Genomic DNA, 54,079 nt, shown 5'->3' on the forward strand with positions numbered 1-54,079 from the left:
CGGCGGGTCGCGGCGTTCACCAGCGTGAAGATCACCAGCCCGGGGTTCTGCGCAATCTCTTGCAGAATCCGCTCCAGATGCGCCTCGGTCCGGACCATCGGCCAGAAATGCCGCACCGTCTCGACGTCATCATATTGCGCGAGGGCGGCCTTCGCGATGTTCTCCAGCGTCTCACCAGTCGAGTCCGATAGGAGGTGGAGGTGGAGGCGCATCATCGCGACCTCCGGGGCAGACCTGTGGACAACATGGGGATGATCGATAGGACAAGTCGGCAGGTCCGCCAAGCGACCCCGACGGCGTGGACAACCGTCATTTCATCCACATGTTCGCCAACATGGCACGTTTTTATCCACAGATCGTGGAAAACGGGGACACCGCGAACCGAATCGACACGATTCCGCGCGTCCTTGCCCGTCAACCTGTGGGTGATTAGGGCATGAAACCGCTTATCCCGTATTCCACGTGCCAATCACTTCATCATCCTTTCTAAGAATCTTTATATAGGAAGAAGGACGCTGACCGATCCTGTGAACAAGCCGCTGCTCGCCACGCTGAAGGGCGCGAAACCGGCTGTGCCGCCGATGTGGCTCATGCGACAGGCGGGGCGCTACCTGCCCGAGTATCGCGCGCTGCGGGCGGAGAAGGGCGGCTTCCTCGCGCTGGCCACCGATCCGGTCGCCGCAGCGGAGGTGACGCTGCAACCGATCCGTCGCTTCGGTTTCGACGGCGCGATCCTGTTCTCGGACATTCTGATGGTGCCCTGGGCTCTGGGCCAGGACCTGACCTTCGGGCCGGGCGAGGGACCGCGGCTGACCCCGCCGTTGGTCGATCACGCGCTCGGCGCGCTGGAACGGGTGCCTCAGCGCCTCGAGCCGGTCTACGCAACATGTGCGCGGGTGGCGGCCGCCTTGCCGCCAGAGACCACCTTTCTGGGCTTTGCCGGCAGTCCCTGGACGGTGGCGACCTATATGGTGGCGGGGCAGGGGTCGAAGGATCAGGGCGAGACGCGCGGTTTCGCCTATGCTGACCGGGCTGCGTTCGGTGCGATCATCGACGCGATCGTCGGCATGACCATCGACTATCTCGCGCGCCAGATCGAAAGCGGGGTCGAGGCGGTGCAGCTGTTCGACAGCTGGGCGGGGTCGTTATCGCCCGATCAATTCGAACGCTGGGTGATCGCCCCCAATGCGGCGATCGTCGCCGGGCTGCGCGCGCGGTGCCCGAACGCGGTCATCATCGGCTTCCCGAAGGGGGCAGGGGGCAAGCTGCCCGCTTATGCCCGCGAAACCGGCGTCGATGCGATCGGACTGGACGAGACGGTCGATCCGGCCTGGGCGGACGCGGTGCTGCCGCAGGGGCTGCCGGTGCAGGGCAATCTCGATCCGCTGGCACTGCTCGCCGGCGGTGCGGCCCTCGATGCGGGCATCGACCGGGTGCTCGCGGCGTTCCGCGATCGGCCGCACGTCTTCAACCTCGGCCATGGCATCGGCCAGTTCACCCCGATCGCGCATGTCGAACATCTGATCCAACGGGTAAGGAACGCGTGATGGAAGCCCTGGCAGCTGCCTATCTGTGGATCGTCGCAGCGCATGTGATCTTCGTCATCTTCTGGATGGCGGGCCTGTTCATGCTGCCCCGCTATCTGGTCTATCATCAGGAAGCGCTGGCGGCGGGGCGTAGCGACGAGGCGGCGCTGTGGGTGGAGCGCGAGGGCAAGATCCGCTCGATCATCCTCACCCCGGCGATGATCGCGGTGTGGGTGCTCGGCCTGACGCTCGCCACCGTGGGCCAGCATTGGGGCGAAGGGTGGCTGCACGCCAAATTCGCCCTCGTGCTGCTGCTATCGGGCTATCACGGCTGGGCGGTCGGCTATGCCAAAAGGCTGGCGCGCGGCGAGATGCGGCTCGATGGCCGTAAGTTGCGCATGATCAACGAGGTGCCGGCGCTGCTGGCGACGGTGATCGTCGTGCTGGTGTTCGTGAAGCCGTTCTGAGCGGCGCAACGCTGTTCTGCGCTTGACGGGGGCCTTGCCCCCTCTTACCTCCTGCCGACGCGTAGAGCCGCCGCCCGGTGGCTCCGCGTTCCTCCTCCGGCTGTTCGTCGCTGCGGTTCCTTCGCCGATCTGAAGCCTCTCCCCACTGCCTACGCATTCGGATTATTCCATGCATCTTAAAGACTTGAAGAAAAAGACCCCCGCCGACCTGGTCAGCATGGCCGAGGAATTGGGGGTCGAGGGTGCCTCGACGCTGCGCAAGCAGGATCTGCTGTTCGCTATCCTGAAGGTGCAGGCGGAGAATGGCGACCAGATCATGGGCCTCGGCACGATCGAGGTGCTGCAGGACGGCTTCGGCTTCCTGCGTTCGCCGGAAGCGAATTATCTCGCCGGCCCGGACGATATTTATGTGTCGCCCAATCAGGTGCGCAAGCACGGCCTGCGCACGGGCGATACCGTCGAAGGCGAGATCCGCGCGCCCAAGGATGGCGAACGCTATTTCGCGCTGACCAAGCTCACCTCGGTGAACTTCGACGATCCCGAGGCGGTGCGCCACCGCGTCAACTTCGACAATTTGACGCCGCTGTATCCGGAATCGAAGCTGACGCTCGATCCCGCCGATCCGACGCAGAAGGACAAGTCGGCGCGCGTGATCGACATCGTCTCGCCGCAGGGCAAGGGTCAGCGCACGCTGATCGTCGCCCCCCCGCGCGTCGGCAAGACGGTGATGCTCCAGAACATCGCCAAGGCGATCACCGACAACCATCCCGAGGTGTTCCTGCTCGTCCTGCTGATCGACGAGCGGCCTGAGGAAGTCACCGACATGCAGCGCAGCGTGAAGGGCGAGGTGGTGTCCTCGACCTTCGACGAACCCGCGCAGCGCCACGTGCAGGTTGCCGAAATGGTGATCGAAAAGGCCAAGCGCCTGGTTGAGCACAAGAAGGAAGTCGTGATCCTGCTCGACAGCATCACGCGCCTCGGCCGCGCCTACAACACCGTCGTGCCGTCGTCGGGCAAGGTACTGACCGGCGGTGTCGACGCCAACGCACTCCAGCGGCCGAAGCGCTTCTTCGGTGCGGCGCGCAACATCGAAGAGGGCGGCTCGCTCTCGATCATCGCCACCGCGCTGATCGACACGGGCAGCCGCATGGACGAGGTGATCTTCGAAGAGTTCAAGGGCACGGGTAACTCCGAAATCGTCCTCGACCGCAAGGTCGCCGACAAGCGCGTCTTCCCGGCGCTCGACGTCGGCAAGTCGGGCACGCGTAAGGAAGAGCTGCTGGTCGACAAGGACAAGCTCAGCAAGCAGTGGGTGCTCCGTCGCATCCTGATGCAGATGGGCACGATCGACGCAATGGAATTCTTGCTCGACAAGATGAAGAATTCGAAGACCAACGAAGACTTCTTCGACAGCATGAATCAATAGCCGAGCATGGCCGGTCGCGTACTGCGGCCGGACTCATGCCGGCTCGGCTGGCGGGCGCCGCGATGCAACCCGTCCGGCGCGGGTTTGGCCCGCATCCGCCGAATTCCATTCGTCACCCCGGCCGCAGAGCCGGGGTCCCGCTCGTTGTTCTACCGTCCCGAGCACAAATAGCGGGACCCCGGGTCAAGCCCGGGGTGACGGGATGGTGCCGGCGCTTCGTCACCAGCAATACAACGTCACAATCCTCACCGACGCGTCACCGATGGCTTTCGCGCGTTGCTGCGGTATGCACCACAGCATCAACGGGGAGTAATGACGTGTCCATCATCGCCATGCTGAGCGCGGCCGCCGCCAGCGGGCCGGGATCTCCGGCCGAGATCTGGCAGCATATCATCAACGATTTTTCGAACATCACGACCCCTGCGGCGCTGTCGGCGTTCGTGCAGGTGCTGATGATCGACGTCGTGCTGGCGGGCGACAATGCGATCGTCGTCGGCGCGCTGGCCGCGGGCCTGCCGGTCGATCAGCGCAAGAAGGTCATCCTGATCGGCATCCTCGCCGCGCTCGTCCTGCGGATCATCTTCGCGCTGGCGGTCAGCTGGTTGCTCGGCGTGATCGGGCTGATCTTCGCCGGCGGCATCCTGCTGCTGTGGGTTGCATGGAAGATGTGGCGTGAATTGCGCGGCGAGCACAACGCCGGCTCACCCGAGGTCGAGGGCGACGAGACCGCCGGCCTGAAGCCCGCCAAGAGCTTTGCGGCCGCCGCCTGGGCCGTTGCGGTCGCCGATGTGTCGATGAGCCTCGACAACGTGCTCGCCGTTGCCGGCGCGGCGCGCGATCATCCCGGCATCCTGATCATCGGGCTGCTGCTGTCGGTCGCGCTGATGGGCATCGCGGCGAACCTGATCGCCAAATATATCGAGCGCTATCGCTGGATCGCGTACGTCGGTCTTGCCGTCATCGTCTATGTCGCAGGCAAGATGATCTACGAAGGGATCGTGGATCCCAACGTGGGGCTCCAGGCCTTGTTCTGAAGGGAAGGGGGGCCGCGAAGCCCCCCTTTTTGTATCAGCCGAGGTGCGCTGCGAAGAAGGACGCGGTGCGCTGATCGGCAAGCTGCGCCGACTCGTCCGAGCGGCGCTGGCCGAACTCGGTGGCGAAGCCGTGATCCTCGCCCGGATAGTCGAACAGCGTGACCTTGGCGTGATCGTCTAGCCCGGCGTGCATGCGGGCCTGCGCATCCTTGTCGACGAAATGATCCTCCTGCGGAATGTGCAGCAGCACCGGATGGGCGATCGCATGCGCTTCGCCCAACAGGCCGTCGATGCCGACGCCATAATAGCCGACGCTGGCGTCCACGTCGGTACGCGCCGCGGTCATGAAGGCCAGGCGACCGCCGAGGCAGTAGCCGACGACGCCGACCTTGCTGGTCAGGCCATCACCCTGGTGCACGTCATTGAGCATCGAGCGCGCCGTGCGGATGGTCGCTTCGATATCGCGAATGCCGGCGTCCTGGTCGAACTCACCCATCAACGACAATGCGCGCTGCATCTGATCGGGCACGTCCGGATCGAGCTCGACACCCGGCGCGATCTGCCAAAACAGGTCGGGGGCGAGCGCCAGATAGCCATCGGCGGCCAGCCGATCGCATTTGTTACGGATGCCGGCGTTCACGCCGAAGATTTCCTGGATGACGACGATGGCCGCGCGCGGGGTGCCTGCGGGCTGGGCGACATAGGTATCGAAACGGCCTGTGCCGTTCAGCGTTTCAATGGTGATCGTCCGGGACGTGGCAGTCATGGGTGCTCCTCTCGCGCAGCCGATCCGGCTGGGCTATGGCAAACGCCAACAGGCCGCAACGGGATGCATGCGATGAAGGTAACGGTGGACGTGGATCTGACCCCGGAAGAGGCACGCCGCGCGATGGGCCTGCCCGACCTGACGCCGCTGCACGAACGCTATGTCGCCGCGATGCTGGAAACGATGAACGGGCAGGTTCGTCCCGAATTGCTCGAAAACATGATGAAGAGCTGGGCGCCGATGGGCGAGGCCGGCTTTGCGATGTGGCGCCAGCTGTTCGAGACGGCGACCAAGACGGGCAGCGGCTCGGGCAGCTGATGACGACGATCTTCGCGCTGTCGAGCGGCGCGGCACCGGCCGGGATCGGCGTCATCCGGGTGAGCGGTCCGGACGCGATGGCCGCGGTGGCGATGTTGGCGGGGACCTTGCCGCCACCCCGCGAGGCGCGGGTGCGCGCGTTACGCGATGCCAGGGGGGCGCTGCTCGATCGCGCCCTCGTGTTGGTGTTTCCGGGACCCGCGACAGCGACAGGCGAAGATCTGGTCGAACTGCACTGCCATGGCGGCCGTGCGGTCATTGCGGCGGTACTCCGGGTGCTGGGTGAGCAACCCGGTCTGCGCCCGGCGATCGGGGGTGAATTCACGCGCCGTGCGCTGGCCCATGGGCGCATCGATCTGGCCGAGGCGTCGGGTCTCGCCGATCTGCTGTCCGCCGATACCGAGCGGCAGCGCGTTGCGGCGCTCGCAGCGGCGGAAGGCGCGGTGAGCCAGCGTGTGCGCGGCTGGCTTGATCGGCTAGCGATGCTGTCGGCGATGGTCGAGGCGCAACTCGACTTTGCGGATGAGGACGATGTCGACGACGACGCGGCGGCGATGGCTGCGGTGGCCGACGGCCAGCGCGCCCTGGCCTCAGAACTGGCGGCGGTACTCGCCAACCCACCAGTCGAACGGCTGCGTGACGGGATCAGCGTCGTCCTTGCCGGCCCACCCAATGCGGGCAAGTCGACGCTCATCAATCTGCTCAGCCAGCGCGAGCTTGCCATCGTCTCCCCGATTGCCGGTACGACTCGGGATCGGATCGAGGCGACGGTGGTGCGTAACGGTCTGGTCTATGTGCTGACGGATACGGCGGGCCTGACCGAGAGCGATGACCCCGTGGAACAGATCGGTGTCACGCGGGCGGAGAGGGCGGTCATCGCGGCGGACGTGCTGCTGTGGCTCGGCGATACCCCGCCACCGCGCGACGATGCGATATGGCTGCATGCGCGGGCTGACGTGCCTGGGCGGGTTGCAGCGGAGGGCACGCAAGCCGCGGTGTCGCAGGATGACGACGCCAGTGTCGAGACGGTATGGCGTCTGATCGCGTCTCGGGGGGAGGCGATGGTGCCCCGGGGCGACGCGCTGGCGTTTCGCGAAAGCGAACGGGCGGCCTGCCGGGATGCTCTGGATGCGATACGCCAGCCGGAGGGTGACCCGCTCGTCATCGCCGAACAACTGCGGTTGGCACGACGGGCACTGGCCACGATCCTCGGTATCGATGCGACGGAGACGATGCTCGACGCATTGTTCGGACGGTTCTGCATCGGCAAGTGATGTTCCACGTGGAACAGTTTTGACGTCCGCAACGCGCTAGCATAGGCGCATCGTATGTATGACGTGATCGTCGTCGGTGGTGGCCACGCCGGCACCGAAGCCGCCGCTGCCGCCGCGCGCCGCGGCGCAAACACCCTATTGCTCAGTCACGACCGACGCTTGATCGGGGCGATGTCGTGCAACCCGGCGATCGGCGGCCTGGGCAAGGGGCATATCGTCCGTGAGGTCGATGCGTTCGATGGTCTGATCGGCCGTGCCGCAGACGCAGCGGCGATCCACTACCGGATGCTCAACCGCAGCAAGGGCGCGGCGGTACAGGGGCCGCGCATCCAGGCGGACCGGCGACGCTATGCCGCGGCGATCCAGACCATGCTCGCCGCCCTCCCGACGCTGACGATCGGCGAAGGCGATGTCGACGCACTGGTCATCGACGGGGGACGCACGACCGGTGTCGTATTGAGCGATGGCTCGCGGATAGCAGGGCGGACCGTGGTGCTGGCGACCGGCACCTTCCTTGGTGGCCGGATGTTCAGGGGTGACGAACGCCATGAGGGTGGCCGCATCGGCGAGCGCGCAGCGCGTAAGCTGGCAGAACAATTGCGGGCGCTGGCCCTGCCGCTGTCGCGTCTGAAGACCGGTACACCGCCACGGATCGACGGCCGCACGATCGACTGGGCGCGGCTCGACGAGCAGCCGTCCGATATCGATCCGTGGACCATGTCGCCCATGATCGGGGCGCGTCTGCTGCCGCAGGTTGCCTGTGCGATCACCCGCACCAACGGCGCCACGCATGATGCGATCCGCAGCGGGCTCGACCGCTCGCCGCTGTTCGGGGGGGCGATCGCCGGGCAGGGCCCACGCTATTGCCCGTCGATTGAAGACAAGGTGCATCGCTTCGGCGACCGGGACGGGCATCAGGTCTTCCTCGAACCCGAGGGACTGGACGATGCCACCGTCTATCCGAACGGCCTGTCGACATCCTTGCCCGTCGATGTGCAGACGGCAATGATCCGCAGCATCGCCGGACTCGAGCGCGCGACGATCACGCTGCCCGGCTATGCCGTGGAATATGACTATCTCGACCCGCGCAGTCTGGACGCGACCCTCGCGCTGGCGGCGATCCCCGGCGTCTATTGCGCGGGGCAGATCAACGGCACGACCGGCTATGAGGAAGCGGCGGGGCAGGGCCTTGTCGCGGGGCTCAACGCGGCGGCGACCGCATGCGATCTGGAACCCTGCGTCCTTGATCGCGCATCGAGCTACACGGGTGTGATGATCGACGACCTCGTATTGCAGGGCGTCACCGAACCCTATCGCATGCTGACCGCGCGCGCCGAATATCGGTTGTCGCTCCGCGCCGACAATGCGGAGACGCGGCTGGGTCCGATTGCCGAGCGGCTCGGATGTCTGGGCGACTCCCGGCGGGCGCACCAGCGCGATCTGCGCGAGCAGCGGGCGACGATCCGCGCAGGATTGTCGGGCATGGTCACCGCATCACAGCTTGCGCAACGTGGCGCGAAGGTCGCCCAGGACGGCAGTCGACGGAGTGCCTATGAGTGGCTGCGCATGGCGGGCGTCACGCTCGACATGGTCGCGCCCGACGTGATCGGCATCGCCCCTTCCGAGGTCTTGGACGAAGTCATCGAGGATGCGCGCTACGCCCCCTATCTCGACCGTCAGGCCGAAGAGGTCGAGCGGATGCGGCGTGACGAGCATGCAGTGCTGCCGGCCGATCTCGATTATGGGGCGGTGCCGGGGCTATCGAACGAGATGATCGACCGCCTCTGCAAAGCGCGCCCAGGCTCGCTGGGGGCGGCCTCGCGGGTGCAGGGGGTGACCCCGGCGGCGCTCTCCGCCATCTATCTTTACGCACAAAGGCGGGCAGCATGACCGAAGACGACGCTCGCGAGTTGATGACGGAGCGGTTTGGATCGGAGCGCATCGAGCGGGTCGCCACGTTCCTCGACATGGTGATCGCCGAGAATGACCAGCAAAACCTGATCGCGCCATCGACGATCGAAACGATCTGGGTGCGCCACGGGCTGGATTCGGCACAACTGATGTTTCACGTGGAACAATCTGCAGGATCGTGGCTAGATATCGGCACCGGTGGCGGATTCCCAGGCATGGTCATCGCGCTCCTCTTCGACGGCAAGGTAACGATGGTGGAACCGCGAAAGAAGCGCGCTGCCTTCCTACAGACATGCGTCGACCGACTTGGCATCGCCAACGCCGATGTGGCGGCAAGCAAGGTTGAGGCTGTCTCGGGACGATACGACATTATCTCCGCCCGCGCGGTGGCGTCCGTCGAAAAGCTTTTGCAAGCGGCCGCGCCATGCGCCAAACCGGAGACGCGCTGGATCCTGCCTCGCGGTCGGATGGAGCCGGAGCAGCTTACCGCGCTCCGCCGCCAGCGCGATCGAGTGTTTCACGTGGAACATAGTCTTACCGATCCGGACTCGGCGATCCTCATCGTCGATCGTCACAAGGGGCGCGCTTCATGACCTGTATCGCCGTCGCCAATCAAAAGGGTGGGGTGGGCAAGACCACCAGCGCGATCAACCTTGCCACGGCGCTGTCGGCGACGGGCAAGAGCGTCCTGCTGATCGATCTCGACCCACAGGGCAACGCGTCGACCGGTCTCGGCATCGGTCAGGCCAAGCGGGGGCGGTCGAGCTACCACGTCCTCGTCGGTGAGGCGGAGATTGCCGATGCCGTCATCAGCACGCCTGTTCCGCGCCTCGATCTGGTGCCGGCGACGCAGGATCTGTCGGGCGCCGAGATCGAGCTGGTTGAGTTCGATCATCGCACGCATCGCCTCGACCGCGCGCTGGCGCAGGTAAAGGGGCGCTGGGACATCGTGCTGATCGATTGCCCGCCGTCGCTCGGTCTGCTGACCATCAATGCCATGGTGGCCGCAGACAAATTGCTGGTGCCGCTGCAATGCGAATTCTTCGCGCTCGAAGGCCTGTCGCAGCTCCTCACGACGGTCGAACGCATCCGCGAACGGTTCAATCCCGGCCTCGCCATCCTCGGCGTCGCGCTCACCATGTATGACCGTCGCAACCGCCTGACCGATCAGGTCGCGGCCGACGTCCGCGCGGTATTGGGGCAGGTGGTGTTCGACACGGTGATCCCGCGCAACGTCCGTCTGTCGGAAGCGCCGAGCCATGGTCTGCCCGCGCTGATCTACGATCATCGGTGTTCGGGATCGCAGGCCTATATCGATCTCGCGCGCGAGCTCATCGCACGCCTGCCGCAAACGGCCGCGGTGGCGGCATGAGCGATGGTGGCAAGCGCAGCCGCCCGGCTGGGCTGGGGCGGGGCCTCAGCGCGTTGCTGGGCGAGATGGCGACCGAGGCTCCGGTCACGCCCGGTGCCAAAAGCAATACGCCGAGCGGCGTACGCATGCTGCCGGTCAGCGCATTGGCGCCGCACCCCGATCAGCCGCGCCGCCATTTCGACGATGCGTTGCTCGACGAACTGGCCGCCTCGATCGCCGCGCGCGGGCTGATCCAGCCGATCGTCGTCCGCCCACACGGCCACGATTACCAGATCGTCGCGGGTGAACGCCGCTGGCGTGCGGCGCAGCGGGCGCGGCTGCACGAGGTGCCCGTCGTCGTCCGTGACTTCGACGATGCGCAAACGCTCGAGATCGCGCTGATCGAGAATATTCAGCGCCAGGATCTCAACGCGATCGAAGAGGCGCAGGCGTATCAACGGCTTGCCGGCGAATATGGCCACACGCAGGAAGCGCTGGCCAAGATCGTCCACAAATCGCGCAGTCACGTCGCCAACCTATTGCGATTGCTGGAACTTCCTGCGGATGTGCAGGCGCGTGTCACCGATGGATCGCTGTCGATGGGCCACGCCCGCGCGCTGCTCGGTGCCCGCGATGTCGAGATACTGGCGGAGCAGGTCGTCGCCCGCGGCCTGTCGGTGCGCGAGACCGAAAAGCTCGCCCGCGGCGCCAAGCCGGAGCGGGCAGGGGGCAGCCGGGGCGGTAATGCCGCGCCGCAGGCACCCGACGCCGATATCGCGGCGCTGGAGCGTCAGCTGTCCGACCTGCTCGGTCTCAACGTCCGCATCGCGCATAGCGAGAAGGGCGGTACGTTGACGCTGACCTATGGCACGCTCGACCAGCTCGACATGGTGTGCCAGCGCCTGACCGGCGACACGATATGATCCTCCGCTCGGACGAGCACGACGATCTGCCGACGCCGGACGGCGGGGTGATGCGGACGCACTGGTTCCGCCCGGTGGCGGAGGGGCGTTATCCGGGGCTGTTGCTGTTTTCGGAAATCTATCAGGTCACCGACCCGATTCGCCGTCTCGCGGCGTTCTTTGCGGGGCACGGCTATGTCGTGGCGGTGCCGGAGGTCTATCACGAATATGAGGCGCCGGGCACGGTGCTCCGCTACGATCCGCCGGGCACGGATCGCGGCAATGCGCTGAAGATTGCCAAGCCCGTCGCGGCCTATGACAGCGACGCCCGGATCGAGCTCGATGCGCTCGTTACGCATCCGGCCTGCACCGGCGCGCTGGGGACGATCGGCGTATGCCTCGGCGGCCATCTTGCCTATCGCGCGGCGCTTGATCCACGGGTCCGCGCCGCGGCATGCTTTTATCCCACTGATATCCACAGCGGCACGCTGGGCGAAGGACGCAGCGACGACAGCCTGGCGCGCATGGCCGATCTCAAGGCGGAAACGCTCTTCGTCTGGGGCCGGCAGGACCCGCATGTCCCCTATACGGGGCGTGAGGCGATCCGGACCCGCCTCGAAGAGGTCGGCGCGACCTACGAATGGCACGAGGTGAACGCGCAGCACGCGTTTCTGCGCGACGAGGGGCCGCGCTATGATCCGGCGCTGTTCGTCGCGGCAACGGGCTGGGCGCTGGCACTGTTCGGGCGAGCGTTGCGATAGGGCGACCTGATCGTCATCCCAGCGCAGGCTGGGATATCCCGGTTGGATCGCGTCCGAAGAGCCCCGAAAGACCCCAGCCTACGCTGGGGTGACGGTATGAGCGAAGGTCGCCTACCCCCGCCGCTCGACCCCACGCGTCAACTCGGTCAGCGCATGATCCGCAAGAACGCCGCCGGCATTGCCGCTAGCCATCACCGCCCGCTCGGCATGCCGCACCCGGTCGAGCGCCGCCGCCAGCATCGCGGCATTCCAGCGCCGCAGCGCCTGCGCGGTCGCGGCTTCTTCCCTAAAGAAGACGCGGTGGCGTTTGAAAACGCTGTCCTGCCCCGCGCCGGCGTCGATCTCCGCCTTCATCTCGGCCAGCGTCATCAGCTTGCGCGCGAGTTGGCGCAGCCAGGGAATGGGCGAGGTGCCGGCTTCGCTCAGCCGGGCCAGTTCCGCACCCAGCACCGCGGTCTGCCCGCCGACGACGGCGTCCACCACCCGGCTCGTCTCCGCTTCACCCAGATCCGCGCCGATCTCGTCGAGTGCGGCATCGTCCAGGTCGTGCGGACGGTCGGGGGCGGCGTCGAGGAACAGCGCCAGTTTCTCGATCTCGCGCGCCAGCACCGCACGATCGCCACCGCACGCCGCCGCCAGCCGTGCCGGCACGTTGCCGCCGGGGCGCAGGCCCGCATCGCGCGCCATGCCCGCCGCCAGGCGCTCCAGATCGGCCGCGCTGGGCTCGTAGGCGCCGAACGCCATCGCCCGGCGTGAGTCGATCGCCAGCTTGACGATCTTGGCGGTCGATTTGACCGTCGGAGCCAGCGCCACCACCGGGTTGCCGGCATGATCCGCCTCCAGCAGCGCGGTGAACGCCTCCAGGCATTCCTCGCCCGCTGGAGACACGCGGATATGCCGCGCGCCGCCGAACAGGGACATAGAGGCGGCCTCGTCAGACAAACGCGCCGGATCGGAGCGTAGCGTCGACCCATCCAGATCGACGCGCTCGGCGTCCGGCCCCATCGCCTTGGCGAGCAATCCGGCAAGCTCCGCCGCCGCCGAGGCGTCGGGGCCGTGAAGCAGGTACAGGCGGATATCCGGCGACGGGCGTTCCAACGCCGATCGGATATCGCGCGCGTTAGCCTTCATCGCCCCGCGGGACGGCCGTTGGCGTACACGGCAAGGCGCGAGACGATCTGGTCCGCGACGATTCCCGACAGGCGCTCCAGCGCCGTATTTTCCGCCGCGATCGTCGCATATTCGGATTGGACGACGTCGATGCCTGCGTCCGATCCTGCCGTGGCGTCGACCAGCACGCTGCCGTCGCTGAGGTCGACCAGCTGATAGCGCGCGCGCAGCGTCCGCCGCTCGCGCGTCACGCTGTCGTCGCGCCGCACGCCGAAACCGGCGATCTTGTCGTCGAGCTTCACGTCGAGGCGATAGCGCGGCGCATTGCTGCCATCCGCCGCCAGTCGGTCGCGCAGCGCATTGCTCATCAGCCAGCCGGCCTTGCCTTCGATGGGCGCGACCTCGACATGCGACAGCGTGCCCGCGACCGCGCCGCCCGCACCCCCGCCATACAGCGGCTTGAGGCCGCACGCGCTCGCCATCAGCGCGAGCGGCAGGAGAAGCGTCAGGCGAAGCGCGGGAAAACGGATCATGCGACGATATTCACCAATCGGCCGGGAACGACGATCACTTTTTTGGGTGCCTTGCCGTCGAGGCTGCGGACGATCTTGTCGCTGGCCAGCGCTACAGCCTGCAGCGCGTCGCGATCCATATCCTTGGGCACGGTCAGCGTATCGCGCAGTTTGCCGTTGACCTGCACCGCAATCGTCACCTCGTCCTCGACCAGCAGGCGCGCATCGACCTCGGGCCAGGGTGCATCGGCGATCAAGCCATCCATGCCCTTCGCCGCCCAGGCTTCCTCGGCGATATGCGGTACCATCGGGGCGACGAGCAGCATTAGCGTATAGACCGCGTTGCGACGCGATGCGCCCGGCGCGGCGCGTTCGATCGCGGTGACGAGTTCGTACAGTCGCGCGACCGCCTTGTTGAACGCGAGCGCCTCGATATCCTGTTCGATGCCCAGGATCGTCTGGTGCAGCTTGCGATCGAGCGCGGCATCGTCGCCGTCACCGGGTTCGGGCGTCTCGCCATCGAACAGGCGCCACAGCCGCTGGACGAAGCGCCACGCGCCCTCGATCCCCGATTCGCTCCACGGCAGGTCTCGCTCGGGCGGCGAGTCGGACAGCATGAACCAGCGCGTCGCGTCGGCGCCGTAGCGGTCGACGATCGGCTCGGGATCGACCGTGTTCTTCTTCGATTTCGACATCTTCTCGACGCGGCCGACCGTGATCGGATCACCGGTCGCGGTCTCGATCCCGTCGCGAATGTCGTTGGGCGACAGCCAGCGGCCATCCGCGGACTTGTACGTCTCGTGCGTCACCATGCCCTGCGTGAACAGGCCGGTGAATGGCTCGGCGATGTCGAGCAGCCCCATGTGCTTGAGCGCCCGCGTCCAGAAGCGCGCGTAGAGCAGGTGAAGGATCGCATGCTCTACCCCGCCGATATATTGCCCGACCGGCAGCCAGCTCTCTGCGACGGCGCGGTCGAACGGCTTGTCCTTCGGCTGGCTGGCGAAGCGGATGAAATACCAGGACGAATCGGCGAACGTATCGAGCGTGTCGGTCTCGCGCAGTGCGGGCTTTCCGCACGACGGGCAATCGACATGCTTCCACGTCGGATGGCGATCGAGCGGATTGCCCGGCACGTCGAACGACACGTCGTCGGGCAGTACGACCGGCAGCTGGTCCTTCGGCACCGGCACCACGCCGCAGCTTTCGCAATGGATCACCGGGATCGGCGTGCCCCAATAGCGCTGGCGGCTGACGCCCCAGTCGCGCAGGCGATAGACGGTCGAACCCTTGCCCCAACCGCCGTCTTCGGCCTTCGCGATGACCGCGCGCTTGGCGGCCTCCACGTCCATCCCGTCGAGAAACGACGAATTCACCAGCGCGCCGGGGCCGGTATAGGCCTCGTCACCCGCGAACACCGGATCGGTCGTGTCGCCATCGGCGACGACGCGCTGCACCGGCAGGTCGTACTTGCGCGCGAAATCGAGGTCGCGCTGGTCGTGGGCCGGCACGCCCATCACTGCGCCGGTGCCATAATCCATCAGCACGAAGTTCGCGATATAGACGGGCAGCTGGCGCGCCGCATCGAACGGATGCGCGGCGGTGAGGCCGGTGTCGTAACCCAACTTTTCCTGCGTCTCTAGCTCGGCCGCAGTGGTGCCGCCCTGCTTGCAGCGCGCGATGAAAGCGGCAACTTCTGGGTTGCCGGCCAAGCCTTGCGCGATCGGATGATCCGCCGCCACCGCGACGAAGCTCGCACCGAAGATCGTGTCGGGCCGCGTCGAGAAGACCTCGATCGTCTCGCCATTCGATACGTGGAACCCGAAGGTCAGGCCCTGGCTCTTGCCGATCCAGTTCTCCTGCATCAGCTTGACCTTGTCGGGCCAGTGCTCCAGCTCGCCCAGCCCCTCGATCAGCTCGTCGGCGAATTGCGTGATCTTCAGGAACCACTGGTTCAGCTTGCGCTTCTCGACCAACGCACCCGAACGCCAGCCGCGCCCGTCGATCACCTGCTCGTTGGCGAGCACGGTCATGTCGACCGGGTCCCAGTTGACCGCCGATTCCTTGCGATAGACTAGGCCATTCTCGAGCATGTCGAGGAACAGCGCCTGTTCGTGGCCGTAATAATCGGGCTTGCAGGTCGCGAGCTCGCGGCTCCAGTCGAGCGCGAAGCCCAGGCGTTTCAGCTGCGCCTTCATCGTCTCAATATTGGCGAGCGTCCACGTGCCCGGATGCACGCCCTTTTCCATGGCGGCATTCTCGGCCGGCATGCCGAACGCGTCCCAGCCCATCGGGTGGAGCACTTCGTAGCCACGCATGCGGCGGAACCGCGCCAGCACGTCGCCCATCGTATAGTTGCGGACGTGGCCCATGTGGATGCGCCCCGACGGATAGGGGAACATCTCGAGCACGTAGCTCTGCGGCTTGCCGCTGTTATCCTTGGCGGCAAATGTCTGGCGATCGTCCCAGACCTTCTGCCAGGCCGAGTCCGCGGTTAGCGCGTTGAAACGCGTGGTCATTCAGCAATTTCCGTTATCAGCGCGGTGCCGGCCGCTCGGGGCTCGGCACCGCAGGCAGGCATCAGCCCGCGATAGACGCCCGGCGCAGGTCGCGGGCGCGGGTGAGGATGATGTCTTCCAGCTTCTGCGTCGTCGCGGCCTGCACCGGCGCCGACACCCACTGGCCGCCGCGGTTCACTTCGCGCAGCGCCGCGACGCGGAGCGCATCGGCACGCAGATCCTGGTCCAGGATCGACACGGTCACCTTCATCCGCTCGGTCGGCACCTGCGGGTTGACGTACCAGTCGGTGACGATGACGCCGCCGTTGGAATCGGTCTGGAGCAGCGGCATGAACGACAGCGTGTCGAGGCTTGCCCGCCACAGATAGGAGTTGACGCCGATCGTCGTGATCTTCGACGCGGCGAGATCGGCGCTCGCGACGGTCTTGTTGCCGCGGCCGCCACAAGCGGCGAGCGGCAGGGCGATGGCGGCGACCATGAGGGCGGTGCGCAACGAGCGGATCATGGGCGTGACTGTCCTGCAGAAAAAGAAGCGCTCTCGCTCTATAGATGCGCACGATCACCCGCAAGCGAGCCGTGATTCGACCGGATTGGGACGATCGGTCGCCAAAACCTGTGTGCCGATTGCAACAGTCGGACAAAATGATGCCTGAGCCAGCAATACTTCCATATTGGCGCGCGCCGGAATCGTGTTAGGCGCGTTGCAGCGGGAGTCGAGGGGACTGCTTGTGTTTGCGAAGCGTGCCGGTGGGCGTGCGATGACTGTGTTGATGGCGGGAGCGCTGGTCGCTGCCGGCGTCGCCGTCGCGCCCGCATTCGGCGCCGCCGAACGCGCCCAGCCCGCCCGTCGCATCACCTCTGCCACGCCGCGTTTCACCGGGTCCTTCACCCCGGCCGCGGCCGACCCGCGACTCGCCGCAGCGATCGCGCGCGGCGGCCTCGACGGCATGGACTTCCGCTTCACCCCGGCAGAGGCCCGGCAGGACAAGCGCGCCGTGACCGTCGCGGTCCGCGTCCGCTCGAACCGCGTCGCACTCGCCGATGCCGCCCGCACCACCGCCCCGGCACCGACCGTCGGCATTCAGCCGATCGCCTACAACCTCGGCGCATCGGTGGGCTGGAAGCGCTTCGCGGTCTCGGGTGGCATCAACCACATCGATCTCGGCCCCGTGCCGGGCAGCCGCGAATCGACCGATGTCGCGCTCACCTATCGCGCCGGCCGCGCCAGCAGCCGCGTGATGGCGGTCTCGGATCGTCCGCTCGACACCACGCCGAAGCTGACGCAGGAACCGTCGAGCTATTCGGTCGACGTCAGCAGCTCCTATTCGCTGACCCGCAATCTCGATCTAACCGCGGGCATGCGCTACCGCTCGGATCGCGACCGCCTGACCCGCCTCGACGATACGCGGCGCGACAGCCAGTCGGTCTACGTAGGCACCGCCTTCCGCTTCTGATCGCTGGTGTCGGGGCGGGCGTGACCTGCCCTGACTACACGTCATCCCAGCGAAGGCTGGGATCTCCTACCGAAAGCGCGTCGCAGCTTCACGAACGGCTACCCTTCGTGGAAACCCGGAACGCCTTCCCCCCGTCATTGCGAGCGTAGCGAATCAATCCAGAGCCGGACCAGGACGCCTGGATTTCCGCGCTTCGCTCGCAATGACGGCTAGTGGTGGGCCTAGCGCGTCGTGGGCATCAGCCCATCGATCGCCGCCCAGCCGTCGAAGCCATAGCGGCGGATCGCCAACCAGCGCGCGCCCGTCATCCCGCCAAGCGCGACACGGCCCGTGCCCAGCCCTCGCGCAATACCCACCGCCCGCCGTACACCCAGCGCCCGCGCGCCCGGATGCGACTGGGTGGCAAAGACCGGCGACACGAACAGCCACACAGCCCCCGCACGAACGCCGCGAATCGCCTCGCGCCGATTATGCGTCGCATGGGTGAGGGGCCGCCGGCCGCCGTGCGACCCGGCGCCCGGCATGTCCCCAGCAGCGCTGATCCGCAACCGCCGTGCCGTCGCCAGCCGCCGCACCGTCAGGAACAGCCGGTGCCGCTCGCCTCGCGACAGGCCGTAATGGCGGAACACCACGCCCGCACCCGGCGGCAGCGCCCGGATCGCGGGCAGCAGCGCCGCGCCGATCCGTTCGTCGGTCATCAGCCACGCATGACGCCGGGGCGAGAGATTGCGGTTCAGATCGGCCACCACCCCGCTATAGCGAGCGTCATGACCGCCGACACCCTGTCCCCGCCTGCGCCTTCCGCTCTCCACAGCGTCACCACCGCCATCGCCCAGGCCGCGCACATCGCTGGCCGGAAGGCGGAGGCGGTGACGCTGATCGCCGTGTCCAAGACGCATGACGCCGACACGATCCGCCCGCTGCTCGACGAAGGCCATCGCGTCTTCGGCGAAAATCGCGTCGCCGAAGCGGCGGAGAAATGGCCGGCGCTGCACGAGGCCTATCCGGGCGTGTCGCTCCACCTGATCGGCCAGCTCCAGTCGAACAAGGCCGACGATGCGGTCGCGCTGTTCGACGCGATCCATTCGGTCGACCGCCCGTCGCTGGTCGAGGCTTTGGGCAAGGCGATGGCGAAGACCGGCCGCCGCCCCGACTGTTTCGTACAGGTCAATATCGGCGCGGAAGATCAGAAGGGTGGCTGCGCCATCGCCGATCTGCCCACCTTGCTTGATCAGGCACGCGCCGCCGGGCTGCCGATCGTCGGGCTGATGTGCATTCCGCCTGCCGACGTCGAGCCCGCGCCCTATTTCGCCTTGCTCGCCAAGCTGGCGCGCGAGGCCGGCCTGACTGGCCTCAGCATGGGCATGTCGTCCGATTATCCGACCGCGGTGACGATCGGGGCGACGCACGTCCGCGTCGGCAGCGCCTTGTTCGGCGCCCGCGGGAGTGCCGCCGCATGACGCCGCGTGGCCTGTTGTTCGACTTCGACGGCGTGCTGATCGAAAGCGAGTTCGCCGGCAACCGCCAGCTTGCCGAATGGCTGACCGACGCGGGCTATCCGACCACGGCCGAAGATTCGATGGCGAACTTCATGGGGCTCGCCGGCCCCGATTTCCGCAAGGCGATCGAGGCGTGGATCGGTGGCCCGATCCCCGAAAGCTTCGACGCGGCGCGGAACGCGGAGGATGCGCGGGCGATGGCGGAGGGGATCGATGCGGTGGCCGGGGCCGTCGCCTTCGTTCGCTCGCTGCCCGCTGACCTGCCGCGCGCGGTCGTCTCGTCCAGCCCGACGCGCTGGATCCGCCGCCACCTCGACCATATCGGCCTCACCGACGCGTTCGGCGACCATATCTACAGCGGTCGCGAGCACGTGACCCGCGGCAAGCCCGCGCCCGACCTCTATTGGCACGGCGCCGCGGCGATCGGCGTGCCGATCGAGGATTGCGCGATCCTCGAGGATTCCCCGGTCGGTGCCACCGGCGCGGTGGCGTCGGGTGGCCATGTCATCGGCCTATGCGCCGGCACGCATTGCGCCATCGGCCATGACGCGCGGCTGAAGGCGCTGGGCGTGCAGGCGATCGCCCACGACTTCACCGAGGTCGCGCGACTGCTGAACCTCTAACCCCAAATCGTCATCCCGGCCTTGAGCCGGGATCCCGCTTCTGATGCCGTCGCCGGCAGCGGGACCCCGGATCAAGGCCGGGGTGACGAGCAGCGCTCTACAGCCGCGGACCGGATACCTGGGCGCGGACCTTCTTCGGCGCATCCTTGAACAGCGCCACCATCGCCGGATTGCGCGAATCGCGAACCGCATAGTCGCGCGCCGACAGGCCGGCGAGATTATCCGTCTGGTCGGGGTCGCCGCCCTTGTTGATCAGCGTGCGCGCAATGCCTTCGTTGCGGGTGTTCACTGCCAGGATCAGCGGCGTCTGGCCCGACGAATTGGCGAGATTGGGGTTCGCCTTGAACATCAGCAGCAGGTCGACCAGGTCGTCGCGCCCGGCCATCACCGCCAGCGCCAGCGGCGTATTGCCCTTGGCATCGCGGATGTTGGGATCGGCCTTATGCTGCAGCAGATACTGCATATAGAGGTTGCCCGAATGGCTCGTCAGGTCGTGCAGCGCACCGCGGCCGGTGGTGGGCGATTTGGTGTTGATGATCGTGCTGCCCGGCGTTTCGATCATCGTGGTGACGGTCTTGCCGTCCTCCTTCTCGATCGCCTGCAGGAACTTGTAGCTTTCGGACTGTTGCTGCGCGGCGGCGGGGGTAATCACGGCGGCGGCGAGGCTGAGGGCGAGCAGGAAAGGGCGGCGGATCATCGTAGGTCCCTTGGACAAGACTTGCGGGCGCACCGGTAACAGATCACAGCTGCCACGGTCATGAACATTCTGCGTTTCGCCCGCCTCGCCGTGCCCGCCGCCGCTTTGGCGGTGGCCGCCTGCCAGCCCGCAGCCACGTCGTCGCCGCCGCTTGAGGGCGCGAAGATCGGCGGGCCGTTCACGTTGGTGAATCAGGATGGCCGCACCGTCACCGACCGCGATTTCGCGGGCAAATACCGGATCATGTATTTCGGCTACACCTATTGCCCCGATGTCTGCCCCACCGATGCAGCGGCGATCGGCAAGGGCGTGGCGCTCCTCGCCAAGAGCGATCCCGATCTCGCCAAGCGGATCGTCCCGATCTTCGTCAGCGTCGATCCCGAACGCGACACGCCCAAGGTCCTGAAAAGCTTCGTCTCAGCCTTTTCGCCGCAGATGGTCGGGCTGACCGGCACGCCCGCGCAGATCGCCGCGGTGTCGCAGGCCTATGGCGTGTTCGCCGGCAAGGGCGAGGCGCAGCCCGGCGGCGGCTATCTGGTGAATCACAGCCGCGCCACCTATCTGATGAGCCCGGACGGCAAGCCGCTCGCGCTGCTGCCGTCGGACAAGGGGCCGCAAGCCGTGGCCGACGAGATCAAGCGCTGGGCGACATGAGCAAATTTTGGGAGCTGCCGATCGAGCAGCTCGATCGCGGCCAATGGGAGGCTCTGTGCGACGGCTGCGGCAAATGCTGCATCCACAAGCTGGAGGACGAAGATACGGGCGAGGTCGTCCCGACCAACGTCGCCTGCCGCCTGTTGAACCGCCGCACCGGCTTCTGCTCCGACTATAAGCACCGCCGCGCCTATGTGCCCGAATGCGTGCGGCTGACCGCGGGTAACGTTCGGACAATCGACTGGCTGCCCACCACCTGCGCCTATCGCCTGCGCGCCGCCGGCGAGCCGTTGCGCGACTGGCATTATCTGATCAGCGGCGATCGCGAGACCGTCCACACCGCCGGCATCTCGGTGCGCGGCTGGACGGTCAGCGAGGACGACGTCGGCGACCTCGAAAACCATATCGTCGATCGCGAGCTGTGAGCGACCCGTTCGAGGTCGTCCGCCACCCCACCGCGCGGCGCGTGCGTCTGTCGATCGATCCGGCGAGCGGTCGCGCGCGGCTGGTGCTGCCGCGCCGCGCCGCGTTGAAGCCCGCACTCGCCTGGGCGCGTGGAAAGGCGGACTGGATCGCCGAACAGCAGGCGCGGCTGCCGTCGGCACGGCCCTATGCGCCGGGCATGGTGCTGACCGTCGCCGACCAGCCGCTGACGATCGACTGGCAGCCGGGTAGCCGCCGCCGGGTCGAAGTGGCGGGCGACACGCTGTCGCTATCCGGCCCGCTCGACACGCTGCCGCGCCGCGTCGAGACGTGGCTGAAGCGCACCGCGCTCGACCAACTGGCCGACGACACGGCCTATTTTGCCGCCAAAGGCGGCGTGATCGTGTCGAAGGTCGCGATCGGCGATGCGCGCGGACGCTGGGGCAGCTGTGCGGTCGACGGCGTCATCCGCTACAGCTGGCGGCTGATCCTGGCGCCGGGCTGGGTGCGCCGCGCGACGGTGGCGCATGAGGTCGCGCACCGCGTCCACATGAACCATGGCCCCGCCTTCCACGCGCTCGTCGCGCAGCTGTACGAGGGCGATCCGACGCCGGCGCGCGCTTGGCTGCGCGCGCACGGCGCGGGGCTTCACTGGGTCGGGCGATCGTCCTGAACCGGGCGCTGTAGCGGCGCCCGCGGCGCGGGATAGCCGTCCCGCGATGGCGGCGGCTGCCGCGACGGAGCGGTGGCGGGGGGCACGCGCTGCCCGTCCCGCGTGCCATCGCGCGGCGCCGGATCGCGCGATGGCGCATCGCGGCCGGTGACGCGGTCGATCAGGTCGTTAAGCTGCTGCTGCGGCGGCGTGTCGGGGGCGCCGCCGTCCGCCGGTTCGCCCTGCGCCTGCGGATCGTTTTCGCGGGGCGCCTGGGGCAGCGGGTTGCCATCCGGGTCGACCATCGGCGCGCCCGCAGAGCCATCGTCGGGCTGGCCGTAATAGGCCTCCTCATCCGGCTCCAGCTGCCAGTCGGGCAGGGTGACCTGCGTGTCGAACTGCTCGATCGGCCGGTTGGCGGTGGCAGGCTTCATGAACGCCGCCCACGCCTTGGCCGGCGCGGTGCCGCCGTGCAGCCCGGCGACGGGCTTGGCGTCGTCGCGGCCCATCCACACGCCGGTGGTAAGCCCGCTCGAGAAGCCCAGAAACCACCCGTCCTTCAGCGAAGTGGTGGTGCCGGTCTTGCCCGCGACCGGCCGGCCGATCTGTGCGGCGCGGCCGGTGCCGGTGTTCACCGCGGTCTGTAACAGGTCGATCATCTCGGCCGCGACATAGGGCGCGACGAGCACACGGCTGCGATCCACCTCGTGGCTGTAGATCGTCTGGCCGTTCGCGGTGACGCGGGTGATGCCGTACGGCGTCACCGCGACGCCCTTGTTGGCGACGCTGGCGAAGGCGCTGGTCATGTCGATCAGCCGCACGTCGCTGGTGCCCAGCACCATCGCGGGATGCGTGTTGATCGGCGTGGTGATGCCGAAGCGGCGGGCCATCGCGGCGATGGTGGAAAAGCCCACTTCCTGCCCCAGCTTCGCCGCCACGGTGTTGAGCGAATAGGCGAAGGCGGTGCGCAAACTGACCGGCCCCGAATTGCGCCGCGAATCGTTGCGCGGGCTCCACCCGTCGATCGTCACGGGTTCGTCGACGATCGTATCTTCGGGCTTGTGACCCGCCTCCAGCGCCGCGAGATAGACGAACAGCTTGAACGCCGATCCCGGCTGGCGCACCGCCTGCGTCGCGCGGTTGTAGATCGAGGTGACGTAATCCTTGCCGCCGACCATCGCGCGCACGCCGCCGTCGCGATCCAGGCTGACGAGCGCGCCCTGCACGCCGTTCGGCGCATTGGCGCGAATCGCCGAATCCGCCTCGCGCTGCATCGCGGGGTCCAGCGTCGTCCACACCTCCAGCGGCGCGCTGGTCTCGTCGATCAGCGTATCGAGCTGCGGCAGCGCCCAGTCGGTGAAGTAGCGCGCGCTATTCTGCTGGCGTTCGGGCGTCAGCTTCAGGTCGGCGACGTCCGCCGCCTGCGCCTGCGCTTCGGTGATATCGCCCGCGCGGACCATCTGCTGCAGCACCACCCCGGCGCGGCCGCGCGCCGCCTCGGCATCGGCGGTCGGCGAGTAGTTGGACGGCGCCTTCACCAGCCCAGCGATCACCGCGGCCTCGCCGATGCTTAGGTGGCCGGCGCCATGGCCGAAGAACTTCCGGCTGGCGGCGTCGATGCCATAGGTGCCGCCGCCATAATACATCTTGTTGAGGTACAGCTCGAGGATCTCGTCCTTGCTGAACTTGCGTTCCAGCGCGAGCGCCAGGATCCATTCGCGGAATTTCCGCCCGAATTTCTTCTGGTTGTTCAGGAAGACGTTGCGCGCCAGCTGCTGCGTGATCGTCGACCCACCCTGCACCCAGCGCCCGCGTTCGAAGCGGACCTGCACCGACCGCGCGATGCCGATCGGGTCGACGCCCGGATGCCCGCGGAAGCGGCGATCCTCGACCGCGACGGTCGCCTGCCGCATGATCCTCGGGATCTGCGCATAGGGCAGCCATTCGCCATAGCTCGGCCCCAGCGAGGCGATGATGCTGCCGTCGGCGGCATGGACGCGGATCATCTGGCCGTTGGGCGAGCTCTTCAGCTCGTCGAAGCTCGGCAGCTGCGACCGCGCGACATAGACCGCGATCACCAGCGCGCCGAAGGCGAGGATGCCGAGACCGATCAGAATCTGGAGGGTAACGACGATCCGCCGGCGCCAACGAGAGCGGGGGGCGGGAGCGGAGCGGGAGGTGCGCGCACGAGCCATGTAGGCGCTCGCGATTACGCGCTTCCGGGGCGGGTCACAAGCACGCGCGCATCCCGCCGCGCCGATTTGCGCGGACGCTGCGACCGATGGCGGTTCAGCCCGCCACCCGCGTCGCGCTGGCGATCAGTCCGATGAGCCCGGGCGGCGCCAGTGCCACGCCCAGTGCTGCCCAGCGCCGCTCCGCCAGAGTCCGGATCGCCCCGGCGACCGCCATCGGCCGGATCAGCTGCCGCGCGAACCGCGTCTGCCACGCCGCCGATCCGGCGGGGCCGTCGCGCAGGCAGGCGTCCGCGGCGCTGATCCCACTCGCCAGCGCGATGCCCATGCCTTCGCCGGCCAGGCTGGGGATGACGCCCGCCTGGTCGCCCAGCCGGAACAGTCCCGCCGCGCCACCGCGCTCGCGCCAGCCATAAGGCACGTTGGCGATCGCATCGATCGGCGCATCCGACGCGCGATAGGCCAGCCGTTCGCCCAGCCGCGGATGCGCCGCGCCCAATGCGTCCAGCAGCGCGGGCAGGCTGCCCGCTTCGTGCAGGCGCGACCGGTGCACCGCCATGCACAGATTGGCGCTGCCATCCTCCTGCAAGGCGATGCCGGCATAGCCGCGGTCGAACAGATGCAGCTCGATCCGCCCGCGCAGCGCCTGCTCCAGCGCGGGGGCCGGGCCCAGCCGGACGCGCACGCCCAAGGTCGGGTCCGTGCCGCGCGCCTCCGCCGGCCGGGCGAGGCCGCGCAGGTCGTGCTTGCCGGTGGCGAGGAACAGCGCGTCGCCGCGCAGCGGGCAGCCTTCGTCCAGCCACACGGTATCGCCCTCCACCCGGCGCACGGTGACGCCGGTTTCCAGCCCCGCACCGCTCGCCTGCGCCTGTTCGCGCAGCAAGGTATCCAGCCGCCGCCGCGACACGCCGACGGCGGGGCGGGGCAGGCGTGCGGTCCGCACGCGCTTGCCCGCGAACAGCACCACCTCGGTCAATCGATCGCGATTGAGCGCATCGGCCTCGATCCCCAGCGCCTTCAGCCGATCGAGCGTCCGCCAGCTGACGAAGCCGCCGCACAATGCGTCGGCCGCCGCATGCCGCTCGAGCAGCAGCGGCGTCACGCCACCGCGCGCCAGGCGGATCGCCGCGGCCGATCCGGCCGGCCCGCCGCCGACGATCAGCGCAGCCGTTCGACGCATAGCCGGAAGGGAAAGGCGCGAAACACGCGCGCGTCGGTGATGCCCGCCTCGGCGAGCAGCGGTTGCCATTCGGCCGGGCGATAGGAGCGCGCGATCGACAGCGTGCCGTCGTGCCGTACGATCGGATGCCAGCGCGCCAGCGAGGCGAGCAGCGGAAAGCCCGCATGCGCGAACCAATGCCGGTGCAGGTCGTTGACCAGCCACCCGCGCGTGGCTTCGGCCTCCATGAAGCGCAGGAAGGCGATCAGCTGGTCGTGCGTCATGTGATGCGCGACCAGGCTCGACAGGATCACGTCCCATCCGGCGCCCGCCAGATCGGCATAATCGCCGGTGATCCAGCGGATCGGCAGTTCGGGCGGGGTATGCGCACGCGCCGCTGCCTCGCTGCGCGGGTTGAGATCGACACCGACCAGTTCGACCGGCAGCCGCCGCTTCGCCGCCCAGCGCGCGATCCGCCGCAGCATGTCGCCATCGCCGAAGCCGACGTCCAGAATGCGCAGCCGATCGGCGCCGCGCGCGGCACGCGTCAGGAAGCGCAGCGTCGGCCGCGCCGCCATCGTGACGACGTTGACGCGGGCAAGGTCGGCGACCACCGCGGCATAGACATCCGCGGGCAGATCGTCCGCGTCCATCAGTTCGTCCGCCTGGGCGCGGGTGGCGAGCGTCATGCCACGAACCGCAGCCGCAATCCCTCGGCGGCAAGCCCGGGACCGAAGGCGAGCGCGACGCCCTGTTCCACCGCGGGCGGGGCGGCGAGCAGTCTGGCCAGCACGAACATCAGCGTCGCCGACGACATGTTGCCATTGTCGCTCAACACCGCGCGCGACGCCGCCAGCGCGGTGCCGTCGAGCGCCAGCGCGCCCTGCACCGCATCTAGGATCGATCGTCCGCCGGCATGCACTGCCCAGAACAGGTCCTGCGCCGGCGCGCCGTCGGTCAGCGTCGCGACCAGCGCGGGATCGTGCAACGCGGTGGCGATGCGTCCCGGCACCGCCCCATCGAGGTGCATCGCGAAGCCGGTGTCCGTGATGGTCCAGCGGATCAGCGCTTCGCTGTCGGGCAGCGTCGCGGCGAAGGGCGCGCCCAGCATCAGGCCGCGCGCGTCGGCATCGGCGCTCGTCACCAGCGCCGCAGCGGCGCCGTCGCCGAATTGCAGCATGGCGAGCAGGGGCTCGATCTCGTGCGTCGCCTGCAGGTGGAGCGTCGACAGCTCCACCGTCACCACCAGCACGCGGGCGGTGGGGTCGGACCGGACGATATGCCGCGCGGTGCGCAACGCGACCACCGCGGCATAGCAGCCCATGAACCCGATCAGCAGCCGCTCCGCGGTCGGTAGACCCAGCCGCGCGGCGATGATCTGGTCGATCCCCGGCGCGACGAAGCCGGTGCAGCTCGCCACGACCAGATGGGTGATGCCGTCTAGCTCCACGCGTGTCGCCAGATCGTCGATCGCGGCGAGAGCCAGCGCCGGCGCAGCCTCGGCATAAATCGCCATCCGCGCCGCCGTACCGGGCAGCGCGTCCGCATAGAATCCGCCCGCATCAACGGGGCTGCGCCCCGCGCTGCCCGGCAGGACCGACCAGCGATGCGTGATACCGGCGCGCGCGGCCATGCGATCGAACAGCGCGGCATGGCGCGGCTCGACCTGGGCCTTGGCCCAGCCGATGAAGGCGTCGTGGATGTCGTTCGCGGGCACGGCCGTACCGATGGCGCGCAGGCAGGCATAAGACGGGGGCGGCACCGGGGTCCTTCAGATGTCCGCCGAAACGGCGAGCAACAGACATAAACGCGCCAACACCAAAATGGATGCATGCAATTTGCGCGCGCCGACAATTTCCATGCGGCGGCGATTGGTGCATTTCGGTCGCATCGGTTATGCGGAAGACGACCGGGAATTTCTTGTGTTTCCCGATGGATGTCGCATAGATTTCGGTTCGACAACCAACGCTTTGGGGGGCGCCGGATGGCGGGGGAATCCATTGCCGGGCTGGTCAAGGACCTGACGGCACAATTGTCGGCCATCGCCAGTGAATTTGGCGCGCGTGCCGATCGGCTCGCGCAGGGCGATATCGGCGACGAGACCGACGACCGGCCGAACCGCGACGAGGCGGCGGCGGCGCCCGACGCGCGCGAGCTCGCCAAGCAATTGCTGGCGCAGCGCATGGCGCGTTTCGATCATTTTCCGGCCGAACTGTTCCACGAGCCCGCGTGGGACATGCTGCTCGCGCTGTTCGTCGCGCATGAGGAACGGCGGACGTTGAACGTCAAGGCGCTGGTCGGCACCGCGCATACGCCGGTCACCACGTCGCAGCGCTGGATCGATCATCTGCACAAGCTGAAGCTGGTCGATCGCGTCATCGATCCGCACGACCGGCGGCGGATGGAGGTTTCGCTCAGCGACACGGGCCAGACCGCGGTCCGTGCCTATCTGCGCCGGCTGGGCGCCGCCTGACCGACAGGCGTTCTGCTCGATTTTCGAAAAGTGGTGCGGCCGAGAAGACTCGAACTTCCACGGGCTTTCGCCCACAACGACCTCAACGTTGCGCGTCTACCAATTCCGCCACGGCCGCACGTGATGAGAATACCGGGCGGAGCCGGCATCTGGCAGGCGCAGGCCCCTAGCAAAGCGTTTCATGCTCCGCAAGCGCCCCTTTTTCGTTTTCGCGGCTCCCCCGCTCCGGTAGCGCGGGGCCATGACGGTCCGCCAAGCTCTTTCGACCCATGGCGAAACCCGGCGCCTGTTGGCGCTGGCCTGGCCGGTGGTGCTGACCAGCCTCAACTGGACGCTGCTGCAGGTGACCGACGTCATGGTCGTCGGCCTCGTCGCGACCGAAGAGGTGGCGGCGCTGGGCGCCAGCCGCGCGCTGGGCTTCGTCGGCATCGTCGCGGGGCTTTCCTGGTTGTCGGGCGTGCTGGTGATGGCGTCGCGCGCCGACGGCGCGGGCGACCTGCCGCGCACCGGCGGCGTGCTGCGCGAAGGCCTCGTGCTGGGGCTGCTGCTCGGCGTCGCGATCGGCGGGCTGTTCCTGGTCGCCGCCGAGCCCCTGCTCGCGCTCGTCGGTGTCGCGGCGGACCGGATCGACGAGAGCGCCCGCGTCGTCCGCGCCTTTGCCATCGCCTTTCCGTTTCAGCTGGTGAACGTCGCTGCCGCTTTCTTCCTGGAAGGGGTCAGCCGTCCCGGCCGCGTCGCCGCAGTCAATCTGTCGATATTGCCGGTCAATGCCGTGCTCGCCTGGGCGCTGTCGGCAGGGCATCTCGGCCTGCCCGCGCTGGGGGCGGTGGGGGCGGCGCTCGCGACCAGCATCGCCTCGCTGCTCGGCGCCGCCGGCATGGTGGCGAGCGCGCTCACCCTGCCGCGCGCCCGGACACGCGAAGTACGGCGCACCGACCGTGCCGCCTGGGCCAGCGTACCGCGCGGCGTCGTGGCGCTCGCCGCCTTCGGCCTCGTTCCTGCGATCGCTTCGGGGCTGGAGCTTGCCGGCTTTTCGATCCTGATCGCGCTGTCGACGCAATTGGGCGACGTCGCGGCCCATGCCTTTCAGATCGTCTTTTCGATCCACAACGTCACCTTCGCCATTGCGATCGGACTGGGATCGGCGGCGGGGGTGCGCGCGGGCAATGCGGTGGGGGAGGGGCAGCCGGCCGCCGCCATCCCGCGCACGCTGATCGCGGTCGCGCTGGCGATCGCGGCGCTCGGTCTGCTGGTGCTGGTCTTGTGGGCCGCGACGCCGGGCATCGTCGCGCTGTTCCCGGCGACGGCGCCTGTCCATGTCCTCGGCACCGCGATGCTGGCGGTCTGGGCGCCGTTCATCGTCTTCGACGGCATTCAGGTCGTGCTGATGTACGCCTTGCGCAGCCTCGGCGATCAGGTGGTGGCGGGGATCAACAGCATCCTCGCCTATTTCATCGCGTCAGGCGGCCTTGGCTGGTGGCTGGTGCATCACGGCATGGGACCGATGGCGCTGGTCTGGGCGTCGGGCCTCGGCATGGTGGCCGCCGCGGTGCTGCACGGCGGCCGGTTCGCGTTCATGGGTTGGCGGCTTCGCCGGCAAAGCTGAGCTCCAGCCGCTTCGAATTGGACGGCACGTCCAGCTTCGCCGAATTGAAGTCGATCGACGCGCCCGGGTTGAGCGTCCGCTGCTGCGGATTGATCGTCCAGCTGTAGACGATGCGGCCCTGCGCATCGCGCAGTTCGGCACGGATATCGGGCACGCGCTGCTTCTCGGACGACGGGTTGGTGATCTGGCCGCTGACCGCGAACAGTTCGGATCCGTTTTCCAGCTCGCGCCGCTCGATCGGATTGTCCTTCAGCCGCAGCGGCGATTCGTCGGTGCCCACCGGCAGGCCGACGCGCGCGAGCAGCCCCGGCGCGCCGACGAACAGGATCGCGCCGATCCCGGCGATCAGCAGCAGCCCGACCAGCACCGCGATCACCGTCCAGCGGCGCAACGTGTTGCGGCGCGGCCGGAACGGCGGGCGATGCGCGAAGGCGTCATAATCGGGTGCGGCGACGACGGGCTCGGGGGCGGCGACGCGCGCGCCCGGCAGCACCGCGGGCTCCAGGAACGGCGGCGGCGCCTCCTCGTCGGGCGCGTCGGGCAGGTCGAAGCGCGGCTGTTCCGCCATGACGGGCGGCGGCGGAGGAGGCGGAGGGGGTGGGGGTGGGGGTGGGGCAAGCGCCTCTGCCTCGGGCACCGGCGGTTCCTGGAACCAGCTGTGCCGGCAATTGGCGCAGCGCACGGTGCGGCCCTCCACCCCGATCGCGCTGTCGGGCACCAGATAGCGGGTGCTGCATTCGGGACATTCGAGGATCATGCGCGACGCTTTACGACAGATGGCCGTGCGGGGAAGAGACCTCCGCGGGATGGCGGCGATTGTAAGCACGTGCGCCGCCTGCGTGGCAAGCTTGAAGCCGCGGCGTCGCCATGCGAAGGCTTGCGCGAACACGGCCGCTGACGGCCCTTGGCACCTATAGGGAGCGGTTGCGGCCAGGCGCATGGCAAATATCGTGCAGTTCGAAAATGTTGGGCTGCGGTACGGCACCGGGCAGGAAACGCTGTCCGATATCAGCTTCACGCTGACCAGCGGCGCCTTCTACTTCCTCACCGGGGCGAGCGGCGCGGGCAAGACCTCGCTGCTGAAGCTTCTCTACCTCGCACAGCGGCCCAGCCGCGGCATCATCCGTCTGTTCGGCGAGGATGCGGTGACGATGCCGCGCGCGCGCCTGCCCGGCTTTCGCCGCCGCATCGGCGTCGTCTTCCAGGATTTCCGGCTCGTGCCGCACCTGTCCGCCTGGGACAATATCGCGCTGCCCCTGCGCGTCGCCGGGGTGGAGGAAGCCGATATCGAACAGCCGGTGCGCGAAATGCTCGCCTGGGTCGGGCTGGCCGACCGTGCCGGCGCGCGGCCCGCGACGCTGTCGGGCGGCGAGCAGCAGCGCGTCGCCATCGCCCGCGCGGTGATCGGCCGCCCGGAAGTGCTGGTGGCGGACGAACCGACCGGCAACGTCGATCCCGACATGGCCGATCGCCTGATCCATCTGTTCGAATCGCTCAACAAACTGGGCACGACCGTCGTCGTCGCGACGCACGACCTGCACCTGCTCAGCCGCGTCGCGGGCGCGCAGATGATGCGGCTCGACAAGGGGCAGCTGCTCGATCCCACCGGCTCGCTGCGCTACCCGCCGACGCCGAAGGGTTTGGAATGACCGCGGGCGGCACCAACCGCGCCGACCGCCGCGTGCTCGACGAGGCCGGCGGCTTTCGTGCGATGACGGGGGTGATGGCGATCATGCTGTTCCTCACCCTGCTCGCCGCCGCGCTCGGCCTCGGCACGCGCCAGTCGGCGACGGCGCTCGAACGCCAGCTTGCCGGACGGCTCACCGTGCAGGTGGTCGATGGCAGCCCGATCGCGCGCGATGCCGTCGCCGCGCGGATCCTCGCCGTGCTGCGCGCGCTGCCCGACGTGCGCCGCGCGACGCCGGTGCCGCGCGCCGAGCTGATGCGCCTGCTCGAACCGTGGCTGGGGCGCAGCGACGCCGATCCCGACCTGCCCGTACCCGCGATGATCGACGTCGACCTGGCCGACGGCGCCGACGCCGGCCGGATCGTCGCGGCGGTTCACGATATAAGCGCGACGGCCCGCATCGACCGTCACCAGCGCTGGATGTCGCCGGTCGGCAGCTTCCTCGACACGCTGACCTGGCTCGCGCTCGGCCTCGTCGCGCTGATGCTGGCGGCGACCGGTGCGGTCGTCGTCCTCGCGGCCCGTGCAGGGCTGGAAACGCATCGCGCGACGATCGAGGTGATGCACATGCTCGGCGCAACCGACGTGCAGGTCGCGCGCCTGTTCCAGCGCCGCCTCGCACTGGATGCGGCGATCGGCGGGGTGGCGGGCAGCGTCGCCGCGCTCGCCATGCTGCTGTTCCTCGCCACGCGCTTCGCCGCGTTGGGATCGCAATTGCTCAGCGGCATCACGCTGACCGTGGGCGACTGGGCGCTGCTGTTGCTGCTGCCGGTCGGCTTCGTCCTGCTCGCCACCCTCATCGCGCGGGTAACGATCGTCGCGGCGCTGCGGCGGACGCTATGACGGGGCACATCCTATGATCGTCCGGCTGCTGGGGTTCGCCGCGCTCGGCTGGTGTCTGGGCTTTGCCGCCTTCATGCTGTTGCTGCCGCCGCCGCTCACCGGCAACACCACCGATGCGATCGTGGTGCCGACCGGCGGGGCGGGGCGGATCGACCGCGGCATCGCGCTGTTGCAGGCGAAGCAGGCGCGGCGGATGCTCGTCACCGGCGTCGCGCCCGGCGTGCGGCCGATCGACCTCGCCCGCACCTATCACACCTCGCCGGCGCTGTTCGCCTGCTGCATCGATCTGGGCGCCGACGCCGTCGACACCCGTTCGAACGCCGAAGAGACCGCCGCCTGGGTCAAGACGCACGGCTATCGCACCGTCCGCCTCGTCACCTCCGACTGGCACGTGCCGCGCGCGCGGATGGAGCTGGCGGCGGTGCTGGGCCCGGGCGTCATCGTGATGGGCGATGGCGTGCCCAGCACGCCGCGGCTCGGCACGCTCGTCAACGAATATAACAAGCTGCTGCTGCGCCGCTTCGCGCTGTGGCTGGGGATCGGGGCATGAACCGCCTGCGTACGCTTATCTTCTCGCTGTTCTTCTATACCCTGTCGGTGCCGATCGTGCTGGCGGTGCCCGTGTCGGCGCTCTTCGGCCGGCGTGCGGTGATGCGGCACGCGCATGTCTGGGCGCAGATGCACCGGCTGCTCTATCGCACCATCATGGGCATCCGCGTGGTCGTGGAGGGGCAGCGCCCGGCAGGCCCCGTCTTCTACGCCGCCAAGCATCAGGCGATGTTCGAAACGCTGGAGCTGCAATTGCTGCTCGGCGGCCCGGCGATGGTCATCAAGCGCGAACTCAGCCGCATCCCCTTCTGGGGCTGGGCGGCGTTGCAATATGGCGGCATCGTCGCCGATCGCGAAGCGTCGGCTACCGCGCTGCGCGCGATGATGCGCGATGCCAAGGCGCTGAAGGCGGAAGGCCGCTCGATCCTGATCTATCCCGAGGGCACGCGCGTCGCGCCGGGCGAACAGCCTCCGCTTCAATCGGGCTTCGCCGGCCTGTATCGCGCGCTGGGCATGCCCTGTGTGCCCGTGGCGCTGAATACCGGTGTGGTCTGGCCCCGGCATGGGCCCAAGCGCCCGGGCGTGGTGACGATCCGTATCGGCGACGTCATCCCCGCCGGCCTGCCCCGCGACGCAATCGAGGCGCGCGTCCACGCGGCGATCAACGTGCTGGACGTGTAGGATCGGGTCGTCGGCAAGTGGCTGGCAAACATAGCAAATAATGCGGAGGCTGTCCTACAGCCGTTCCGCCAACTACAGCTCTCGACTCCGTCATTGCGAGCGGAGCGAAGCAATCCAGAGCCGGAGCAGGACGCCCTGGATTGCCACGCTACGCTCGCAATGACGGCTGCGGCTCTGTCTCATCATCACAGAAACCGAAACGATAGGCCTCTAACGGTTCCGTTCAGGTGTTCATGTTGTCTACGTTGCCGTAAGCGGAAAGCCTCAGTGACTCCGCCCGAAGTCCGGCTTGGCGTCGTCCTGCCCCTGTTCGATGATCGACCGGCGGATCGCCCGCGTCCGGGTGAACAGGTCGAACAGCTGGTCGCCGTCGCCCCAGCGGATCGCGCGTTGCAGCATCGTCACGTCCTCGGTCAGCCGTTGGAGGATCTCCAGCACCGCCTCGCGATTGTTCAGGAACACGTCGCGCCACATCGTCGGGTCGGACGCGGCGATGCGGGTGAAGTCGCGGAAGCCGCCCGCCGAAAATTTGATCACTTCGCTCTGCGTCACCTCTTCCAGGTCGCTGGCGGTGCCGACGATCGAATAGGCGATCAGGTGCGGCACATGGCTGGTCACCGCCAGCACCAGGTCGTGATGCTTGGGCGTCATCACCTCGACCTGCGCACCCAGCGCCTCCCAGAAGGCGCGCAGGCGCAGCGTCGGCGCCTCAGGCGTACCCTCTTCGGGGGTCAGGATGCACCAGCGTCCGCGGAACAGCGTTGCGAACCCGGCCTCAGGCCCGCTATGCTCGGTGCCGGCGACCGGATGGCCCGGTACGATCGTCGCGTGCGGCAGCACGGCGCGCAGCGCGGCGAGGACGCTCTCCTTCGACCCGCCGACATCGCTGACGATCGCGTCCGCGGGCAGGTCGTCGGCGAACTCCGCCGCCACTGCGCCCATCGCGCCGACCGGCACGCACAGCATGACGAGGTCGGCATCGATCACCGCCGCGCCCGCCGTGTCGGCGATGTCATCGGCCAGCGCGATCCGCTCCGCGATGCTGCGCACCTCGGGCGACGCGTCGTAACCGGTGATCCGCACCGTCGGCATATGCGCCCGCACCGCGCGCGCCACTGACGACCCGATCAGCCCCAGCCCGATGATCGTGACGCGGGCGAAAGGGAGCATCAGCCGGCCTTTTCCACCTCGGCGCGCAGCACGTCGACCACCGCGCGCATCTCGTCTTCGGTGCCGATCGTGATGCGCAGCCCGTGGGGAAGCCCCTGGCCGGGCAGCCAGCGCGTCGCATAGCCCGCCGCCATCAGCGCTTTATACGCCTCTTCCGCGGTCAGAGTGCCCTCGAACAGCACCAGCACGAAATTGGCCTTGCTCGGCACCGCGCGCAGGCCCGGCCGCGCGTCGACCTGTTCGCTGAACCACCCGCGCCACTGGCGGTTATGCTCGCGGCTGTGCGTGACGAAGGCCGCATCGTTCAGCGCGGCGATCGCGGCGGCCTGCGCCCCGATGCTGAACGCGAACGGCGCACGGATGCGGTGCATCGCATTGATGATCTCCGCCGACGCATAGCCCCAGCCAACCCGCTCGGAGGCGAGGCCGAAGATCTTGGAGAAGGTGCGCGTCACCAGCACGTTGGACTGCGTGCGCGCCAGCTCCAGCCCGCCGTCGTCATCCTCCGGCTCCAGATATTCGGTATAGGCCTGGTCGAGTACCAGCAGCACCGACTTGGGCAGCCCGGCGTGGAGCCGTGCGATCTCCTCGCGGGTCGTATAGGTGCCGGTCGGATTGTTCGGGTTGGCGACGAACACGACCTTGGTCTTGTCGGTCACCGCAGCCAGGATCGCGTCGACGTCGGTCGCATAGTCGCGATCGGCGACGATCACCGGCGTCGCGCCCACGCGCCGCGTCGCGATCTCGTACACGGCAAAGCCGTAGCGGACGTGGATGATCTCGTCGCCCGGCCCGGCGAAGGTGCCGGCGGCCAGGTGCAACACCTCGTCCGACCCGGTGCCATAGATCAGCCGCTCCGCCTCGACGCCGTAATGGCTGGCAAGCGCGCCGCGGAGGTCAACCGCCGCGGCGTCGGGATAGCGCTCCAGATGCCCCGCCGCACCGCGATACGCCGCGCGCGCGCCCTCGGGCGTGCCGAACGGATTCTCGTTCGACGACAGCTTGACGACCTTGCGGCCGTCCTCGCTGGTGGCGCGACCGGGGATGTAGGGGGCGATGCCCAGGATCCAGGGCTTCGGGGCGGGGGCGGTTGTGGTGTCCGACATGGCCGCGAGCCTTAGCGGGGCGGCGCCGACGTTGACAACTTGCTTCCACGCGCCCCCCGCCGTAGCGATGCGCGCATGAGCGAGGATGTGCGTTTCGGCTGCGGGCGACAGGCGACGCTGCCGGGGCCGCTGCGCCTCGATGGCGGCACGTTGCTGTCGCCGGTCGAGATCGCCTACGAAACCTATGGCACGCTCGATGCCGATGGCGGCAATGCGATCCTGATCTGCCACGCGCTGACTGGTGATCAGCACGTCGCCTCCACCCATCCGCGCACCGGCAAGCCCGGCTGGTGGACGCGCCTCGTCGGCCCGGGCAAGCCGATCGATCCGGCGCGCGATTTCGTCATCTGTTCGAACGTCATCGGCAGTTGCATGGGGTCGTCGGGCCCGGCGAGCATCAACCCCGCCACGGGGCGACCCTGGGGCATGGCCTTCCCGGTCATCACGATCCGCGACATGGTGCGCGCGCAGGCCATGCTGCTCGACCATCTCGGCGTCGCACGGTTGAAGGCCGTCGTCGGCGGCTCGATGGGGGGCATGCAGGCGCTCAGTTGGGCGGCGACCTTCCCGACCCGCGTTGCCGCCGCGGTCGTCATCGCCTCGACCGCGCGCCATTCCGCGCAGAATATCGCCTTCCACGAGGTCGGCCGCCAGGCGATCATGGCCGATCCCAAATGGCGCGGCGGCGACTATTACGATGGCGATCCCCCCGCCGCCGGCCTCGCCGTCGCGCGCATGGCCGCGCACATCACCTATCTGTCCGAAGCCGGCCTCACCGAAAAGTTCGGCCGCCGTCTGCAAGCGCGCCCCGGCAAGCAGGACGGCGCCAAAAGCTTCGGCTTCGACGCCGATTTCCAGGTCGAAAGCTATCTGCGCCATCAGGGCCTTGCCTTCGTCGACCGGTTCGACGCCAACAGCTACCTCTACATCACCCGCGCCCTCGACTATTTCGATTTGGCCGAGGAACATGGCGGCCTGCTCGCCAACGCCTTTCGCGGCACGGCGACGCGTTTCTGCCTGGTCAGCTTCGACACCGACTGGCTTTACCCGACACTCGAATCGCGCAACATCGTCGCCGCGCTCAACGCCGCCGGCGCGCCGGTCAGCTTCGTCGAACTCTCCAGCCCCTATGGCCACGACGCCTTCCTGCTCGACGCGCCCGAGATGAACCGCGTCATCGACGGTTTCCTGAAGGGCGGGCGATGATGGACCTTGGAATCGACCTCGACGACGACAAAGCGCGGCTTGACGTCACGCGTATCCACGGCTGGCTCGCGTCGAGCTATTGGTCGCCGGGAATTGAGCGCTCGCTGGTCGAACGCGCCATCGCCGGCTCGCACTGCCTCGGCGCCTATGCTGGCGGCGAGCAGATCGGTTTTGCCCGCGCGATCACCGATCACGCGACCTTCGCCTGGATCGCCGACGTCTGGGTCGACGACGCTGTCCGCGGACAGGGACTGGGCCGGCGCATGGTCGGCTGGTTCGTCAATCATCCTGCCTTTGCCGGTATCCGCCGCATCGGCCTCGTCACCGCGGACGCGCATGGCGTGTACGAAGCGCTTGGCTTCCACGCGCTGCTGCGCCCCGATCGCTACATGGAGCGGTTGTCGCCCGAAGCCGCCACGTTGCTGAGGGCCGCGTCATGACCCTGCGCCCCGACCTTGCCGTCATCGCCGGGCACGTCGCGACGGGATCGCGCGTGCTCGACATCGGCTGCGGCGATGGCGCACTGATGGCGGCGTTGCGCGACCAGCGCGGTTGCGACGCGCGCGGTCTGGAGCTCGACGCGGGCAATGTCGCGGCGGCGGTGGGGCGCGGGCTGTCGGTGATCCAGGGCGACGCCGATATCGATTTGGCCGCCTATCCCGATCGCAGCTTCGATTATGCGATCCTCAGCCAGACGCTGCAGACCGCGCGGGCGCCAGACGTCGTGCTCGATCATCTGCTCCGCATCGGCCGGCGCGCGTTCGTCAGCTTCCCCAATTTCGCGCAATGGCGCATCCGCCTGTCGCTGCTGTGGGGTGGGCGGATGCCGGTGACGCGGCAATTGCCCGAACAATGGTATGACACGCCCAATATCCACCACGTCACGATCGACGACTTCCGCGCCTTCCTGAAAGCGCGCGGCGTGACCGTGGAGGGGGCATGGTTTCTGTCGGGCGACCGGCAACGCAGTTCGGCAGCGGCCAACTTGCTGGCACAGCATGCGGTTTTCCTATTGCGGCGTTGACGGTATGCGTCCGTATCGAACATAAAACCGTTCGGTTCGGAACAAACCTATGTGAAAGCGGTTTCATGGCCCCGAGCCAGGATGGATGATGACGAAAACCGCACTGATCGTCGAGGATGAGATTTTTGTCGCCCTCGACCTGGAGCGTATCCTGGTCGATGGCGGCTATCAGGTCGTCGGCATCGCCGCGGACGCGGAAAGCGCGTTGCAGGCGGCACCGGGCTGCGGCTTCGCCTTCGTCGACGTCAACCTGCGTGACGGGCCGACCGGCCCGCGCATCGCGGAGCAGATTGCGCGCGATTATGGCGTGAAGGTCGTCTTCGTCACCGCCAATCCGGCACAGATCGATTGCGGGCGAGACTGCGCGCTGGGCTATATTCGAAAACCGTTTAGCGAATCGGCGATCCTCGCCGCGGCGGCTCTTGCGGCGGAGGGGCAGTCGCCCGCCGCCAATGACGATATCGTCCTGCTCGATTCGACCCGCCAGGCCTAAGCGCGGTTCAGCGTCACAATCGGCACGCGGACCGTCACGACCAGTCCGTCCGGCTTCCATTCGCGTGTCACCAGTCCACCGAGTTGCCGCACGGCGGATAGTTCGATCAGCTGGCTGCCGAAACCGTGCGGCGCATCGGGCGCAGCGACCGAGGGACCGCCGCGTTCGCTCCAGAACAGCACCACGTCCGCGTCGTCGCGCGTGACGGTCACGTCGACGGCGCCGTCGTCGCTCGACAATGCGCCATATTTCATCGCGTTGGTGGCGAGTTCGTGGAACAGCAGCGCGAGCGGGGTGGCCGAGCGATCGTCGATCGTGACCGCATCGCCGCTGACCGTGATCGGCTGATAGTCCCCGCGCCGATAGGGTTCGAACAACTCGCTGAGCAGGCCGTAGAGCGAATTCTGCTGCATCGCGGGCCGCGAATTGGGGCTGTGTGGCCGCACGAAATCGTGGGCGCGACCCAGCGCGATGATCCGGTCGCGTAGGTCGGCGGCGGCCGGCGCAAACTCTGGGCGTGCGCGCGCCGCGAACGAGATCAGACCGGAGATCACCGAAAAGATGTTCTTGATCCGGTGCGACAGCTCCTGGCTGATCAATTCGCGCTCGTGCAGCGCCAGTTTTTGTTCGTGGATGTCGGTGCAGGTGCCGAACCAGCGCGTGATCTGCCCGTCCGTGTCGCGGATCGGCAGCGCCCGGCCGAGGACCCAGCGATAGGTACCGTCGGCATGGCGCAGGCGGTATTCGATCTGATACGGCGCACCCGTTTCCAGCGAATGGCGCCATATCTCCCAGGCGCGGGCCTGATCGTCGGGATGAAACATGCCGTTCCAGCCCTCGCCATCGGTCGATCCGTCCGGCACGCCGGTGAATTCATACCAGCGCGCATTGTAATAATCGTGGAAGCCGTCGGGCAGTGTCGACCACACCATCTGCGGCATCGTGTCCGCCAGCGTGCGGAAGCGATCCTCGCTGTCGGACAGGCGTTGGCGCGTGTCGCGATCGGTGCGGCGCCACGTGGCGGCATCGCGGCTGTCGCGCAGCCGAGCCATCACCGCCTCCGCCAGCGTTCCCAGCCCCTGCCGCTGCAGGGCGGTCAGCCCCTCGGGCCGGGGCCGGGTGTCGAGCACGCACAGCGAGCCGAGCGGCACGCCATCGTCGGCGACCAGAGGTGCGCCGGCATAGAAGCGGATGTGCGCCTCGCCCGTCACCAGTGACATGGCCGAAAAGCGCGTGTCGCGCGTCGCGTCGGGCACCACGGTGATGCCGTGTTCCATCATGGCGAGCGCGCAGAAGGACGTGTCGCGCGGCGTTTCCGTCATGTCGACGCCGGTGTGCGATAGGAAGGTCTGGCGTGTCGCCTCGACCAGGCTGATCAGCGCGATCGGAGCGTCGCACAGCGCGGCGGCAAAGTCCGTGATCCGGGTGAGCGCGGCATCATCGCGCAGCGACTGCGGGTCGTGCGCGGCGAGGGCTTCGGCCCGGCGTGTCTCGCTCGCCGGTTCACAGACGGGTGTCATCGCTGAACGACGGCTCAGAACGGCACGTCGTCGTCGAGATCGTCGGCGAAGCCGCCGCCCGGACCACCACTCTGCCCGCCGCCGAAGCCACCGCGGCCGCCGCCGGATGCACCACCAGACGCACCGCCGCGGCTGCCGCCGCCACCGTAGCTGCCGCTCGACCCACCACCGAAGTCGTCGCCGCCGCCCCAGTCGTTGCCGCCACCGCTACGGCCGCCACCGCCGCCGCCGCCCTGGCCGCCATTCGGACCGTCGAGCATGGTCAGCACGCTGTTGAAGCCCTGCAGCACGATCTCGGTCGAATATTTGTCCTGACCGTTCTGGTCTTGCCATTTGCGGGTCTGGAGCTGGCCCTCGATATAGACCTTCGATCCCTTGCGCAGGAATCGCTCGGCGACGTTGGCGAGGCCTTCGTTGAAGATCGCGACCGAATGCCATTCGGTCTTTTCCTTGCGCTCGCCGCTGTTGCGGTCCTTCCACGATTCGGACGTGGCGATGCGCAGGTTCACCACCTTGCCGCCGTTCTGGAAGCTGCGGCTTTCGGGGTCGCGCCCCAGGTTGCCGACCAGAATGACCTTGTTGACGCTGCCCGCCATGAAATGCCCCGAAATGCCTATAGGCCGGCGAACACCGCCAGCCAGTATGTGATACCGGCCATGATGTAGGCGGCGGCGAACAAATAGCCAACCATGAACAGCGGCCACTTCCACCCGTTCGTCTCGCGCCGGGTCACGGCGATCGTGCTGATGCACTGCGGCGCAAAGACGAACCACATCAGGAAGGCGAGCGCGGTCGGCAGCGTCCAGCGGCCGCGAATCTGGTCGGTGATGCGGTCGGTGCCGCTGCCGTCCTTGTCGTCGATCGCATAGACCGTGCCGATCGCCGACACCGCGACCTCGCGCGCCGCCATCGCCGGCAGCAGCGCGAGCGCAATGTCGCGATTGAAGCCGATCGGCTTGACGACATATTCGATGCCATGGCCGATACGGCCGGCGACCGAATAATCGACCGGACTGATCCCGCTGCCCTCTGGCGGCTTGGGGAAGCTGAGCAGCAGCCACAGCACCACGGTCGTCGCCGCGATGATCGTGCCGGCGCGTTTCAGGAAGATCACCGCGCGCTGCCACAGCCCCAGCGCGACGTCGCGCATCCGCGGCATCTGATATTTGGGCATTTCCATCATGAAGCCCGACGATGCGCCCTTGGTGACGGTACGCCGCAGGATCAGCGCGGCGACATAGGCGCCGGCGATGCCGGTGATAAGCAGCCCGAACATCACGACGCCCTGCAACCGGACGAAGGGGAGCAGCGGCGTGTTGGGGATCATCGCGCCGATGATCAGCGTGTAGACCGGCCAGCGTGCGCTGCACGTCATCAGCGGCGCGATCAGGATGGTGGTCAGTCGGTCCTTCTCGTCGTCGATCACGCGCGTCGCCATGATGCCGGGAACGGCGCAGGCGAAGCTCGACAGCAGCGGAATGAACGCGCGCCCCGACAGGCCGACGGTCGCCATCAACCGGTCCATCAGGAACGCCGCGCGGACCATATAGCCCGACGATTCGAGCACGAGGATGAAGAGGAACAGGATCAGGATCTGCGGCAGGAAGACGATCACCGCGCCGACGCCGGCGATCAGTCCGTCGGTCAGCAGCGAGCGGACGAACCCGTCGGGCATCGCGCTCTTGATCGCATCCTGCAGCGCGCCGAAGCCGGCATCGATCGCGTCGGCGGGCACGGTCGCCCAGGTGAACACCGCCTGGAACATTACGAACAGGATCGTCACCAGCAGCAGCGGCCCCGCCACCGGGTGCAGCGCCACCGCGTCGAGCGCATGCGCCCAGCGTCGCCCCGCCGTCTCCGACACCGTCGCCGCCGCGGCGATCTGCCGCGCGCGGCGTTGCAGCGTCACGATATCGTCGTCGATGCTGCCATCCGAGGGGCGCAGGCGCGTCGCCGCCCCGCCGACCAGGATCGATCCCAGCGCCGCCCGCAGGCCGTCGAGCCCGCGCTTGCGCACCGCGACGGTCGCGATCACCGGTACGCCGAGCTCGCGCTCCAGCACCGTCGCGTCGAGCGTCAGTCCGTCGCGTTCGGCAAGATCGACCATGTTGAGCGCGACGACAACCGGCAGGCCGAGCGCGATCAGCTGCAAGGTGAAGCGCAGATGGTTGTCGAGATTGGCCGCGTCGACCACCACCACCAGCGCGTCGGGCAGGCGTTCCAGGCTGCTCGCGCCGGTGACGACGTCGCGAGTCACGCGTTCGTCAGGACTGGAGGGTTCGAGGCTGTACGCGCCGGGCAGGTCGATCAGCTCGACCGGACGACCATCGTCCAGCACCAGCCGGCCCGAATGGCGCTCGACGGTGACGCCAGGATAATTGCCGACCTTCTGCCGCGCACCCGTCAGCGCGTTGAACAGCGCGCTCTTGCCGGCATTGGGATTGCCGACCAGCGCCACCAGCGGGGCTGCATGCACGGGCTGCGTCGGCTTATTCGGCGCCGGCCGGCAGCGCGACGTGGACGGCGCCGGCGACCGCGCGGCGCAGCGCGACGGTCATCCGCCCGATCCGGCAGGCGATCGGTCCGCTGCCCAGCGATGCGCGGTGCAGCACCTCGACCGACACGCCCTCATCGAAACCCAATTCGCGCAACCGACGCGCCTCGGGCGCGGCGAGTCGCGCCCAGTCGATCCCTGCCACCGTCGCCGGCTGACGCCGGGGCAGCGAGACGAGATCGAGGGATGGCGTACGCGACATATCCATGCTGCGAGTGATTATCATTTACTCAGGGGCGAGTAAAGGGTGCGTCTCCGACCTATCGGGATGCGACGCAGCGTGCGGCATACAGTCCGTCACCTCGGACCAAGCCCGGGATGACGGAGTGCTCACACCACCGGATAGCGTAGCCGCCCGACGAAGCGCGACAGGCTGGGCCGGTGTTCGTAGCGCTTGACGAACCCCGCCTTGGCCTTCTCGAACCGCATGATCCCGTCGATCCGCCGCGACAGGAAGGCGCGCGTATCGGCCTGCCCCTCGCTGTCGTCGTCCAGAAACACCGTGATCGTCGCGGTATAGACGCCGAGCAGGATCGTCCGCTTGGTATAGTGATTGTAATCGGTCGCCGTATCGCCGGCCATGCGCCACATCGTATCGACGCTGCGCCAGCCGAGCTTCGCCGCCCGCGCGACATTCTGTGGCATCGCCAGGATGGTCAACGCGCGACGCAGCGCCTCGCGATCGGGAGCCAACGCGTCCAGTCGCGCCTCGATCAACGCGGCGATCCGCGCGCGAATCTTCATCGTCGCAAGGCGTTCGGGCGGCAACGCGTCCGCCATTGCAGCGTCGATGTGCGCGAACCAGGCATCGATCATGTCGACCGCGCCGCCGGAAAAGGCGAGTCGCGCGACGTCGCGGTCGATCCCCGCCGCCTCTGCCGCCATGTCGCGCGCGGCGTCGCCCCAGCCATCGAACGCGGCGTTGGCGGCGATGCCGGGGGCGAGCGACACGCGAATTTCGTCGAGCGTCAGGTCGCTGGTGTCGATCGTATCCTGGGTCATGCTGCCATCTCCTGCGCCCGCGCACGCGCCGGTGCAACCTCGGCGCGGCGCACCAATACCAGCGCCACCGCGACCAACGCCACGCCGATCCAATCGGCTCCCTGCAACCGCTCGCCATAGGCCATCCAGCCCACGGCACCCGCAACGATCGGTTGGATCAGCAGCGCGATGCCGACGATCAGCGGCGACATGCGGCCCAATGCGTAGATCATGCAGCCCTGCCCAAAGACCTGGCTGACGATAGCGAGGCCGAGCAGCGCGCTCCAATGGCCCGGCCACACCCGCTCACCGAGCAGCACCGCGAACACGAGCAGCGGCAGCGCCGTCGCACAGCTCGCCAGCGCCAGCGCAGGCAGCGGCCGCATCGTTTCGCGCACCTTGGCCATCATGATGAAATAGACGGTGTAGAGGATGCCCGCGACGATGCAGAGCAGGTCGCCCGCCAGGTTACGCGGATCGACCTGATACGACCGGCCCATCAATAATCCCGCGCCGACGGCCGCGAGCAGCAACGCGATCCCCTGTCCGCGCGATGGCCAGGCCCGCGCCACGAGGAATCCGTACAGCGGATAGATCAGGATCGCCGAATTGCCGAACAGCGTCGCATTGGCCATCGTCGTGCGCACGATGCCGAGGTGCCAGCTCGCCAGATCGGCGGCGAAGGCCACGCCGCCCACCGCGATCAGCAGCCACAGTCCGCCCGGCATCCGCACCGGCCGAGCGCCCGCCGCCAGCGACAGCGCGGCAAGGAAGGGGATCGCCAGCGTGATCCGCCAGAATCCCGCCGCCACCGGCCCCACATCGGCCAGCCGCACGAACCAGGGGCCGAACGCCAGCGCAATATTGGCAAGGATTAGCGCGACGAAGCCCAACGCGGGCGCGGTGTCCGTAGCGGCAACCGGATCCGTTGGCGCAGGCACAGTTTTTCTTGTGGGGTCGGGCCGATGCATGCCGCCCTGTAGCGTCCTATCTTCCGCGCGTCAGGCCACTAACGGAGCATCCATGCCGAGCCTTTTCGACCCCATCCAGCTGGGCGACATCGACGCCGCCAACCGGATTTTCATGTCGCCGCTGACCCGCGGCCGTTCGACCGACGATCATGTGCCGACCGAGATCATGATCGACTATTATCGCCAGCGCGCCAGCGCCGGCCTTATCATCACCGAAGGCACCGGGATCAGCCGCGAAGGTCTGGGCTGGCCCAATGCGCCGGGTCTGTGGACCGACGAACAGGTCGAGGCGTGGAAGCCGGTGACTGAGGCGGTGCATGAAGCCGGCGGCAGGATTGTCGCGCAGATCTGGCACATGGGTCGCCTATCGCGTCCCGACGTGATCGGCATGACGCCGCTGTCCTCCTCGGCCACGCGCGCGCCCTATCACAAGGAACCGAACCCCTATGGCGAAGCACGCGCCGCGACGCTCGACGATATCGCCCGTGTGCAGGACGATTACGCGACGGCCGCGCGCAATGCGATCCGTGCCGGGTTCGATGGCGTGCAGCTGCATGGCGCCAATGGCTATCTGATCGACCAGTTTCTGCGCGACGGCACCAACCATCGCGACGATCAATATGGCGGCAGCCCGGAGAACCGCATCCGCTTCATGCGCGAATCGGTGGCGCGCGTCGCCGATGCGATCGGCGCAGGCCGCACCGGCATCCGCCTGTCGCCCAATGGCGAGACGCAGGGCGCCGACGATAGCGATCCCGCCAGCGTCTTCGTCCCCGCCGCAGCGGCGCTCGACGCGCTGGGCATCGCCTTCCTCGAACTGCGCGAACAGGGCCCCGACGGCACCTTCGGCAAGAGCGACGTGCCCAAGCTCAGCCCGGAGATCCGCAAGGTCTTCAAGGGTCCATTGGTGCTGAACCAGGATTATGACGGCGCCAGCGCGCAGGCCGATCTGGATTCGGGCGTCGCGGACGCGATCGCCTTCGGTCGCAAGTATATCGCGAACCCCGATCTGGTCGAACGCCTGCGCCAAGGCGCGCCGCTCAACCGGGACGACCAGAAGACGTGGTATAGCAAGGGCCCTGAAGGCTACACCGACTATCCCGCACTGGAAACGCAGGACGCCTAACCGTCACATTCCTCCCTCGGCGCAGCCGGGGGAGGACCCGCTCGTCGTAACCGACGTCAGCCGATCATCTTCTTCAGATCCGCCGGCGCCAGCCGTCGCACGTCGAGCGCATCGACTCCCGCGATCAGCACCCGGCCCATGCGCCGGTCGCCGCTGTCGATCTCGATCCCCTCGACCGTCGACCGCAGCGCGAGCCAGGCGATCTCGCAGACCGTGATCCGCTTGCCATAGCGGCGCATCACCGCGACGCGGCCCGCCCGGTCGACCGCCAGCGCGCCCACGCCATCCGCACCGACCACCGCGCCCAAGGTCTCGAAGCCCCCCAGCGACTCGTCCGCCGCGGCCGCCGCTTCCTCGGGCGATTCGATCCGTCCGACGCGTCCGCGGCGAACCGCCCAGACGATGCCGGCAACGACCAGAAGCACCGCCAGGGCGGCGATGAGCGCGATCCCGATCGTCGTCTCGTCGAACTGCATGGCCGGATCACTGCCCGCCGGCGAGCGCGTCCAGCGTCGGGCGCATCCCCGACAAATCGTAGCCAGCGGCGCGCGCCTGGGCGACCAGCAGCTCGGGGTTGCGCCCCGCCTTCGCGGCGGCAAGCGCCCACAGGTTGCAGCTGCGCGTCCCCGATCGACAATAGGCGAGCACGGGCCCGTCGGCGCCGACCAGCGCCTGCGTCATCGCGTCGATTTGCGGGTGCGAGAAGCCGGCATGCGTGATCGGGATCGCGACATAGGTCAGGCCCGAGGCCTCCGCCGCGGCGCGGATCGCGTCGCCCGCCGGCTGGCCAGCTTCCTCCTCGTCAGGTCGGTTGTTGACGATGCTGACAAAGCCCGCCGCCTTGATCGCCGCCATATCCTCCGGCGTGATCTGGGGGGCGACGCTGATGGATTCGTTGATCGTGCGGATATCGGCCATCCGGTCCCGTTACGCGATCAACCGAGCCGCGTCAGCCGTTTTTGCGGCCATTCCCACCTCAATCCGCCGCGCGGATCACCTCCAGAAACGCATCGCCATAAGCCTCCAGCTTGCGCGCGCCGATGCCGGACAGGTGCATCAGCGCCGAACGGCTGGTCGGCCGCTGCGCCGCCATGTCGCGCAGCACTGAATCGTGGAAGATGACATAGGGCGGCACTCCCGCCTCCTTGGCCAGATCGCGGCGGCAGGTGCGCAGCGCCTCGAACAGCGGATTGTCGGCCGGGTTGATTGCCACGCCCGCGTCACGCTTCTTGCCGCGGACCCGCTTGGGTGGCAGCACCAGCATCACCCGCGCGCCCTCCTTCAGGATCGGGCGTGCGCCGGGGCCGAACTCCAGCCCGCCATGGGCATTGGTGCGTAAGGCATCGCGCAACAGCAGCGCACGCGCCACCGGCTTGACCAGTGCCGACTCCTCGCCCTCGACGATGCCCCACACCGACAGCGCCTCATGCCCGCGATCGACGCTGCGGTCGGTCGACTGGCCCAGCAGCACCTGCTCGATATAGCCCGCACCGAACAGCTGGCCGGTGCGGAACACGGCGGACAGGAATTTCTGCGCGACCGTCGTCGCATCGACCGCATCGGGAGACCCTAAGCAATTGTCGCAATTGCCGCAGTCTTCGATGAGGTCTTCGCCGAAATGCTTCAGCAGGATGCGGCGCCGGCAGCCCGCCGTCTCGACCAGTGCGCCCAGCGCCGCCAGCCGGGTCCGCTCGCCGGCCTGCCGCTCAGGCTCGACCTCGCCGATCCGCTGGCGCGCGCGCGCGAAATCCTCCGCACCCCAAAACAGATGCGCCACCGCCGGATCGCCATCGCGGCCCGCGCGGCCGGTTTCCTGATAATAGGCCTCGATCGATTTCGGCAGGCCGGCATGCGCGACGAAGCGGACGTCAGGCTTGTCGATCCCCATGCCGAACGCGACCGTCGCGCAGATCACCATGTCCTCGCTCGCGACGAAATCGGCCTGGTTTTTCGCGCGGATATGTTGCTCCAGCCCCGCATGGTAGGCGCGGGTCGGCCGCCCGGTGCGGGCGAGCGCTTCGGCCAGCTTTTCCGTCGCCGCGCGCGTTTGTGCATAGACGATGCCGGGGCCGGGCGTGCCTGCGATCACGTCGGCGATCTGCTTGGTCGTGTTCGCCTTGGGGGTGATCGCGTAGCGGATGTTGGGCCGGTCGAAGCCCGACACGATCAGCCCGTCCTGTGGAATGCCGAGCTGTGCGAGGATATCGGCGCGGGTATGCGCGTCCGCCGTCGCCGTGAGCGCCAGCCGCGGCACGTCCGGGAACGCATCCATCAACGGCGCGAGCAGGCGATAATCGGGGCGGAAATCGTGTCCCCATTCGCTGACGCAATGTGCCTCGTCGATCGCGAACAGGCTGAGCTTCGCGCTGCCCAGCAGCTCGCGGAAATGCCCGGTCGAGGCGCGTTCGGGCGCGATATAGAGCAAGTCGAGCTCGCCGGCTTTGAACCGCGCGATCGTCTCGCCGCGATTCTGGTCGGCGCTGGTCAGCGTGCCAGCGCGAATGCCCACCGCTTCGGCCGCACGCAGCTGGTCGTGCATCAGCGCGATGAGGGGCGAGACGACGACGCAGGTGCCGTCCAGCATCACCGACGGCAGCTGGTAGCACAGCGACTTGCCCGCGCCGGTCGGCATCACCCCCAGCGTCCGCTCGCCGGCAAGCACCCGCGACACCACCTCTTCCTGCACGCCGCGAAACCCCGCAAAGCCGAAGACGCGGGACAGGGTGGGCAGGGGATCGGGACGCATCGCCGGCTCATGTAGGCCGCACCGCTGCGCGATGCCACCCGTCCGGATGATGCCGGTGCCGAAGGATGCGACCGATCCGGCCTTCGATCCGCCACCGAAACGACACGATCGTGACCCTCTTTCAGCGGTTGATGGGAGAATGGCCGATGACGCGAATGACGATGCCCCTCGCTCTTGTGCTGGTCGGTGCGGCTAGTCCCCCGCAGGAGCGGGTGGTGGACGCCGATAGTATCGTCACGGGCCGGATCGCGGGCTTGCCCGCGCGGATACGTATCGATCCGGCGGCACCGGCGATGCCGCTGATCGATCAGGCGCTCGCCGAGCGCGCGAAGCTCAAGTTGGAGGGCAGTTGGGGTATCAGCATCGGCTATGCCGTCGGCGGCACGCAGGTGATGACCCGAACTCAGGCGGTGCAGGCCGATCTCGGCGACGGCGTGATCAAGCGCCGGGTCGGATGGGCGAAGCGGCCCTTCGCCCCTGGCGTCGACGTCAGCGTCGGGCCGGCGGCGCTGGCGGAACCGATCGTCCGGTTCCAACTGCATGCGGCGCGAGCTGGAGAGACCACGACGACATTCAAGGCGCGTCACGAATCGGCGGTATTCGGCCTGTTCGGCAATTTCAGCGCGACCTATGCGGAGATCGATGTGGGCGGCCTGCCGATGCGGCTGCGCTTCGACCCTTATCACGCCCGGACGCTGGCGACCGCGGGTGCGGCAGTCCGTATTGCCGCCCTGCATGACGGCAGCGTGTCGGGGCCAACGGTGCCGACCGAAATCTTCTTCGGCATCGAACGGCCGATCCGCACGATGACGTTGGGCAAGCCGCTGGATCTGGGTGCGTTGCGAATCACGACGCTGGGTGTTCGGACCAACGACGTGGGCAGCGCAGCCGCGATCCGCGATGCGGATGCGCCGGCCGCCCCGGTCGATCCCGATGAGATCGTCGTGACGGCGAAGGGCAAAAAGCGCGACCCACGGCGCGATACGCTGTCGCTGGGGGCGGACCAGCTGCAGCATTGCTCGTCGATCGTATTCGACCGGACGGCGGAGGTGATACGGCTCACCTGCGCCCGGTAAGACGGCCGCTATTCCGCCGCCAGCGCGCCCTCGCCGGCACCGGCGACATCCTCGTCGTCGCGCTCTTGCGCCTGCCGCGCCCACATTTCCGCATAGAGCCCGCCGAGCTTCAGCAGTTCCGCATGCGTACCGCGCTCCGCCACCCGGCCACCGTCGAGGACGACGATCTGATCGGCATGCACCACCGTCGACAGGCGGTGCGCGATGACGATCGTCGTGCGGCCGCGCTCGATCGCCTTCAGCGTGTCGAGGATCTCCGCCTCGGTCCGGCTGTCGAGCGCGCTGGTCGCTTCGTCTAGGATTAGGATCGGCGGGTTCTTCAGCAATGTGCGCGCGATCGCGACGCGTTGCTTCTCGCCGCCCGACAGCTTGAGCCCGCGTTCGCCGACGCGCGTCGCGAAGCCCTCGGGTTGGCGTTCGATGAAGCCGGCGATCGCCGCACCCGTTGCAGCGTTCGCGATCTCCGCATCCGATGCACCCTCGCGGCCGTAGCCGATATTGTAGCCGATCGTGTCGTTGAACAGCACCGTGTCTTGCGGGACGATGCCGATCGCGGTGCGTAACGACGCCTGTGTCACGGCGCGCACGTCCTGCCCGTCGATCGTGATCGCGCCTGCGTCGACATCGTAGAACCGGTACATCAGCCGCGCGAGCGTCGACTTGCCCGCACCCGACGGCCCCACCACCGCCAGCGTCGTGCCCGCCGGAATGTCGAGGTCGAGGCCCTTCAGGATTTCGCGATCGGCGTCATAGCCGAAATGCACATCCTCGAACCGCACCCGGCCGCGACCCACCACCAGCGGCGCGGCGTTGGGCGCGTCGACCACCTCGGCCGGCGTGTCGATCAGTGCAAACATGCTCGCCATGTCGATCACGCCCTGGCGGATCGTACGATAGACCATGCCCAGCAGGTCGAGCGGCCGGAACAGTTGCGATAGCAAGGTCGACACGAACACCACGTCGCCCGCGGAAAAGCGCCCCTGGCTCCACCCCCATGCGACATAGGCCATGCCGCCGCCAAGCATCGCGTTGGTGATCAGCGCCTGCCCGACGTTGAGCCACGCCAGGCTGTTTTCCGACTTGGTCGCCGCGGCGGCATAGGCGCTGATCGCGGCGTCGTAGCGCTTCGCCTCGCGCTCCTCCGCGCCAAAATATTTCACCGTTTCGAAATTCAGCAGCGAATCGACCGCATGCGCGACCGCGCCGGTGTCGAGGTCGTTCATCTGCGCCCGCAGAGCATTGCGCCAGTCGGTCACCTTCTGGGTGAAGACGATATAGATCGCGACCATCGCCACCGTCGCGGCGACCAGCGGCCAGCCGAAGCTGGTCCAGAAGATGGTCAACACCATGGCCAGTTCGAGCACGGTCGGCGCGATGTTGAACAGCAGGAAATACAGCATCGTATCGATGCTCTTCGTGCCGCGTTCGACCACTTTCGTGACCGCGCCGGTGCGCCGTTCCAGATGGAAGCGCAGCGACAGGCCGTGCAGGTGGCGGAAGACGCTTGCCGCCAGTCGCCGCGTCGCATCCTGCCCAACGCGTTCGAACACGGCGTTGCGCAGATTGTCGAACAGCGTCGTCGAGAAGCGCGAGGCGGCATAGCCGACCACCAGCAGCACGACGATCGTGACGAGGCCACGGTCGCCGACGCTCATTCGGTCGACCGCATATTTCAGCGTATAGGCTGCGCCGAAGACCTGAACGATCTTGCTCGCGACGACGAGCAGCATCGCGACGACGATGCGCGCCTTCAGCCCCGTTTCACCTGCGGGCCACAGATAGGGGAGGAAACGGCGCAGCGTCGGCAGCAACGGCTGGTCGGCGCGGGTCTGGCTGGTCGGATCGGTAGGCGGCATTGCCGCTTATGTAGGCACGGCGCCCCAACGAAGAAAGCGCGCCGCGGAACATACTAGCGCCTTCGCGAATTTTACCGGTTGACAAGCGAGGGCATCATGGAACCGTTGTTCTACGTGATGGCGATCATGGGCTGCGGCGACGGCAACGTTCAATGCACCGAGGCTCGGGTCGTTCCGATCCACTACCAGTCGATGGCGCAATGCCGCGCGGCACTGCCCGATCAGCTCGCGCGCAACACCGACGTGCCTTATCCGATGATCGGCGCCCAGTGCCGCACGTCGGGCGCGCAGATCGCCAAGGCGGACACCAAGCCACGTCGGTCGTAACCCGGCCTTTTCGATTCGAGCAGCCGTCTTCCCAAACAGTCTGAGGTCTTTCGGACTTAGAGGACAGCGCGAGCGCGAACAGACCAAGCCCACGCAGGGGCGACGCGTCCCGGACGAACACGTCGGCCCCCTGCGGTTTTAGCCGGCATCCTCCATGCGGAACGTCAGCGTCATCGTCCGCCACGCCTCGACCGGCACGTTACCGCGCGTCGCCGGCTTGAAGCGCCAGGCCTTCAGCGCCCGTTCCTGCGTTGTGCGCCAGAAGGCATCGCTGGTCGCAGTGACCTGTTCGATCTGCTTCACACGCCCGTCGATGCCGACCAGTACGCGCACCGTCACGCGCCCGTCGCGATTGGCACGGCGTTCGACCGCGGGGTAATCGGGCTGGAACGCGTCGGCGTAGCGCGGATCGACGCTGGGGCCGACGAACGGCAACGGCGCGGGCGGGGTCGGTGCCTCGACCGCCGGCCCGGGATCGGTGCCGATGATCTTGGTCGGTGCCGGCGGCGTCGGGATCGTCGTTACGGTCAGGTCGGTGGGGATGGTCGGCACCGAAACTTTCGGAACGGGTGCCAGGATCGTCTCGGTCGCGTGGTGCGGTGCAGTTTCGGCCGGCTTCACCTCGGGTATCGGTGGCGGAGGTGGCGGTTCGACAGGGATATTGTCGATCACCAGCACATGGTCCGGGCCATCGGGCAGAATCTTCGGCCCTGCGAACATCAGCGCGGCGATCAGGGCAGCGTTGATGGCGATGGCGGCGGTGAGGCCGCCGGGGTTGAAACGGGTCTGCTTGGCGTAGCGATCAGCATACATCGTCCGTCTCCTCTCTGTCGGGTCGCCCTCGACCGGGGCAACGCCGCTCAGACATGAAACGTTACACCATAACATATGGTCGTCAAGGGGTTGGGCGGATGCCCGGGTATTGCGCAAACGCATGTCAGCAGGCCGCTAAGGGGGCACGCAAAAGCTCGGAACGGCGCTACGCGAACGCCGCCTCCGCGTGCCCGGATCTCGTGTGGGTCGCCCCGCGCGACCGATCTTATCCCGTCGCTTCCGCTGCGTCCCGCAGCCGTCCGACGGCGCGCGCCTGCCCGATGAGCGGCAACAGCGCCGCCATATCGGGGCCGTGGTCCAGCCCGGTCAGTGCCTGCCGCAGCGGCAGAAACAGCGCCTTGCCCTTGCGGCCCGTTGCCTCCTTGAGCGCCGTCGTCAGCGCCGCCCAGGCGTCGTCGCCCCAGTCCAGGCCCTCTGCCACCACCACCGCGTCGGCGAGATAGGCGCGCGCCGCGTCGTCCTGCATCGGCGCGGCGATCGGCCCCTCGATCACCTGCCACCAGTCCGCCGCCTCGGCGACGTGCGCCAGGTTCGGCCGCACCGCGTCCCATTCCGCCGCGCCCATGCCGTCAGGCAGTCGGTCGGCGACGGCGTCATAGGTCAGCTGGTGGACGATCCGCGCATTCACCTGCGCCAGCTCCGCCTCATCGAATCGCGCGGGCGCCCGGCCGAAGCGGGCGAAGTCGAAGGCGGCGATCAGCGGTGCGGGATCGACCATCGGCTCGACGGGATCGCTCGTCCCGATCCGCGCGAGCAGCGCGACGACCGCCTGCGGCTCGATCTCCGCGTCGCGAAAGTGCGCGACGCCCAGCGATCCCAGACGCTTGGACAATTTGCCCTCGGCGCCGGTCAGCAGCGCTTCGTGCGCGAAGGCGGGTGGCGTCACGCCCATCGCATCGAACATCTGCAATTGCAGCGCGGTGTTGGACACATGGTCCTCGCCGCGCACGACATGCGTGATGCCCAGATCGGCGTCGTCGATCGCCGACGGCAGCATATACAGCCACGATCCATCGGCGCGGCGCACGACGGGGTCGCTCATCGTCTTCGCATCGAAACTCTGCGGACCCCGGATCAGATCGTCCCAGTGGATCGGTGCGTCGTGATCCAGCTTGAACCGCCAGTGCGGCGCGACGCCATCCGCCTGCAGGTGCGCCTTTTGCGCATCGCTCAGCGTCAGCGCCGCGCGATCGTACACCGGTGGCAGGCCGCGCCCGAGCAGGATCTTGCGCTTCAGATCCAGTTCTTGTGCGCTCTCATAGGCCGGATAGATCCGCCCCGCCGCGACCAGCGCGTCGAACCGCGCCTGATACAGCGCGAATCGCTCCGACTGGCGCACCTCTGCATCGGGCGTCAGGCCCAGCCACGCGAGATCGGCGCGGATGCCATCGACGAACCGCTCTTCGGACCGCTCGGCATCGGTGTCGTCGATCCGCAGCACGAACCGCCCGTGCTGCCCCCGCGCGAACATCCAATTGTGCAGCCCCGCCCGGATATTGCCGACGTGGAGCATGCCGGTGGGAGAGGGGGCGAAGCGGGTGATGACGGTCATGCCCGCGCTCCTACCGCCGCGGACGGGCGAAGCGAAGCGGTTTGCGAAAGGCGCCATCGACGATAAAGGGCGGCGCAAGGGAGCCCAGCGCATGAAACTGATCACCGGCAATTCGAACCTTCCGCTCGCGCAAGCGATCGCGAACTATCTCGAAAGCCCGTTGACCGACGCGCTGGTCCGCCGGTTCGCCGACGAGGAGATCTTCGTCGAAATCCAGGAAAACGTGCGCGGCGAGGACGTGTTCGTGCTCCAGTCGACCGGCTTCCCGGCGAACGACAATCTGATGGAGCTGCTGATCATCATCGACGCGCTGAAGCGTGCGTCGGCCAAGCGCATCACCGCGGTGATCCCCTATATGGGCTATGCGCGCCAGGACCGGAAACCGGGGCCGCGCACGCCCATCTCGGCAAAGCTCGTCGCCAATCTGGTCACCGTCGCCGGCGCCGACCGCGTGCTGTCGGTCGATCTGCA

The 54,079-nt window shown here is 67.9% G+C and carries 58 protein-coding genes and 1 tRNA gene (2 of these 59 only partly in view); 31 read left to right on the plus strand and 28 right to left on the minus strand.

Annotated features, from left to right (window positions below; genetic code table 11):
• Positions 1–215 carry the beginning of a pyruvate, water dikinase regulatory protein gene (locus tag ACGVWT_RS08255; protein ID WP_017980517.1) on the minus strand. It extends 595 nt beyond the left edge of the window, so only the first 215 of its 810 coding nucleotides appear in the window; its start codon is at positions 213–215; the stop codon falls past the left edge of the window.
• A 312-nt stretch (positions 216–527) separates the two neighbouring features.
• On the opposite strand from ACGVWT_RS08255, the gene hemE reads away from it, so the two are divergent.
• The 4 genes from hemE to ACGVWT_RS08275 all read left to right on the plus strand — a co-directional run bounded on the left by hemE (position 528) and on the right by ACGVWT_RS08275 (position 4,453).
• Positions 528–1,547 (plus strand): uroporphyrinogen decarboxylase, encoded by a 1,020-nt coding sequence (gene hemE, locus ACGVWT_RS08260; RefSeq protein WP_315460952.1) that lies wholly within the window; start codon positions 528–530, stop codon positions 1,545–1,547.
• Positions 1,547–1,993, plus strand: a complete 447-nt coding sequence (locus ACGVWT_RS08265; RefSeq protein WP_116460169.1) for a CopD family protein — start codon at positions 1,547–1,549, stop codon at positions 1,991–1,993. The genes hemE and ACGVWT_RS08265 overlap by 1 nt, the downstream gene beginning before the upstream one ends.
• A gap of 169 nt (positions 1,994–2,162) precedes the next feature.
• Entirely contained in the window at positions 2,163–3,419 is a 1,257-nt protein-coding gene (gene rho, locus ACGVWT_RS08270; protein WP_394425942.1) for a transcription termination factor Rho, read from the plus strand.
• Positions 3,420–3,751: 332 nt separating this feature from the next.
• Complete coding sequence (locus ACGVWT_RS08275) at positions 3,752–4,453, plus strand: TerC family protein (RefSeq protein WP_394426158.1); 702 nt, start codon at positions 3,752–3,754, stop codon at positions 4,451–4,453.
• Between the two features lie 34 nt (positions 4,454–4,487).
• Here the strand turns inward: ACGVWT_RS08275 and ACGVWT_RS08280 are convergent, their stop codons facing one another.
• Positions 4,488–5,219 (minus strand): dienelactone hydrolase family protein, encoded by a 732-nt coding sequence (locus ACGVWT_RS08280; RefSeq protein WP_315460950.1) that lies wholly within the window; start codon positions 5,217–5,219, stop codon positions 4,488–4,490.
• A 72-nt stretch (positions 5,220–5,291) separates the two neighbouring features.
• Here ACGVWT_RS08280 and ACGVWT_RS08285 point away from each other — a divergent pair, with 72 nt between their 5' ends.
• Genes ACGVWT_RS08285 through ACGVWT_RS08315 form a run of 7 tightly spaced genes read left to right on the plus strand, consistent with a single transcriptional unit; the run spans position 5,292 to position 11,736 of the window.
• The gene (locus ACGVWT_RS08285) at positions 5,292–5,537 is read left to right on the plus strand and encodes a DUF6489 family protein (protein ID WP_165800823.1); all 246 of its coding nucleotides are present in this window, start codon (positions 5,292–5,294) and stop codon (positions 5,535–5,537) included.
• On the plus strand, positions 5,537–6,811 hold the full coding sequence (gene mnmE / locus ACGVWT_RS08290; RefSeq protein WP_315460949.1) for a tRNA uridine-5-carboxymethylaminomethyl(34) synthesis GTPase MnmE: 1,275 nt from the start codon (positions 5,537–5,539) through the stop codon (positions 6,809–6,811). Before ACGVWT_RS08285 ends, mnmE begins: the two co-directional genes overlap by 1 nt.
• 54 nt (positions 6,812–6,865) lie before the next feature.
• Entirely contained in the window at positions 6,866–8,701 is a 1,836-nt protein-coding gene (gene mnmG, locus ACGVWT_RS08295; RefSeq protein ID WP_315460948.1) for a tRNA uridine-5-carboxymethylaminomethyl(34) synthesis enzyme MnmG, read from the plus strand.
• Positions 8,698–9,315, plus strand: a complete 618-nt coding sequence (rsmG, locus tag ACGVWT_RS08300) for a 16S rRNA (guanine(527)-N(7))-methyltransferase RsmG (RefSeq protein ID WP_315460947.1) — start codon at positions 8,698–8,700, stop codon at positions 9,313–9,315. Before mnmG ends, rsmG begins: the two co-directional genes overlap by 4 nt.
• Positions 9,312–10,094 carry a ParA family protein gene (locus ACGVWT_RS08305; RefSeq protein WP_017980507.1) on the plus strand — a complete coding sequence of 261 codons (783 nt, stop codon included), beginning with the start codon at positions 9,312–9,314 and terminating at the stop codon, positions 10,092–10,094. The genes rsmG and ACGVWT_RS08305 overlap by 4 nt, the downstream gene beginning before the upstream one ends.
• Positions 10,091–10,996: a ParB/RepB/Spo0J family partition protein gene (locus tag ACGVWT_RS08310; RefSeq protein ID WP_116460176.1), complete on the plus strand. Its 906-nt coding sequence runs from the start codon at positions 10,091–10,093 to the stop codon at positions 10,994–10,996. Before ACGVWT_RS08305 ends, ACGVWT_RS08310 begins: the two co-directional genes overlap by 4 nt.
• On the plus strand, positions 10,993–11,736 hold the full coding sequence (locus tag ACGVWT_RS08315) for a dienelactone hydrolase family protein (RefSeq protein ID WP_315460946.1): 744 nt from the start codon (positions 10,993–10,995) through the stop codon (positions 11,734–11,736). Before ACGVWT_RS08310 ends, ACGVWT_RS08315 begins: the two co-directional genes overlap by 4 nt.
• A 111-nt stretch (positions 11,737–11,847) precedes the next feature.
• Here ACGVWT_RS08315 and holA read toward each other — a convergent pair whose 3' ends face one another.
• The 4 genes from holA to ACGVWT_RS08335 form a co-directional block, all read right to left on the minus strand.
• Positions 11,848–12,867 (minus strand): DNA polymerase III subunit delta, encoded by a 1,020-nt coding sequence (gene holA, locus ACGVWT_RS08320; RefSeq protein WP_315460945.1) that lies wholly within the window; start codon positions 12,865–12,867, stop codon positions 11,848–11,850.
• On the minus strand, positions 12,864–13,379 hold the full coding sequence (gene lptE / locus ACGVWT_RS08325; RefSeq protein WP_315460944.1) for an LPS assembly lipoprotein LptE: 516 nt from the start codon (positions 13,377–13,379) through the stop codon (positions 12,864–12,866). Before lptE ends, holA begins: the two co-directional genes overlap by 4 nt.
• Positions 13,376–15,874 carry a leucine--tRNA ligase gene (leuS, locus tag ACGVWT_RS08330; RefSeq protein WP_315460943.1) on the minus strand — a complete coding sequence of 833 codons (2,499 nt, stop codon included), beginning with the start codon at positions 15,872–15,874 and terminating at the stop codon, positions 13,376–13,378. The genes lptE and leuS overlap by 4 nt, the downstream gene beginning before the upstream one ends.
• Positions 15,875–15,935: 61 nt before the next feature.
• Positions 15,936–16,379, minus strand: a complete 444-nt coding sequence (locus tag ACGVWT_RS08335) for a DUF3576 domain-containing protein (RefSeq protein WP_017980501.1) — start codon at positions 16,377–16,379, stop codon at positions 15,936–15,938.
• A gap of 253 nt (positions 16,380–16,632) precedes the next feature.
• On the opposite strand from ACGVWT_RS08335, the gene ACGVWT_RS08340 reads away from it, so the two are divergent.
• Positions 16,633–17,328, plus strand: coding sequence for a hypothetical protein (locus ACGVWT_RS08340; protein ID WP_286165002.1), 696 nt, complete (start codon positions 16,633–16,635; stop codon positions 17,326–17,328).
• A gap of 221 nt (positions 17,329–17,549) precedes the next feature.
• Here the strand turns inward: ACGVWT_RS08340 and ACGVWT_RS08345 are convergent, their stop codons facing one another.
• Positions 17,550–18,074 (minus strand): thiamine phosphate synthase, encoded by a 525-nt coding sequence (locus ACGVWT_RS08345; RefSeq protein WP_315460942.1) that lies wholly within the window; start codon positions 18,072–18,074, stop codon positions 17,550–17,552.
• A 21-nt stretch (positions 18,075–18,095) separates the two neighbouring features.
• Here ACGVWT_RS08345 and ACGVWT_RS08350 point away from each other — a divergent pair, with 21 nt between their 5' ends.
• Positions 18,096–18,788: a YggS family pyridoxal phosphate-dependent enzyme gene (locus ACGVWT_RS08350; protein ID WP_315460941.1), complete on the plus strand. Its 693-nt coding sequence runs from the start codon at positions 18,096–18,098 to the stop codon at positions 18,786–18,788.
• Entirely contained in the window at positions 18,785–19,450 is a 666-nt protein-coding gene (locus ACGVWT_RS08355) for an HAD family phosphatase (RefSeq protein WP_315460940.1), read from the plus strand. The genes ACGVWT_RS08350 and ACGVWT_RS08355 overlap by 4 nt, the downstream gene beginning before the upstream one ends.
• A 97-nt stretch (positions 19,451–19,547) precedes the next feature.
• Here ACGVWT_RS08355 and ACGVWT_RS08360 read toward each other — a convergent pair whose 3' ends face one another.
• Entirely contained in the window at positions 19,548–20,147 is a 600-nt protein-coding gene (locus ACGVWT_RS08360) for an ankyrin repeat domain-containing protein (protein ID WP_315460939.1), read from the minus strand.
• A gap of 60 nt (positions 20,148–20,207) precedes the next feature.
• Here ACGVWT_RS08360 and ACGVWT_RS08365 point away from each other — a divergent pair, with 60 nt between their 5' ends.
• Genes ACGVWT_RS08365 through ACGVWT_RS08375 form a run of 3 tightly spaced genes read left to right on the plus strand, consistent with a single transcriptional unit; the run spans position 20,208 to position 21,897 of the window.
• Positions 20,208–20,801, plus strand: a complete 594-nt coding sequence (locus tag ACGVWT_RS08365) for an SCO family protein (protein WP_315460938.1) — start codon at positions 20,208–20,210, stop codon at positions 20,799–20,801.
• Positions 20,798–21,226, plus strand: a complete 429-nt coding sequence (locus ACGVWT_RS08370) for a YcgN family cysteine cluster protein (RefSeq protein ID WP_315460937.1) — start codon at positions 20,798–20,800, stop codon at positions 21,224–21,226. Before ACGVWT_RS08365 ends, ACGVWT_RS08370 begins: the two co-directional genes overlap by 4 nt.
• Positions 21,223–21,897 (plus strand): M48 family metallopeptidase, encoded by a 675-nt coding sequence (locus ACGVWT_RS08375; RefSeq protein WP_315460936.1) that lies wholly within the window; start codon positions 21,223–21,225, stop codon positions 21,895–21,897. Before ACGVWT_RS08370 ends, ACGVWT_RS08375 begins: the two co-directional genes overlap by 4 nt.
• Here ACGVWT_RS08375 and ACGVWT_RS08380 read toward each other — a convergent pair.
• The 4 genes from ACGVWT_RS08380 to ACGVWT_RS08395 all read right to left on the minus strand — a co-directional run bounded on the left by ACGVWT_RS08380 (position 21,873) and on the right by ACGVWT_RS08395 (position 26,989).
• Positions 21,873–24,071 (minus strand): transglycosylase domain-containing protein, encoded by a 2,199-nt coding sequence (locus ACGVWT_RS08380; protein ID WP_315460935.1) that lies wholly within the window; start codon positions 24,069–24,071, stop codon positions 21,873–21,875. The genes ACGVWT_RS08375 and ACGVWT_RS08380 overlap by 25 nt on opposite strands.
• A gap of 94 nt (positions 24,072–24,165) precedes the next feature.
• Positions 24,166–25,248, minus strand: coding sequence for an NAD(P)/FAD-dependent oxidoreductase (locus ACGVWT_RS08385; RefSeq protein WP_315460934.1), 1,083 nt, complete (start codon positions 25,246–25,248; stop codon positions 24,166–24,168).
• Positions 25,227–25,916, minus strand: coding sequence for a methyltransferase domain-containing protein (locus ACGVWT_RS08390; protein WP_315460933.1), 690 nt, complete (start codon positions 25,914–25,916; stop codon positions 25,227–25,229). Before ACGVWT_RS08390 ends, ACGVWT_RS08385 begins: the two co-directional genes overlap by 22 nt.
• Positions 25,913–26,989 carry a type III polyketide synthase gene (locus ACGVWT_RS08395; RefSeq protein ID WP_315460932.1) on the minus strand — a complete coding sequence of 359 codons (1,077 nt, stop codon included), beginning with the start codon at positions 26,987–26,989 and terminating at the stop codon, positions 25,913–25,915. Before ACGVWT_RS08395 ends, ACGVWT_RS08390 begins: the two co-directional genes overlap by 4 nt.
• Before the next feature lie 222 nt (positions 26,990–27,211).
• On the opposite strand from ACGVWT_RS08395, the gene ACGVWT_RS08400 reads away from it, so the two are divergent.
• On the plus strand, positions 27,212–27,700 hold the full coding sequence (locus ACGVWT_RS08400) for a hypothetical protein (RefSeq protein WP_116460192.1): 489 nt from the start codon (positions 27,212–27,214) through the stop codon (positions 27,698–27,700).
• Between the two features lie 31 nt (positions 27,701–27,731).
• Here the strand turns inward: ACGVWT_RS08400 and ACGVWT_RS08405 are convergent.
• Positions 27,732–27,818: transfer RNA gene (locus tag ACGVWT_RS08405), tRNA-Leu, on the minus strand.
• 123 nt (positions 27,819–27,941) lie between these two features.
• Between ACGVWT_RS08405 and ACGVWT_RS08410 the strand changes: the two genes are divergently transcribed.
• Positions 27,942–29,306: an MATE family efflux transporter gene (locus tag ACGVWT_RS08410; RefSeq protein ID WP_315460931.1), complete on the plus strand. Its 1,365-nt coding sequence runs from the start codon at positions 27,942–27,944 to the stop codon at positions 29,304–29,306.
• On the opposite strand, the gene ACGVWT_RS08415 is transcribed toward ACGVWT_RS08410, so the two are convergent.
• Positions 29,275–30,063 carry an MJ0042-type zinc finger domain-containing protein gene (locus ACGVWT_RS08415; RefSeq protein WP_315460930.1) on the minus strand — a complete coding sequence of 263 codons (789 nt, stop codon included), beginning with the start codon at positions 30,061–30,063 and terminating at the stop codon, positions 29,275–29,277. The two genes, ACGVWT_RS08410 and ACGVWT_RS08415, sit on opposite strands and share 32 nt — an antisense overlap.
• A gap of 181 nt (positions 30,064–30,244) precedes the next feature.
• Between ACGVWT_RS08415 and ftsE the strand changes: the two genes are divergently transcribed.
• From ftsE to ACGVWT_RS08435, 4 genes are read left to right on the plus strand one after another with little or no spacing between them, the layout of a single operon-like run.
• Positions 30,245–30,955 carry a cell division ATP-binding protein FtsE gene (ftsE, locus tag ACGVWT_RS08420; RefSeq protein WP_315460929.1) on the plus strand — a complete coding sequence of 237 codons (711 nt, stop codon included), beginning with the start codon at positions 30,245–30,247 and terminating at the stop codon, positions 30,953–30,955.
• Positions 30,952–31,836 (plus strand): ABC transporter permease, encoded by an 885-nt coding sequence (locus ACGVWT_RS08425; RefSeq protein ID WP_315460928.1) that lies wholly within the window; start codon positions 30,952–30,954, stop codon positions 31,834–31,836. Before ftsE ends, ACGVWT_RS08425 begins: the two co-directional genes overlap by 4 nt.
• A gap of 13 nt (positions 31,837–31,849) precedes the next feature.
• The gene (locus ACGVWT_RS08430; protein ID WP_116460197.1) at positions 31,850–32,386 is read left to right on the plus strand and encodes a YdcF family protein; all 537 of its coding nucleotides are present in this window, start codon (positions 31,850–31,852) and stop codon (positions 32,384–32,386) included.
• Positions 32,383–33,066 carry a lysophospholipid acyltransferase family protein gene (locus tag ACGVWT_RS08435; RefSeq protein ID WP_315460927.1) on the plus strand — a complete coding sequence of 228 codons (684 nt, stop codon included), beginning with the start codon at positions 32,383–32,385 and terminating at the stop codon, positions 33,064–33,066. Before ACGVWT_RS08430 ends, ACGVWT_RS08435 begins: the two co-directional genes overlap by 4 nt.
• Positions 33,067–33,330: 264 nt before the next feature.
• Here the strand turns inward: ACGVWT_RS08435 and ACGVWT_RS08440 are convergent, their stop codons facing one another.
• Together ACGVWT_RS08440 and hisC are read right to left on the minus strand one after the other, a co-directional pair.
• Positions 33,331–34,236 (minus strand): prephenate/arogenate dehydrogenase family protein, encoded by a 906-nt coding sequence (locus tag ACGVWT_RS08440; RefSeq protein ID WP_315460926.1) that lies wholly within the window; start codon positions 34,234–34,236, stop codon positions 33,331–33,333.
• Positions 34,236–35,342, minus strand: coding sequence for a histidinol-phosphate transaminase (gene hisC, locus ACGVWT_RS08445; RefSeq protein ID WP_315460925.1), 1,107 nt, complete (start codon positions 35,340–35,342; stop codon positions 34,236–34,238). The genes ACGVWT_RS08440 and hisC overlap by 1 nt, the downstream gene beginning before the upstream one ends.
• A 75-nt stretch (positions 35,343–35,417) precedes the next feature.
• On the opposite strand from hisC, the gene ACGVWT_RS08450 reads away from it, so the two are divergent.
• The 4 genes from ACGVWT_RS08450 to ACGVWT_RS08465 all read left to right on the plus strand — a co-directional run bounded on the left by ACGVWT_RS08450 (position 35,418) and on the right by ACGVWT_RS08465 (position 38,065).
• Positions 35,418–36,548 (plus strand): homoserine O-acetyltransferase, encoded by a 1,131-nt coding sequence (locus ACGVWT_RS08450; protein WP_116460201.1) that lies wholly within the window; start codon positions 35,418–35,420, stop codon positions 36,546–36,548.
• Positions 36,548–36,988, plus strand: a complete 441-nt coding sequence (locus ACGVWT_RS08455; protein ID WP_315461024.1) for a GNAT family N-acetyltransferase — start codon at positions 36,548–36,550, stop codon at positions 36,986–36,988. The genes ACGVWT_RS08450 and ACGVWT_RS08455 overlap by 1 nt, the downstream gene beginning before the upstream one ends.
• A complete protein-coding gene (gene metW, locus ACGVWT_RS08460; RefSeq protein WP_315460924.1) occupies positions 36,985–37,572 on the plus strand; it encodes a methionine biosynthesis protein MetW in 588 nt (195 codons plus the stop codon). Before ACGVWT_RS08455 ends, metW begins: the two co-directional genes overlap by 4 nt.
• Before the next feature lie 85 nt (positions 37,573–37,657).
• Positions 37,658–38,065 carry a response regulator gene (locus ACGVWT_RS08465; protein ID WP_116460204.1) on the plus strand — a complete coding sequence of 136 codons (408 nt, stop codon included), beginning with the start codon at positions 37,658–37,660 and terminating at the stop codon, positions 38,063–38,065.
• Here ACGVWT_RS08465 and ACGVWT_RS08470 read toward each other — a convergent pair.
• The 6 genes from ACGVWT_RS08470 to ACGVWT_RS08495 all read right to left on the minus strand — a co-directional run bounded on the left by ACGVWT_RS08470 (position 38,062) and on the right by ACGVWT_RS08495 (position 44,091).
• Positions 38,062–39,585 carry a sensor histidine kinase gene (locus tag ACGVWT_RS08470; protein WP_315460923.1) on the minus strand — a complete coding sequence of 508 codons (1,524 nt, stop codon included), beginning with the start codon at positions 39,583–39,585 and terminating at the stop codon, positions 38,062–38,064. The two genes, ACGVWT_RS08465 and ACGVWT_RS08470, sit on opposite strands and share 4 nt — an antisense overlap.
• A 14-nt stretch (positions 39,586–39,599) precedes the next feature.
• Positions 39,600–40,181 (minus strand): single-stranded DNA-binding protein, encoded by a 582-nt coding sequence (ssb, locus tag ACGVWT_RS08475; protein ID WP_315460922.1) that lies wholly within the window; start codon positions 40,179–40,181, stop codon positions 39,600–39,602.
• A 17-nt stretch (positions 40,182–40,198) separates the two neighbouring features.
• On the minus strand, positions 40,199–42,061 hold the full coding sequence (locus ACGVWT_RS08480; RefSeq protein WP_315460921.1) for a ferrous iron transporter B: 1,863 nt from the start codon (positions 42,059–42,061) through the stop codon (positions 40,199–40,201).
• A 13-nt stretch (positions 42,062–42,074) separates the two neighbouring features.
• Complete coding sequence (locus tag ACGVWT_RS08485) at positions 42,075–42,347, minus strand: FeoA family protein (RefSeq protein WP_017980472.1); 273 nt, start codon at positions 42,345–42,347, stop codon at positions 42,075–42,077.
• Between the two features lie 122 nt (positions 42,348–42,469).
• Positions 42,470–43,141 (minus strand): COQ9 family protein, encoded by a 672-nt coding sequence (locus ACGVWT_RS08490; protein ID WP_315460920.1) that lies wholly within the window; start codon positions 43,139–43,141, stop codon positions 42,470–42,472.
• Positions 43,138–44,091 carry a DMT family transporter gene (locus tag ACGVWT_RS08495; RefSeq protein WP_116460209.1) on the minus strand — a complete coding sequence of 318 codons (954 nt, stop codon included), beginning with the start codon at positions 44,089–44,091 and terminating at the stop codon, positions 43,138–43,140. The genes ACGVWT_RS08490 and ACGVWT_RS08495 overlap by 4 nt, the downstream gene beginning before the upstream one ends.
• Before the next feature lie 52 nt (positions 44,092–44,143).
• On the opposite strand from ACGVWT_RS08495, the gene ACGVWT_RS08500 reads away from it, so the two are divergent.
• Positions 44,144–45,217 (plus strand): alkene reductase, encoded by a 1,074-nt coding sequence (locus tag ACGVWT_RS08500; protein ID WP_315460919.1) that lies wholly within the window; start codon positions 44,144–44,146, stop codon positions 45,215–45,217.
• 56 nt (positions 45,218–45,273) lie between these two features.
• Here the strand turns inward: ACGVWT_RS08500 and ACGVWT_RS08505 are convergent, their stop codons facing one another.
• From ACGVWT_RS08505 to recQ, 3 genes are read right to left on the minus strand one after another with little or no spacing between them, the layout of a single operon-like run.
• The gene (locus ACGVWT_RS08505) at positions 45,274–45,693 is read right to left on the minus strand and encodes a hypothetical protein (RefSeq protein ID WP_315460918.1); all 420 of its coding nucleotides are present in this window, start codon (positions 45,691–45,693) and stop codon (positions 45,274–45,276) included.
• Positions 45,694–45,700: 7 nt separating this feature from the next.
• Positions 45,701–46,135, minus strand: a complete 435-nt coding sequence (locus ACGVWT_RS08510; protein WP_315460917.1) for a TIGR01244 family sulfur transferase — start codon at positions 46,133–46,135, stop codon at positions 45,701–45,703.
• 58 nt (positions 46,136–46,193) lie between these two features.
• A complete protein-coding gene (gene recQ, locus ACGVWT_RS08515; RefSeq protein ID WP_315460916.1) occupies positions 46,194–47,963 on the minus strand; it encodes a DNA helicase RecQ in 1,770 nt (589 codons plus the stop codon).
• Between the two features lie 161 nt (positions 47,964–48,124).
• Between recQ and ACGVWT_RS08520 the strand changes: the two genes are divergently transcribed.
• Entirely contained in the window at positions 48,125–49,039 is a 915-nt protein-coding gene (locus tag ACGVWT_RS08520; RefSeq protein WP_315460915.1) for a hypothetical protein, read from the plus strand.
• Between the two features lie 8 nt (positions 49,040–49,047).
• Here the strand turns inward: ACGVWT_RS08520 and ACGVWT_RS08525 are convergent, their stop codons facing one another.
• Positions 49,048–50,895: an ABC transporter ATP-binding protein/permease gene (locus tag ACGVWT_RS08525; RefSeq protein WP_315460914.1), complete on the minus strand. Its 1,848-nt coding sequence runs from the start codon at positions 50,893–50,895 to the stop codon at positions 49,048–49,050.
• A gap of 96 nt (positions 50,896–50,991) precedes the next feature.
• Here ACGVWT_RS08525 and ACGVWT_RS08530 point away from each other — a divergent pair, with 96 nt between their 5' ends.
• Positions 50,992–51,222, plus strand: coding sequence for a hypothetical protein (locus tag ACGVWT_RS08530; RefSeq protein ID WP_116460216.1), 231 nt, complete (start codon positions 50,992–50,994; stop codon positions 51,220–51,222).
• Positions 51,223–51,360: 138 nt separating this feature from the next.
• On the opposite strand, the gene ACGVWT_RS08535 is transcribed toward ACGVWT_RS08530, so the two are convergent.
• Complete coding sequence (locus tag ACGVWT_RS08535; RefSeq protein WP_315460913.1) at positions 51,361–52,035, minus strand: energy transducer TonB; 675 nt, start codon at positions 52,033–52,035, stop codon at positions 51,361–51,363.
• A 226-nt stretch (positions 52,036–52,261) separates the two neighbouring features.
• Positions 52,262–53,608, minus strand: coding sequence for a glutamate--tRNA ligase (locus ACGVWT_RS08540; protein WP_315460912.1), 1,347 nt, complete (start codon positions 53,606–53,608; stop codon positions 52,262–52,264).
• Between the two features lie 91 nt (positions 53,609–53,699).
• Here ACGVWT_RS08540 and ACGVWT_RS08545 point away from each other — a divergent pair, with 91 nt between their 5' ends.
• On the plus strand, positions 53,700–54,079 hold the 5' portion of the coding sequence (locus tag ACGVWT_RS08545; protein WP_024310320.1) for a ribose-phosphate pyrophosphokinase. It continues 556 nt past the right edge of the window; only the first 380 of its 936 coding nucleotides appear in the window; its start codon is at positions 53,700–53,702; the stop codon falls past the right edge of the window.

The sequence above is a fragment of the Sphingomonas sp. S6 genome (assembly GCF_043498045.1).
Taxonomy (GTDB): Bacteria; Pseudomonadota; Alphaproteobacteria; order Sphingomonadales; family Sphingomonadaceae; genus Sphingomonas.

Bases quoted from the DNA above. Each gene is read 5' to 3' on its own strand.
- ACGVWT_RS08455 (WP_315461024.1), top strand. From the start codon at position 36,548: ATGGACCTTGGAATCGACCTCGACGACGACAAAGCGCGGCTTGACGTC.
- ACGVWT_RS08540 (WP_315460912.1), bottom strand. From the start codon at position 53,608: ATGACCGTCATCACCCGCTTCGCCCCCTCTCCCACCGGCATGCTCCAC.
- ACGVWT_RS08485 (WP_017980472.1), bottom strand. From the start codon at position 42,347: ATGGATATGTCGCGTACGCCATCCCTCGATCTCGTCTCGCTGCCCCGG.
- ssb (WP_315460922.1), bottom strand. From the start codon at position 40,181: ATGGCGGGCAGCGTCAACAAGGTCATTCTGGTCGGCAACCTGGGGCGC.
- ACGVWT_RS08340 (WP_286165002.1), top strand. From the start codon at position 16,633: ATGACTGTGTTGATGGCGGGAGCGCTGGTCGCTGCCGGCGTCGCCGTC.
- ACGVWT_RS08350 (WP_315460941.1), top strand. From the start codon at position 18,096: ATGACCGCCGACACCCTGTCCCCGCCTGCGCCTTCCGCTCTCCACAGC.
- ACGVWT_RS08335 (WP_017980501.1), bottom strand. From the start codon at position 16,379: ATGATCCGCTCGTTGCGCACCGCCCTCATGGTCGCCGCCATCGCCCTG.
- ACGVWT_RS08400 (WP_116460192.1), top strand. From the start codon at position 27,212: ATGGCGGGGGAATCCATTGCCGGGCTGGTCAAGGACCTGACGGCACAA.
- ACGVWT_RS08500 (WP_315460919.1), top strand. From the start codon at position 44,144: ATGCCGAGCCTTTTCGACCCCATCCAGCTGGGCGACATCGACGCCGCC.
- ACGVWT_RS08510 (WP_315460917.1), bottom strand. From the start codon at position 46,135: ATGGCCGATATCCGCACGATCAACGAATCCATCAGCGTCGCCCCCCAG.
- ACGVWT_RS08360 (WP_315460939.1), bottom strand. From the start codon at position 20,147: ATGATCCGCCGCCCTTTCCTGCTCGCCCTCAGCCTCGCCGCCGCCGTG.
- ACGVWT_RS08495 (WP_116460209.1), bottom strand. From the start codon at position 44,091: ATGCATCGGCCCGACCCCACAAGAAAAACTGTGCCTGCGCCAACGGAT.
- ftsE (WP_315460929.1), top strand. From the start codon at position 30,245: ATGGCAAATATCGTGCAGTTCGAAAATGTTGGGCTGCGGTACGGCACC.
- ACGVWT_RS08520 (WP_315460915.1), top strand. From the start codon at position 48,125: ATGCCCCTCGCTCTTGTGCTGGTCGGTGCGGCTAGTCCCCCGCAGGAG.
- ACGVWT_RS08535 (WP_315460913.1), bottom strand. From the start codon at position 52,035: ATGTATGCTGATCGCTACGCCAAGCAGACCCGTTTCAACCCCGGCGGC.
- ACGVWT_RS08280 (WP_315460950.1), bottom strand. From the start codon at position 5,219: ATGACTGCCACGTCCCGGACGATCACCATTGAAACGCTGAACGGCACA.
- metW (WP_315460924.1), top strand. From the start codon at position 36,985: ATGACCCTGCGCCCCGACCTTGCCGTCATCGCCGGGCACGTCGCGACG.
- ACGVWT_RS08415 (WP_315460930.1), bottom strand. From the start codon at position 30,063: ATGATCCTCGAATGTCCCGAATGCAGCACCCGCTATCTGGTGCCCGAC.
- ACGVWT_RS08315 (WP_315460946.1), top strand. From the start codon at position 10,993: ATGATCCTCCGCTCGGACGAGCACGACGATCTGCCGACGCCGGACGGC.
- ACGVWT_RS08390 (WP_315460933.1), bottom strand. From the start codon at position 25,916: ATGACGCTCGCCACCCGCGCCCAGGCGGACGAACTGATGGACGCGGAC.
- ACGVWT_RS08530 (WP_116460216.1), top strand. From the start codon at position 50,992: ATGGAACCGTTGTTCTACGTGATGGCGATCATGGGCTGCGGCGACGGC.
- ACGVWT_RS08310 (WP_116460176.1), top strand. From the start codon at position 10,091: ATGAGCGATGGTGGCAAGCGCAGCCGCCCGGCTGGGCTGGGGCGGGGC.
- recQ (WP_315460916.1), bottom strand. From the start codon at position 47,963: ATGCGTCCCGATCCCCTGCCCACCCTGTCCCGCGTCTTCGGCTTTGCG.
- rho (WP_394425942.1), top strand. From the start codon at position 2,163: ATGCATCTTAAAGACTTGAAGAAAAAGACCCCCGCCGACCTGGTCAGC.
- ACGVWT_RS08265 (WP_116460169.1), top strand. From the start codon at position 1,547: ATGGAAGCCCTGGCAGCTGCCTATCTGTGGATCGTCGCAGCGCATGTG.
- ACGVWT_RS08285 (WP_165800823.1), top strand. From the start codon at position 5,292: ATGAAGGTAACGGTGGACGTGGATCTGACCCCGGAAGAGGCACGCCGC.
- lptE (WP_315460944.1), bottom strand. From the start codon at position 13,379: ATGATCCGTTTTCCCGCGCTTCGCCTGACGCTTCTCCTGCCGCTCGCG.
- ACGVWT_RS08435 (WP_315460927.1), top strand. From the start codon at position 32,383: ATGAACCGCCTGCGTACGCTTATCTTCTCGCTGTTCTTCTATACCCTG.
- ACGVWT_RS08355 (WP_315460940.1), top strand. From the start codon at position 18,785: ATGACGCCGCGTGGCCTGTTGTTCGACTTCGACGGCGTGCTGATCGAA.
- ACGVWT_RS08490 (WP_315460920.1), bottom strand. From the start codon at position 43,141: ATGACCCAGGATACGATCGACACCAGCGACCTGACGCTCGACGAAATT.
- ACGVWT_RS08425 (WP_315460928.1), top strand. From the start codon at position 30,952: ATGACCGCGGGCGGCACCAACCGCGCCGACCGCCGCGTGCTCGACGAG.
- ACGVWT_RS08440 (WP_315460926.1), bottom strand. From the start codon at position 34,236: ATGCTCCCTTTCGCCCGCGTCACGATCATCGGGCTGGGGCTGATCGGG.
- ACGVWT_RS08505 (WP_315460918.1), bottom strand. From the start codon at position 45,693: ATGCAGTTCGACGAGACGACGATCGGGATCGCGCTCATCGCCGCCCTG.
- mnmE (WP_315460949.1), top strand. From the start codon at position 5,537: ATGACGACGATCTTCGCGCTGTCGAGCGGCGCGGCACCGGCCGGGATC.
- ACGVWT_RS08275 (WP_394426158.1), top strand. From the start codon at position 3,752: ATGCTGAGCGCGGCCGCCGCCAGCGGGCCGGGATCTCCGGCCGAGATC.
- ACGVWT_RS08305 (WP_017980507.1), top strand. From the start codon at position 9,312: ATGACCTGTATCGCCGTCGCCAATCAAAAGGGTGGGGTGGGCAAGACC.
- ACGVWT_RS08430 (WP_116460197.1), top strand. From the start codon at position 31,850: ATGATCGTCCGGCTGCTGGGGTTCGCCGCGCTCGGCTGGTGTCTGGGC.
- ACGVWT_RS08470 (WP_315460923.1), bottom strand. From the start codon at position 39,585: ATGACACCCGTCTGTGAACCGGCGAGCGAGACACGCCGGGCCGAAGCC.
- leuS (WP_315460943.1), bottom strand. From the start codon at position 15,874: ATGACCACGCGTTTCAACGCGCTAACCGCGGACTCGGCCTGGCAGAAG.
- ACGVWT_RS08525 (WP_315460914.1), bottom strand. From the start codon at position 50,895: ATGCCGCCTACCGATCCGACCAGCCAGACCCGCGCCGACCAGCCGTTG.
- rsmG (WP_315460947.1), top strand. From the start codon at position 8,698: ATGACCGAAGACGACGCTCGCGAGTTGATGACGGAGCGGTTTGGATCG.
- ACGVWT_RS08450 (WP_116460201.1), top strand. From the start codon at position 35,418: ATGAGCGAGGATGTGCGTTTCGGCTGCGGGCGACAGGCGACGCTGCCG.
- ACGVWT_RS08465 (WP_116460204.1), top strand. From the start codon at position 37,658: ATGATGACGAAAACCGCACTGATCGTCGAGGATGAGATTTTTGTCGCC.
- holA (WP_315460945.1), bottom strand. From the start codon at position 12,867: ATGAAGGCTAACGCGCGCGATATCCGATCGGCGTTGGAACGCCCGTCG.
- hisC (WP_315460925.1), bottom strand. From the start codon at position 35,342: ATGTCGGACACCACAACCGCCCCCGCCCCGAAGCCCTGGATCCTGGGC.
- mnmG (WP_315460948.1), top strand. From the start codon at position 6,866: ATGTATGACGTGATCGTCGTCGGTGGTGGCCACGCCGGCACCGAAGCC.
- ACGVWT_RS08380 (WP_315460935.1), bottom strand. From the start codon at position 24,071: ATGGCTCGTGCGCGCACCTCCCGCTCCGCTCCCGCCCCCCGCTCTCGT.
- ACGVWT_RS08365 (WP_315460938.1), top strand. From the start codon at position 20,208: ATGAACATTCTGCGTTTCGCCCGCCTCGCCGTGCCCGCCGCCGCTTTG.
- ACGVWT_RS08370 (WP_315460937.1), top strand. From the start codon at position 20,798: ATGAGCAAATTTTGGGAGCTGCCGATCGAGCAGCTCGATCGCGGCCAA.
- ACGVWT_RS08385 (WP_315460934.1), bottom strand. From the start codon at position 25,248: ATGCGTCGAACGGCTGCGCTGATCGTCGGCGGCGGGCCGGCCGGATCG.
- ACGVWT_RS08410 (WP_315460931.1), top strand. From the start codon at position 27,942: ATGACGGTCCGCCAAGCTCTTTCGACCCATGGCGAAACCCGGCGCCTG.